The sequence below is a fragment of the Nocardia sp. NPDC003726 genome (assembly GCF_053586955.1).
In genome coordinates this window covers 227,174-284,396 of record NZ_JBSFNF010000006.1, presented here as the reverse complement: position 1 = coordinate 284,396, position 57,223 = coordinate 227,174, and the positions used below count along the sequence as shown (strand labels likewise).

The 57,223-nt window shown below is 68.8% G+C and carries 50 protein-coding genes and 1 pseudogene (1 of these 51 only partly in view); 22 read left to right on the top strand and 29 right to left on the bottom strand.

Annotated elements, in window-relative coordinates:
* The 4 genes from ACWDMM_RS11310 to ACWDMM_RS11295 form a co-directional block, all read right to left on the bottom strand.
* A protein-coding gene (locus tag ACWDMM_RS11310) for a cytochrome P450 (RefSeq protein WP_449937146.1) crosses the window boundary here: on the bottom strand, window positions 1-674 show its 5' portion. 550 nt of this gene lie to the left of the window's left edge; only the first 674 of its 1,224 coding nucleotides appear in the window; the start codon lies at window positions 672-674; its stop codon lies off the left edge, out of view.
* A gap of 634 nt (window positions 675-1,308) precedes the next feature.
* Window positions 1,309-2,223, bottom strand: a complete 915-nt coding sequence (gene bla / locus ACWDMM_RS11305; RefSeq protein WP_195079830.1) for a class A beta-lactamase — start codon at window positions 2,221-2,223, stop codon at window positions 1,309-1,311.
* A gap of 101 nt (window positions 2,224-2,324) precedes the next feature.
* Window positions 2,325-3,794, bottom strand: coding sequence for a catalase (locus tag ACWDMM_RS11300; RefSeq protein WP_449937143.1), 1,470 nt, complete (start codon window positions 3,792-3,794; stop codon window positions 2,325-2,327).
* Between the two features lie 61 nt (window positions 3,795-3,855).
* Window positions 3,856-4,281, bottom strand: a complete 426-nt coding sequence (locus ACWDMM_RS11295; protein WP_449937142.1) for a Fur family transcriptional regulator — start codon at window positions 4,279-4,281, stop codon at window positions 3,856-3,858.
* Window positions 4,282-4,769: 488 nt separating this feature from the next.
* On the opposite strand from ACWDMM_RS11295, the gene ACWDMM_RS11290 reads away from it, so the two are divergent.
* A complete protein-coding gene (locus ACWDMM_RS11290; RefSeq protein WP_195079828.1) occupies window positions 4,770-6,008 on the top strand; it encodes an APC family permease in 1,239 nt (412 codons plus the stop codon).
* 234 nt (window positions 6,009-6,242) lie between these two features.
* On the opposite strand, the gene ACWDMM_RS11285 is transcribed toward ACWDMM_RS11290, so the two are convergent.
* Together ACWDMM_RS11285 and ACWDMM_RS11280 are read right to left on the bottom strand one after the other, a co-directional pair.
* Complete coding sequence (locus tag ACWDMM_RS11285) at window positions 6,243-6,839, bottom strand: TetR/AcrR family transcriptional regulator (protein WP_357108556.1); 597 nt, start codon at window positions 6,837-6,839, stop codon at window positions 6,243-6,245.
* Between the two features lie 42 nt (window positions 6,840-6,881).
* Window positions 6,882-8,348 carry an alpha-L-fucosidase gene (locus tag ACWDMM_RS11280; protein ID WP_195079826.1) on the bottom strand — a complete coding sequence of 489 codons (1,467 nt, stop codon included), beginning with the start codon at window positions 8,346-8,348 and terminating at the stop codon, window positions 6,882-6,884.
* 361 nt (window positions 8,349-8,709) lie between these two features.
* Between ACWDMM_RS11280 and ACWDMM_RS11275 the strand changes: the two genes are divergently transcribed.
* Window positions 8,710-10,059 carry a serine hydrolase domain-containing protein gene (locus ACWDMM_RS11275; protein ID WP_449937140.1) on the top strand — a complete coding sequence of 450 codons (1,350 nt, stop codon included), beginning with the start codon at window positions 8,710-8,712 and terminating at the stop codon, window positions 10,057-10,059.
* A gap of 7 nt (window positions 10,060-10,066) precedes the next feature.
* On the opposite strand, the gene ACWDMM_RS11270 is transcribed toward ACWDMM_RS11275, so the two are convergent.
* From ACWDMM_RS11270 to ACWDMM_RS11255, 4 genes are all read right to left on the bottom strand, one after another.
* The gene (locus tag ACWDMM_RS11270; RefSeq protein WP_449937137.1) at window positions 10,067-10,984 is read right to left on the bottom strand and encodes an aminotransferase class IV; all 918 of its coding nucleotides are present in this window, start codon (window positions 10,982-10,984) and stop codon (window positions 10,067-10,069) included.
* Window positions 10,985-11,045: 61 nt separating this feature from the next.
* Window positions 11,046-11,303, bottom strand: coding sequence for a Txe/YoeB family addiction module toxin (locus tag ACWDMM_RS11265; RefSeq protein WP_195079823.1), 258 nt, complete (start codon window positions 11,301-11,303; stop codon window positions 11,046-11,048).
* On the bottom strand, window positions 11,300-11,548 hold the full coding sequence (locus ACWDMM_RS11260) for a type II toxin-antitoxin system Phd/YefM family antitoxin (RefSeq protein WP_067799699.1): 249 nt from the start codon (window positions 11,546-11,548) through the stop codon (window positions 11,300-11,302). Before ACWDMM_RS11260 ends, ACWDMM_RS11265 begins: the two co-directional genes overlap by 4 nt.
* A 98-nt stretch (window positions 11,549-11,646) precedes the next feature.
* Window positions 11,647-12,069 carry a nuclear transport factor 2 family protein gene (locus ACWDMM_RS11255; RefSeq protein ID WP_195079822.1) on the bottom strand — a complete coding sequence of 141 codons (423 nt, stop codon included), beginning with the start codon at window positions 12,067-12,069 and terminating at the stop codon, window positions 11,647-11,649.
* Between the two features lie 108 nt (window positions 12,070-12,177).
* Between ACWDMM_RS11255 and ACWDMM_RS11250 the strand changes: the two genes are divergently transcribed.
* Window positions 12,178-12,717 (top strand): TetR/AcrR family transcriptional regulator, encoded by a 540-nt coding sequence (locus ACWDMM_RS11250; protein WP_449937178.1) that lies wholly within the window; start codon window positions 12,178-12,180, stop codon window positions 12,715-12,717.
* 190 nt (window positions 12,718-12,907) lie between these two features.
* On the opposite strand, the gene ACWDMM_RS11245 is transcribed toward ACWDMM_RS11250, so the two are convergent.
* Complete coding sequence (locus tag ACWDMM_RS11245; protein WP_195079821.1) at window positions 12,908-13,942, bottom strand: aspartate-semialdehyde dehydrogenase; 1,035 nt, start codon at window positions 13,940-13,942, stop codon at window positions 12,908-12,910.
* A gap of 3 nt (window positions 13,943-13,945) precedes the next feature.
* Window positions 13,946-15,211 carry an aspartate kinase gene (locus tag ACWDMM_RS11240; RefSeq protein ID WP_067799711.1) on the bottom strand — a complete coding sequence of 422 codons (1,266 nt, stop codon included), beginning with the start codon at window positions 15,209-15,211 and terminating at the stop codon, window positions 13,946-13,948.
* Window positions 15,212-15,374: 163 nt separating this feature from the next.
* Between ACWDMM_RS11240 and ACWDMM_RS11235 the strand changes: the two genes are divergently transcribed.
* Both ACWDMM_RS11235 and ACWDMM_RS11230 read left to right on the top strand, forming a co-directional pair.
* A complete protein-coding gene (locus ACWDMM_RS11235) occupies window positions 15,375-15,788 on the top strand; it encodes a secondary thiamine-phosphate synthase enzyme YjbQ (protein ID WP_195079820.1) in 414 nt (137 codons plus the stop codon).
* A gap of 110 nt (window positions 15,789-15,898) precedes the next feature.
* Window positions 15,899-16,090, top strand: a complete 192-nt coding sequence (locus ACWDMM_RS11230; RefSeq protein WP_195079819.1) for a DUF1918 domain-containing protein — start codon at window positions 15,899-15,901, stop codon at window positions 16,088-16,090.
* A gap of 81 nt (window positions 16,091-16,171) precedes the next feature.
* On the opposite strand, the gene ACWDMM_RS11225 is transcribed toward ACWDMM_RS11230, so the two are convergent.
* On the bottom strand, window positions 16,172-16,753 hold the full coding sequence (locus tag ACWDMM_RS11225; RefSeq protein WP_324722333.1) for a hypothetical protein: 582 nt from the start codon (window positions 16,751-16,753) through the stop codon (window positions 16,172-16,174).
* 20 nt (window positions 16,754-16,773) lie between these two features.
* On the opposite strand from ACWDMM_RS11225, the gene ACWDMM_RS11220 reads away from it, so the two are divergent.
* Window positions 16,774-17,232: an SRPBCC family protein gene (locus ACWDMM_RS11220; RefSeq protein WP_195079818.1), complete on the top strand. Its 459-nt coding sequence runs from the start codon at window positions 16,774-16,776 to the stop codon at window positions 17,230-17,232.
* Window positions 17,233-17,317: 85 nt separating this feature from the next.
* A complete protein-coding gene (locus tag ACWDMM_RS11215) occupies window positions 17,318-18,529 on the top strand; it encodes a low temperature requirement protein A (protein ID WP_195079817.1) in 1,212 nt (403 codons plus the stop codon).
* Here ACWDMM_RS11215 and ACWDMM_RS11210 read toward each other — a convergent pair.
* The 4 genes from ACWDMM_RS11210 to ACWDMM_RS11195 all read right to left on the bottom strand — a co-directional run bounded on the left by ACWDMM_RS11210 (window position 18,507) and on the right by ACWDMM_RS11195 (window position 23,676).
* On the bottom strand, window positions 18,507-19,376 hold the full coding sequence (locus tag ACWDMM_RS11210; protein WP_449937132.1) for an ion transporter: 870 nt from the start codon (window positions 19,374-19,376) through the stop codon (window positions 18,507-18,509). The genes ACWDMM_RS11215 and ACWDMM_RS11210 overlap by 23 nt on opposite strands.
* Window positions 19,377-19,499: 123 nt before the next feature.
* The gene (locus ACWDMM_RS11205) at window positions 19,500-21,119 is read right to left on the bottom strand and encodes a GMC oxidoreductase (protein ID WP_449937130.1); all 1,620 of its coding nucleotides are present in this window, start codon (window positions 21,117-21,119) and stop codon (window positions 19,500-19,502) included.
* Window positions 21,120-21,195: 76 nt separating this feature from the next.
* Window positions 21,196-22,815, bottom strand: a complete 1,620-nt coding sequence (locus tag ACWDMM_RS11200) for an alpha/beta hydrolase (RefSeq protein WP_357108580.1) — start codon at window positions 22,813-22,815, stop codon at window positions 21,196-21,198.
* Between the two features lie 93 nt (window positions 22,816-22,908).
* The gene (locus ACWDMM_RS11195) at window positions 22,909-23,676 is read right to left on the bottom strand and encodes a sulfite exporter TauE/SafE family protein (protein WP_195079814.1); all 768 of its coding nucleotides are present in this window, start codon (window positions 23,674-23,676) and stop codon (window positions 22,909-22,911) included.
* 270 nt (window positions 23,677-23,946) lie between these two features.
* On the opposite strand from ACWDMM_RS11195, the gene leuA reads away from it, so the two are divergent.
* Window positions 23,947-25,740 (top strand): 2-isopropylmalate synthase, encoded by a 1,794-nt coding sequence (leuA, locus tag ACWDMM_RS11190; RefSeq protein WP_195079813.1) that lies wholly within the window; start codon window positions 23,947-23,949, stop codon window positions 25,738-25,740.
* 264 nt (window positions 25,741-26,004) lie between these two features.
* A complete protein-coding gene (locus tag ACWDMM_RS11185; protein WP_195079812.1) occupies window positions 26,005-27,630 on the top strand; it encodes a MinD/ParA family ATP-binding protein in 1,626 nt (541 codons plus the stop codon).
* 25 nt (window positions 27,631-27,655) lie between these two features.
* On the opposite strand, the gene ACWDMM_RS11180 is transcribed toward ACWDMM_RS11185, so the two are convergent.
* Window positions 27,656-28,585: a LysR family transcriptional regulator gene (locus ACWDMM_RS11180; RefSeq protein ID WP_195079908.1), complete on the bottom strand. Its 930-nt coding sequence runs from the start codon at window positions 28,583-28,585 to the stop codon at window positions 27,656-27,658.
* 110 nt (window positions 28,586-28,695) lie between these two features.
* Between ACWDMM_RS11180 and ACWDMM_RS11175 the strand changes: the two genes are divergently transcribed.
* From ACWDMM_RS11175 to ACWDMM_RS11155, 5 genes are all read left to right on the top strand, one after another.
* Window positions 28,696-29,637 carry an EamA family transporter gene (locus ACWDMM_RS11175; RefSeq protein WP_449937126.1) on the top strand — a complete coding sequence of 314 codons (942 nt, stop codon included), beginning with the start codon at window positions 28,696-28,698 and terminating at the stop codon, window positions 29,635-29,637.
* A 144-nt stretch (window positions 29,638-29,781) separates the two neighbouring features.
* Entirely contained in the window at window positions 29,782-31,557 is a 1,776-nt protein-coding gene (locus tag ACWDMM_RS11170; protein ID WP_195079810.1) for a hydroxysqualene dehydroxylase, read from the top strand.
* A 76-nt stretch (window positions 31,558-31,633) separates the two neighbouring features.
* Window positions 31,634-32,272 carry a pyridoxamine 5'-phosphate oxidase family protein gene (locus ACWDMM_RS11165; protein ID WP_357108589.1) on the top strand — a complete coding sequence of 213 codons (639 nt, stop codon included), beginning with the start codon at window positions 31,634-31,636 and terminating at the stop codon, window positions 32,270-32,272.
* A gap of 65 nt (window positions 32,273-32,337) precedes the next feature.
* Window positions 32,338-33,576 (top strand): Mur ligase family protein, encoded by a 1,239-nt coding sequence (locus tag ACWDMM_RS11160; protein ID WP_357108592.1) that lies wholly within the window; start codon window positions 32,338-32,340, stop codon window positions 33,574-33,576.
* Complete coding sequence (locus ACWDMM_RS11155; protein WP_039794476.1) at window positions 33,573-34,283, top strand: type 1 glutamine amidotransferase; 711 nt, start codon at window positions 33,573-33,575, stop codon at window positions 34,281-34,283. Before ACWDMM_RS11160 ends, ACWDMM_RS11155 begins: the two co-directional genes overlap by 4 nt.
* A 311-nt stretch (window positions 34,284-34,594) precedes the next feature.
* Here ACWDMM_RS11155 and ACWDMM_RS11150 read toward each other — a convergent pair whose 3' ends face one another.
* Entirely contained in the window at window positions 34,595-35,491 is an 897-nt protein-coding gene (locus ACWDMM_RS11150) for a transglutaminase family protein (protein WP_357108595.1), read from the bottom strand.
* A complete protein-coding gene (locus ACWDMM_RS11145) occupies window positions 35,488-38,499 on the bottom strand; it encodes a circularly permuted type 2 ATP-grasp protein (RefSeq protein ID WP_449937122.1) in 3,012 nt (1,003 codons plus the stop codon). The genes ACWDMM_RS11150 and ACWDMM_RS11145 overlap by 4 nt, the downstream gene beginning before the upstream one ends.
* A 277-nt stretch (window positions 38,500-38,776) precedes the next feature.
* On the opposite strand from ACWDMM_RS11145, the gene ACWDMM_RS11140 reads away from it, so the two are divergent.
* Window positions 38,777-38,983, top strand: coding sequence for a hypothetical protein (locus ACWDMM_RS11140; RefSeq protein WP_195079806.1), 207 nt, complete (start codon window positions 38,777-38,779; stop codon window positions 38,981-38,983).
* A 21-nt stretch (window positions 38,984-39,004) separates the two neighbouring features.
* Complete coding sequence (locus tag ACWDMM_RS11135; RefSeq protein ID WP_195079805.1) at window positions 39,005-39,649, top strand: hypothetical protein; 645 nt, start codon at window positions 39,005-39,007, stop codon at window positions 39,647-39,649.
* A 6-nt stretch (window positions 39,650-39,655) separates the two neighbouring features.
* On the opposite strand, the gene ACWDMM_RS11130 is transcribed toward ACWDMM_RS11135, so the two are convergent.
* The 3 genes from ACWDMM_RS11130 to ACWDMM_RS11120 all read right to left on the bottom strand — a co-directional run bounded on the left by ACWDMM_RS11130 (window position 39,656) and on the right by ACWDMM_RS11120 (window position 41,291).
* Window positions 39,656-40,273, bottom strand: coding sequence for a LysE family translocator (locus ACWDMM_RS11130; RefSeq protein WP_195079804.1), 618 nt, complete (start codon window positions 40,271-40,273; stop codon window positions 39,656-39,658).
* Window positions 40,274-40,336: 63 nt separating this feature from the next.
* Window positions 40,337-40,945, bottom strand: coding sequence for a recombination mediator RecR (gene recR / locus ACWDMM_RS11125; protein ID WP_195079803.1), 609 nt, complete (start codon window positions 40,943-40,945; stop codon window positions 40,337-40,339).
* Between the two features lie 13 nt (window positions 40,946-40,958).
* Window positions 40,959-41,291 carry a YbaB/EbfC family nucleoid-associated protein gene (locus tag ACWDMM_RS11120; RefSeq protein WP_195079802.1) on the bottom strand — a complete coding sequence of 111 codons (333 nt, stop codon included), beginning with the start codon at window positions 41,289-41,291 and terminating at the stop codon, window positions 40,959-40,961.
* Window positions 41,292-41,483: 192 nt separating this feature from the next.
* Between ACWDMM_RS11120 and ACWDMM_RS11115 the strand changes: the two genes are divergently transcribed.
* From ACWDMM_RS11115 to ACWDMM_RS11105, 3 genes are read left to right on the top strand one after another with little or no spacing between them, the layout of a single operon-like run.
* Complete coding sequence (locus ACWDMM_RS11115) at window positions 41,484-42,107, top strand: hypothetical protein (protein ID WP_195079801.1); 624 nt, start codon at window positions 41,484-41,486, stop codon at window positions 42,105-42,107.
* Between the two features lie 51 nt (window positions 42,108-42,158).
* Window positions 42,159-42,971 (top strand): MerR family transcriptional regulator, encoded by an 813-nt coding sequence (locus tag ACWDMM_RS11110; protein ID WP_195079800.1) that lies wholly within the window; start codon window positions 42,159-42,161, stop codon window positions 42,969-42,971.
* Between the two features lie 13 nt (window positions 42,972-42,984).
* Window positions 42,985-43,332 (top strand): VOC family protein, encoded by a 348-nt coding sequence (locus tag ACWDMM_RS11105; RefSeq protein WP_195079799.1) that lies wholly within the window; start codon window positions 42,985-42,987, stop codon window positions 43,330-43,332.
* 55 nt (window positions 43,333-43,387) lie between these two features.
* On the opposite strand, the gene ACWDMM_RS11100 is transcribed toward ACWDMM_RS11105, so the two are convergent.
* Window positions 43,388-43,822 carry an SRPBCC family protein gene (locus ACWDMM_RS11100; RefSeq protein ID WP_195079798.1) on the bottom strand — a complete coding sequence of 145 codons (435 nt, stop codon included), beginning with the start codon at window positions 43,820-43,822 and terminating at the stop codon, window positions 43,388-43,390.
* A gap of 206 nt (window positions 43,823-44,028) precedes the next feature.
* On the opposite strand from ACWDMM_RS11100, the gene ACWDMM_RS11095 reads away from it, so the two are divergent.
* Entirely contained in the window at window positions 44,029-45,471 is a 1,443-nt protein-coding gene (locus ACWDMM_RS11095) for an FAD-binding oxidoreductase (protein ID WP_195079906.1), read from the top strand.
* Window positions 45,468-46,784: a class I SAM-dependent methyltransferase gene (locus tag ACWDMM_RS11090; RefSeq protein WP_449937117.1), complete on the top strand. Its 1,317-nt coding sequence runs from the start codon at window positions 45,468-45,470 to the stop codon at window positions 46,782-46,784. The genes ACWDMM_RS11095 and ACWDMM_RS11090 overlap by 4 nt, the downstream gene beginning before the upstream one ends.
* A 10-nt stretch (window positions 46,785-46,794) precedes the next feature.
* On the opposite strand, the gene ACWDMM_RS11085 is transcribed toward ACWDMM_RS11090, so the two are convergent.
* Window positions 46,795-50,376 carry a protein kinase domain-containing protein gene (locus ACWDMM_RS11085; protein ID WP_449937115.1) on the bottom strand — a complete coding sequence of 1,194 codons (3,582 nt, stop codon included), beginning with the start codon at window positions 50,374-50,376 and terminating at the stop codon, window positions 46,795-46,797.
* Window positions 50,377-50,775: 399 nt separating this feature from the next.
* Here ACWDMM_RS11085 and ACWDMM_RS11080 point away from each other — a divergent pair, with 399 nt between their 5' ends.
* Window positions 50,776-51,258 carry a MarR family winged helix-turn-helix transcriptional regulator gene (locus tag ACWDMM_RS11080; RefSeq protein ID WP_323124472.1) on the top strand — a complete coding sequence of 161 codons (483 nt, stop codon included), beginning with the start codon at window positions 50,776-50,778 and terminating at the stop codon, window positions 51,256-51,258.
* On the opposite strand, the gene ACWDMM_RS11075 is transcribed toward ACWDMM_RS11080, so the two are convergent.
* From ACWDMM_RS11075 to ACWDMM_RS11060, 4 genes and pseudogenes are all read right to left on the bottom strand, one after another.
* Window positions 51,255-52,352 (bottom strand): esterase-like activity of phytase family protein, encoded by a 1,098-nt coding sequence (locus ACWDMM_RS11075; protein WP_357108609.1) that lies wholly within the window; start codon window positions 52,350-52,352, stop codon window positions 51,255-51,257. The two genes, ACWDMM_RS11080 and ACWDMM_RS11075, sit on opposite strands and share 4 nt — an antisense overlap.
* A 114-nt stretch (window positions 52,353-52,466) precedes the next feature.
* Window positions 52,467-54,617 carry a 3-hydroxyacyl-CoA dehydrogenase NAD-binding domain-containing protein gene (locus tag ACWDMM_RS11070; RefSeq protein ID WP_323124471.1) on the bottom strand — a complete coding sequence of 717 codons (2,151 nt, stop codon included), beginning with the start codon at window positions 54,615-54,617 and terminating at the stop codon, window positions 52,467-52,469.
* A 114-nt stretch (window positions 54,618-54,731) separates the two neighbouring features.
* Window positions 54,732-55,946, bottom strand: a complete 1,215-nt coding sequence (locus ACWDMM_RS11065) for an acetyl-CoA C-acetyltransferase (RefSeq protein ID WP_195079794.1) — start codon at window positions 55,944-55,946, stop codon at window positions 54,732-54,734.
* Window positions 55,947-56,273: 327 nt separating this feature from the next.
* Window positions 56,274-57,223: pseudogene (locus tag ACWDMM_RS11060) on the bottom strand (hypothetical protein); the annotation flags it as partial.

Genomic DNA, 57,223 nt, shown 5'->3' with positions numbered 1-57,223 from the left:
TCGGCCGCCATCCCCGCCTGCACCAGCAGGGACACGGTGTCGTCGCCGGGGTCGGTGCGCCTGCGTTTGATCAGTTCGGCGAAGTACCCCATCATCTCCGCCGACGCCGCTCGCGCCTTTGTGTTCGTCCGGTCAATGCTGCCCGCGACGACGGCGTCGGTCCAGCCGTCGAATCTCGCCCGATCCTGCTGCGGCACCCCGAGGTAGTACGCCACCACCATGCTCGGCAGCGGCTTGAACAGTTGCTTGACGATGTCACCGCCGCCTTGCGCCGCGATGGCATCGAGCCGGTCGCGCACGAAGCGGCGCACCACCGGCTCCACGTCCTCGACCTGGCGCGGGGTGAATCCGCGAGCGACCAGTTTTCGGAAGTCGGTGTGCTGCGGCGGGTCCTGCATCACCAGCGGGGGGTTGTCGGTCAGACCGAGTTCGTCGAGTTCGCCGTATTCCACCGTCAGCCCGTCCCGCGAGGAGAACGTCTCGCTGTCGCGCGCCGCCGCGTAGACGTGCTCGTGCCGAGTGAGCACCCAGTAGTCGTGTTCGGGCCGCGCGGCCGGGACGACGTGCTGCACCGGATCGTGCTCCCGCAGGGCCGCGTACATCTCCCACGGCGAGGCCCAGGTGGGGCCGGAGCGAAGTTCGAAGACCGGGGGCCGATACGACACGTGCGTCATGTATCGACCGTAAGACAATTTACTAAAAGTGTCTAGAACCGGTTCCAGTTCGGTGGGCCGATCACCATGACGACCAGCCCGGCCGCTTCCGCCCCGCGTGGAACCCGGCGCCGCACACTCGTGGGTTACCTTCGGCAGCGGCAACGCCGTCTCGTTGCCGGTCAGCTCCAGGAAGAGCCAGCGCGAGCGACCGCTCCGCGTCCCGCGTCCGCCGGGCCGGCCACCCCTCGTAGACCGGCCCGGCGGACACCCACCCCCGAGACCCGGCCTGTCACCCCTCGAGACAGGCCGCTTCTCGGTTCGCACCTCGCGGTGCTGGGTATGTCCCTCCCGCGAGACAAACAATGCAGGCACGGGCTTGGCGCGCTCTTAAGAACACCTTGCAAGATCGAAATCGCAGGTGAGCGGGATTCACCAGGTGGTGACCCGGCAAGCGCCTACCGCCCGGCGGCGGAACGCGGGATGATGGTCACGAGTGCGCCAAAATGATTGGGAGCGACGATGGAAACCGTGGTGGTCTGGATTCTGGCGACCCTGCTCTACTGGTGGGGTCTGCTGTAGGTGTCCGAACCTGGCCGCCTGATCCGGCCAGGTCTACTACAGGTCGTCGTTATTCGCTCACTCGCCGCGCCGGTCAGCGAAGACCGTCCAGGACCACCCGCGTCACGTCCACCAGCAAATCGTTGCTCACCCCGGCATCGGCACTTGGCTTGCGGCTCATGATCGCGATCACGATCGGCGCCCGGCCACCGTCGGGCCAGACGATCGCGACGTCGTTGGCACAGCCGTAGGAGCCGGTACCCGTCTTGTCGCCGATGACCCACTCGGCGGGCAACGCCGCACGGATGCGCTCGGCACCGGTCGTGTTCGCCTTCAGCCAGGCGACCAGCTGATCGCGTTCCCGTACGCCGAGCGCGTCGCCGAGCGCCAAGGCGCGGTAGTTCGCGGCGAGCGCGGCCGGAGTGGTGGTGTCCCGTTCGTCACCGGGGATCGCGGTGTTGAGTTCGGTCTCCCAGCGGTCGAGCCTGCTGGTCGGATCGCCGAGGGTGCGGAGAAACGCCGTGAGCCCTTCCGGGCCGCCGATCTCACGCAGCAGCAGATTGCCCGCCGTGTTGTCGCTGCGGGTGATCGCGGCCTCGGCCACGCGCGCCAGCGTCATCCCCTCGGCCAACTCGGCGCCGGTCACCGGCGAATTGTCGACCAGATCCCCCTCATGGAAGCGGATCACCCGATCGAAGTATCCCGTGTCCAGCGGATGCGCATACAGGGCCGCGGCTGCCGCGAGCGTCTTGAAAGTGGACAGGAACGGGAAACGCTCGTCGGCGCGGTGGGTCACCGTCCTGCCGGTGCCGGTGTCCACCGCGAACAACCCGACCTGCGCGCCGTACCGAGCCTCCAGGTCCGCCACGCTCGTGTCCGCGGCGGGGCCGGCCTGGACGCTCGACGTGAGCGGGTCCGGCCGCGCCGCATCGGTTTCCGCACCGCAACCGGCCAGCAGCGTCAGCGCGGCGGCCAGCGCCACCCGGTAGTCACGTGTCAGCCGAGGCATGCCCACACTCTGGCACCCGAGCACTCACCGGGCGGACAGGATGGGCCGGACACGCCGAAGGCAGGTGCGCGATTCCGCACACCTGCCTTCGAAGTGAGTGATCAGCCCTGCGAGCCGTCGAGTCCGGCGCGCACGCCCTCCTCGACCCGCTTGCCCAGATCGGCGTCGACGTTCTTCCAGTACTGGAAGACGCGGCTCAGCACCGGCTCGCGGACGCCGCCGAGCACGTGGCCGACGATGTTGTCCACCAAGCGTTCTCGCTGCGCGTCGTCGAGCACCTCACGTACGAGGGTGCCCGCCTGGGTGAAATCGCCGTCCTCGGCATGCCGGATGTAGCCCGCGCGCACGATGGTCGGATCGAAGTCCCAGATACCGCCGTCCGCGGCCTTTTCCGGGTCGGCGTGCGGGCCGCCGAACGAATTCGGGGCGTAGACCGGCACATTCGGATCGTTGTAGTGGTACCGCATGGCGCCCTCCTTGGAGTAGGAGTTCACCTCCGCGGCCCTGGCCTGGTTCGGCGGCAGCTGCGCGTAATTCGTGCCGATGCGGTAGCGGTGCGCGTCGGCGTAGGCGAAAACGCGGCCGAGCAGCATCTTGTCCGGTGAGAAGCCGATGCCGGGAACGACGTTCGACGGCTCGAACGCGGCCTGCTCGATGTCGACGAAGTAGTTGCGGGGGTTGCGGTTCAGCGTCCACTTGCCGACCTCGATCAGCGGGTAGTCCTTGTGCGACCACACCTTGGTCAGGTCGAACGGGTTGAACCGGTAGCCTTCCGCCTCCGCGACCGGCATGACCTGGACGTACACCGTCCAGCTCGGGAAGTCGCCGCGCTCGATCGCCTCCCACAGGTCCTTGCGGTGGTAATCGGCGTCCTCGCCCGCGATCCGGTCGGCCTCGGCCTGGGTCAGGAACTCGATGCCCTGGTCGGTCCTGAAGTGGTACTTGACCCAGAAGCGCTCCCCCGTGGCGTTGATCCACTGGTAGGTGTGCGAACCGTAGCCGTTCATGTGCCGGTAGGTCTTCGGGATGCCGCGATCGCCCATCAACCAGGTCACCTGGTGGGCGGTCTCGGGACGCAGGGTCCAGAAATCCCACTGCATGTTGTGATCGCGAAGACCGTTGCCGGGCAGGCGCTTCTGCGAGCGGATGAAGTCGGGGAACTTGATCGGGTCCTTGATGAAGAAGATCGGCGTGTTGTTGCCGACGAGGTCGTAGTTGCCGTCCTCGGTGTAGAACTTCACCGCGAATCCGCGCGGGTCACGCCAAGTGTCCGGGCTGCCCTGCTCGCCGGCCACGGTGGAGAACCGCGCCAGCGATTCGGTGCGCGCACCGGGCTGGAACAGCTTCGCCTTGGTGTACTTGCTGACGTCGTTGGTCACGACGAGCTCACCGTAGGCGCCCGAACCCTTCGCGTGCACGATGCGTTCCGGCACCCGTTCGCGGTTGAACTGGGCCAGCTTCTCGATGAGGTAGTGATCGTGCAGCAGGATCGGGCCCTGCGTGCCCGCGGTGAGCGATTCGTCGTCGCTTTCGACCGGGATTCCGGTGTTCGTGGTTGTCGGTTTGGTCACGGAAGACTCCTCGGCTGGTGAACATCGTTTCCCGGGAGGGCTGCCCCGGGCGTATGGACCGCTACTCGGAACGGCAGGTCGGGCACAGCCCCCAGAAGACGACATCGGCTTCGTCGACCACGAATCCGTGCGCGTCCGACGGGTCGAGGCATGGGGCTCGGCCCACGGCGCAGTCGACGTCGACGACCGCACCGCAGCTTCGGCACACCAGATGGTGGTGGTTGTCACCGATCCGGGTTTCGTACAGCGCGGACGAACCCGCGGGCTCGATCCGCCGCAGGATCCCGGCGCGCACGCACGCGTGCAAGACGTCGTAGACGGCCTGCGTGGACACCGAGCCCAGCGCTTCGCGGACGGTGGCGGCCACCGTGTCCGCGTCCGAATGCGGCCGTGCCGCGACCGCGTCCAGTACTGCGAGCCGTGGCGCGGTGACCCGCAAACCCGCTGCTCGCAGCCACTCGCGTGAGGCAGTGCCGTTGGTGTGCATACTTCGATTCTGACCCTTTTCTGGAACTAGTCAAGAAAAGAGAGTGGAATCACTCCAGAAAACACTCTGGTTCGGAGCTGCTCGACGAGTCGCTCCCGCAGGCGACCAGGTGCGATATGAAGTGGCGAGCGTCACAAATTCTCGTCGGAATAGCTTCCGGCAGCGCGTGGTTGAACCCCCTGTCGGCGTCCGGACAGCCCCGGGCCGCACCCTTTGTCGCTTCGAGCGACCACCCGCCGAGAGGCGCTTGTGGGACGTCGACACCCACCGTCGGCGTCCGGACAGCCCCGGGCCGCACCCTTTGTCGCTTCGAGCGACCACCCGCCGAGAGGCGCTTGTGGGACGTCGACGGCAACGACACCACCACGGTGTCCCAGCCAACAGCGCCGCCAGGTCATCCCGACCTGGCGGCGCTGTCGCATCCACCGGGCCGGCCCGGCGAGCGAAGTCGCGCTGCGGGGGCGGGGGTGGTGGGGGAGGATGCGGGTATGGCGTCGGTGGATGGGGAATTGAGTCGGCGGCTCGGGCTTGCCGATTCGGTGGTCATCGGGCTGGGGGCGATGGTTGGGGCGGGAATTTTCGCGGCGCTCGCGCCCGCGGCGGCCGCGGCCGGGAGTTGGCTGCTGGTGGCTCTCGCGGTGGCGGCGGTGGTGGCGTATTGCAATGCGACGTCGTCGGCGCGGCTGGCGGCGCGATATCCCGTTTCCGGGGGCACGTATGTGTACGGGCGGGAGCGGCTGGGGCGTCTGTGGGGGTATCTCGCCGGATGGGGGTTCGTCGCGGGGAAGACGGCTTCATGCGCGGCGATGGCGCTGACGGTCGGTAGCTATGCCTGGCCCGAGCAGGCGCACGCCGTGGCGGTGGGCGCCGTGGTGGCGATCACCGCGATCAATTACACCGGCGTGCAGAAATCGGCGTTCGCGACTCGGGTGCTCGTCGGCGTCGTCCTCGCGGTGCTCGCCGCGGTGATCGTGATCGGGCTGCTCGGAACGCATTCGGCGGCATCCGCCCTGCCCGACCGGATCGGTCCGCGCGACGTGCTCACGGCGGCGGGACTGCTGTTCTTCGCGTTCGCGGGGTACGCGCGCATCGCCACGCTCGGCGAGGAAGTACTCGAACCACAGCGCACCATCCCCCGCGCCATCATGCTCGCGCTCGCGCTCGCACTCGCGATCTACACGCTGGTCGCGGTCGCGACGCTGAGCGTGCTCGGCTCCGCCGGACTGGCCGCGGCCACCGACCCGCTGGCGCGAATGGTCAGCGCGGCGGGCGTCCCCGCTGCCGCGCCGGTGGTGCGGATCGGCGCGGTGCTCGCGGCGGCCGGATCGCTGCTCGCGCTGATCCTCGGCGTATCCCGCACGGTGCTGGCCATGGCGCGGGACCGCTATCTGCCCGGAGCGCTCGCCGCGGTGCATCCGCGGTTCGGGGTGCCGCACCGTGCCGAACTGGTGGTCGGCGCGATCGTCGCCGCGGTCGCCGCGCTGTTCGATGTGCGCGCGGCCATCGGGTTCTCTTCGTTCACGGTGCTCTTCTACTACTTGATCGCGAACATCTCCGCGGCGACACTGACCGCCGAGGAGAATCGGCCACCCCGGTGGATTCCGGTGGTCGGCGCGGTCGGGTGCGTCGTCGTCGCATTCGCCCTGCCGCTCGGCTCCGTGCTCGCCGGGCTCGGCGCGCTCGCCCTCGGGGCAGCGCTGTATGCGTTGGGTGAGCGCTACCGCTAGCGGCCGCCCTTGTCCGCCCGACTCCGTCATCAGCCGATGCACCGACCCCAACTCGGCGCAGTGGTGTAGACACCGGGCGAGCGCAACCGCCGAGACGGTCGCGCAGCGGGCCGATGGGAGCTGCTGTTGCCAAATCCGAGGGGGCGTCGGCCGTAACTTCTCCGGCAATCGCAGGGTCATGGAGGGGATGCTGCATTGGCTGCGCACACTGCTGGCCCACCATGTCCCCTGCGTCTATCGATCGGCAACAGAAATCGCGCGGTAGACGAACGCTTCCAGTTCCTCGGCCGCAGCCCGCAGATCGAACCCGGGTTCGGTCAGCCATCGGCCGACCAGACCGTCGATCGCGCCGCTGACGACCACCGCGGTCGTCTCGACGTCGAACGTGCGGAACCAGCCATCCGCCTGCCCGGCGGCCAACAGGTCCGCCAGTACTCGCCACCGGGACGAGTCCGCGCGGATCGTGCTGCGGCCGGCGGCTTCCGCGATCGCGATGACCTCGGTGAGCGCCCGGATATGGGACGGATGGGCGCTCAGATGACCGAGCATCGCCCGGATGTACGCGCCGACCGCGTCGGCGGGCGTGCCAGCGCTCCGCACCGCCGCATCCACTTGCTCGACCAGGCCGCCGAGCACGCGGTCGAGCACCTGGTCGAGCAAGTCCTCTTTGTTCTGGAAGTGATACAGCACCGCGGCTTTCGAGACGCCCGCCTTCTCGGCGATCCGCGACAGCGAGGCACGAGCATGTCCTACCTCGGCGATCAGGGCGATCGCACTGTCGACAATCTGCCCGCGGCGTACGTCAGCCGATTCCACCGTCTCGGCGGTCACGAAATTCTCCTTCTCTCCCTGAGACCAGTGCGGGCAACCGATTCACGACCGCGAAACGGACACCGCCGGGGAGTAGACGCCGGTCAGATCACGACTGAACCCGAGGATGGTGTCACTATCACGCCTTCGGACCGTCACCGGGCTGCCATCCGCCGACAAGGTGCCGGTGGATCCCGGGATCGACAGTGCCTTCAGGGTGATCTCACGCCCCTTCGGATAGCCGATCACCAAGACATGGACGGCAGTGCTGTCACACGTCAGCCGGACCGGCAGCCCCTCGGCTGTCTCGCCCTCCGCTTCGTTCCAAGGGCTGGTGTCGTAGATCGCCGGGCCGTTGCGCCGCAGCCAGCTGCCGAAAGCCGCCAGCCGATCGAGTTGCGCTGCCGGGATGACGCCCGCGCCACCGCTCGGGCCGACATCGAGCAGCAGATTGCCGTTCTTGGCGACCGTGTCGGCGAAAGCCGGGAAGAGATCGTCCTCGAATGACGCGTAGTCCGCGTCGGCCTCGTCGCGGTTGAAACCGAACGAGTTGCCGATACCCCGGGTCGCCTCCCATTTGGCCGACTGGATCGTGTCGAACCGGGCGTACTCGCGAGTAGTGAAATCCGCGTGCGGGACCGCCTGCGGCGCCGCGGTGTGGAGGATGTCCGGGCGCGCGGCGAGCAACTGCTTCATCAGCAGGTCGAAACCGGCCCGGGCCGGTTTCCAGTGCATCACCTTCCTGACCCACGAGTCGATCTGCCAGCGATCGTTGACGACGCCGTCCGGCACCATGCTGTAATAGTCGGCGAACAACGAGAGCAACTGTTTCCGCCCGGTCGGCCACGAGATGTCGTTCCACAAGATGTCCGGCCGATAACGGGTCACGAGTTCACGCATCTGGGCGTCGGCGTAGGCGGGATAGTCGCGGCCGTGCGGTGAATAGATGTAGTCCCCGAGAGTCTTCATCATCTTCGGCTGGAAGGTCCAGTCGATTCCGCCGGAATAATAGACACCGAATCTCATCCCGCGCCCGCGCACCGCGTCCGCGAGTTCGCCGACCAAGTCGCGTTCGGTGAACCATCCGGCTTTGTGCGGGTTTCGCACACCGGTCGGCCACAACGCGAATCCGTCGTGATGCTTGGTGACCATCACCACGTATCGGGCGCCTGCCTGCTGGAACGTCTCAGCCCACCCGTCCGGGCGCCAATCCTCCAGCCCCTGCTCGAACATCGCCTTGAAACCGTCGTACGGCAGATCACCGAAGTGCCGCCGGTGGAACGCGGCGGTGGGCGAGCCGGGATCCTTCATCGCGTTCGCGTATTGCTCGGCGTAGGGATTCCTGGTCATGGCGTGCCCGTAATCGTCGCGCAGCACATCGGCATAACGTCCTCTCGGCGCGAATCCGGGCACCGAGAACAATCCCCAATGGACGAAGATCCCGAATTTGGCCTCCGCGAACCAGGTCGGTTCCCGGCGCGCCCGTGATCCCAGCGAAAGCCCGTTCCCGCCATCCGCGACCTGCTTCATCCTGCGCCTCTTCTCGTGTACGTGCAGGCCAAGGGTAGCTGACCGATCGGTCAGCCGCTGCGCGCCGCCGAGAGGCGACTACCTACCGAGCCGGATACGTCCTGACAGTGATCGTCGAGTGGCTCGAGTCATCGGGAAACCCGGCCTGGTCCAACAGCCCCATAACCCGACCGGCGAACCGACGGGAACAGACCACCGGATCAGCGACGGCTCCTCGCGCCCGGCTCGGCATCGGTGCCACCTGTGCCGCGCGGACCCGGCGAATGCCCGTGCCCGATCTGCGCCTCGTTGCGGATATCAGACGTCCAGTTCCCCGCCTGTTTACCGCGTGAACAGGACGAAGGGCGCTAGCCTTTTGCACATGGGGCGTTTCGGTGGATTCCTGGCGGGAATCGCGGCGGTTTCGCTGGTGGCGGGCAATCTCTTCGCTGGAAGCGCGGGCGCCGCGACCGGTGACGAGGCGCGGTGCGCGGTCACCTCGGGGCGCGATCTGGAGCGGGCGGCGCCGGAGCAAGTCGGGTTGGATTCCGCGAAACTCCAGGACGCGCTGACCTTCGCGGCCGGCCGGAACCGTTTCAACGTCCAGGTTTTCCGGCACAACTGCCTCACCGGCGAAGGGCCGACGAACGAGCAGACCGGCAACGTGGCGTGGAACATCTGGAGCGCGACCAAGAGCGTCGTCTCGCTGCTCGCGGGAATCGCCTGGGATCGTGGCGCACTCGATCTTCACGCGCCCATCGATCGCTATCTTCCCGCCGGACTCGGTGATGCCCAGCACCGGTCGATCACCGTCGAGAACCTGCTCACCGAGACCTCGGGCATGCGGGTCGGCGTGCTGACCGAGGGTGTCACCGGCGTGATCCCCGTCGACCCGGACAGCGCGGTGCAGGCGCTGGGCGTGCCGCTGGACAATCCGCCGGGCACCGTCTTCACCTACAGCCAGCGCAATGTCGACCTGTTGTCCTACGTGCTGGAGCTGGCCGTCGGCGAACCTCTGCAAGATTTCGCGCAGCGGGAATTGTTCGATCCGCTCGGGATTCCGCGCAGCGACTACTACTGGGCTCAGGATCGCTCCGGGCACACCTACGGCTACGCGCACCTGATGATCCCGCCGAACGATTTCGCGAAGCTCGGACTTCTGGTGAGCAACGACGGGCGCTGGGGCGAACAGCAGATCGTGTCCCGTGACTACCTGCGCAAGGCGCGCACGCCGTCACCGACGAACTCGTGCTATGGGTACCTGTTCTGGCTCGGCGGCGGTTGCGCGGAGATCGCCGATTTCCTGCCCGACGACGTGTACGCGATGGCCGGGCTCGGCATGCAGAACGTCTTCGTCATACCCAGCCTCGACCTCACCGTGGTGTGGACCGGCGTCTTCGGGAACGTCAGCAGCCAGGGCGTGTCCGGAGTCGTGCAGAACACCCAGGAATTGCCCTACGAATTCTTCCGCAAGGTGTTCGACGCGTTCTACGACCGGCCGGTACCCGACCCCGGTCCGTACGTCGAGCCGCCGCTGCGGCTCGATCCACGTCGTTTCGTCGACACGGACATCTTGATCGCCGTGTTCGGCCTCGGTCCCGCCGCCTATCCAGGCTGCAATGTCTTCGCCTGCCTGAATCACCCACTGGATCCGCCGTTCGCGGACACCCCGCCGGGTTGCGCCATCCTGGTCTGCCTCGGACCCGACCCGCGCACCCCGGCGATCCGCTGACCTGCCGCTACCGGGTGAGATCCGTGACCCAGCCGTGCACGTCGTCGGTGCGCAGCGCGGCGTGATGACGTTTGCGCAGCGCCTGGGAGATCGGGCCTGGAACCGCGTCGGCGACCAGGCGGCCGTCCACTTCGACGACGGGCGCGGCGCCGGATGACGTGCCGGTGACGAACACTTCGTCGGCGATGTACAACTCGGTGAGATCGACGGTGCGTTCCACCACCGGGATGCCGTCCTCGACCGCCAAGGTGAGAACGGTCCTGCGGTTGATGCCGTCGAGAATGTCGCAGGAGACATCGGGCGTGATCAACGTGCCGTTGCGGACGAGGAAGATGTTCGCCGCGCTGAGTTCGCAGACGTGCCCGTTGCCGTCGAGGAAGACGCAGTCGTCATAACCGCTGTCGATCGCGTCCTGCTTGGCCAGCACCGAGTTGACGTACGCGCCGTTGACTTTCGCCCGAGACGGGATCGCGTTGTCCGGAATGCGCCGCCACGGACTGGATTTCAGGCGCATGCCGTTCTGCGGGACGATGGGCACCGCGTCGTAGACGAACATGCTGACCCGAATGGCACAGCCCCGCACCCGGGTACCCGGAATGGACTCGACCACGTGCACCGTCGCCCGCACGAAGACGTCCTCGCGCGGAGCGTTCGCCGCGACCAGTTCCACGACGGCCGCACGGAACCGGGCGTAATCCCACTCCGCCGCGAACCGATCCATCCCGATGATCTTGCAGGACTCCTCGAGCCTGCGGAAATGGTCGTCCAAACGGAACGCCGTCCGCGCTGCCCCATCCACATGCACCGGGAAAACGGTGTAGACACTCAGTCCGTACAACACCGCCGACGATGCGACGCTCACCGTGGCAGCTTCGGCCGCAACGATCCGGTCGCCGAGATACACATGAGGATGAGGGTTCGCCATCGACGCAGGCTAACAGCCGCGCCGCGCGACGAGCGAGGCCTTTTCCGCGTGCGGCCCGCCGTCAGTCGTAATGCTTTCCGACCTTGGCGATCCAAACCGCATCGTCGACGATTCGATAGACGAGCCGGTGCTCCTGCGTGATCCGGCGCGACCAGTACCCTGCCAAGTCGTGCTTCAAGGGCTCGGGCTTGCCGATGCCTTCGAACGGATCGCACAAGATGGCTTTGATCAGCACATTGACCTTCTTCAATACGAGCCGGTCACGCTGAAGCCAGGCCGCGTATTCCTCCCATGCGGATTCGGAGAATACGACCTTCATTCGATGAGATCGCGTTCGACGCCGCCACCACCCTCGAGCTCTTGAATCGAGCGGCGTAGGCGCGCCCCGTCGCGTCCGCTCAACAGCTCCACGGTTGTCATCAGCGAGTCGTAGTCCTCCTTGGACATCAACACCGCGTTCCCCCCTTTCGACACGATCTCGATCGTGTCGTGATCCTCGTTGACCTTCCGCACCAGAGGAAACAGGTTCTTTCGCGCCTCGCTCGCCGTGATCGCCGAAGCCATGGTTCCTCCTAGCAAGTCGTACAACATATGGTACCACTCGATTGGCATTCGTCCGCACCGCACACGGCTGCGCGGAACAGTGCGCGCCGAGTAGCAGCTCAGCTCGTGGCCAGGCGGGTGAAGCGGGCGGTGTCCATGTAGTCGCGGAAGAGCACCACTCGGCCGTCGCGGACCCGGACGACGTTCACCGAGGTGCGCACCCGGGCGCGACCGGAGCCGGGGACGGTCATGTCCACCTCGTTCTCCACGAGCAGCACCTCGGGGTCGGTGGTCTCGTAGACCTGGGGATGGATCGCGTGCACTTCGATCCCGGACAGGCCCGACCATCGTTGCGCCAAATGCTCGCGGATCGCCTCCCGGCCTTCCAGTCGCGTCGGAAGCCCAGGGATGGTGAACGGGATTTCGAAGACCGCGTCGGGCGCGAGCAGCGCGACGAACGCGTCGGCATCGCGCGCAGGCAGGTCGCCGAACAATCGCTCGACCAGCTCGCGCGGGCTCCGCGCGGACGAACCATCGGTCATCGGACACCTCCAAATAAGCGGAACGCAAGACCCGCTTATCATCCGGAACGCGCGCCCCGGTTGTCAACAGTAGACTCCTGACCCGTGACCGAACCCGAGCGCCGACCCATGCGCGCCGACGCTCGCCGCAATCGCGAGCGCGTTTTGGCAGCCGCGCAGGAAGCGTTCGCCGCGGAAGGGCTCTCCGTGCCGCTGGACGAGATCGCACGGCGGGCCGGTGTCGGCGCGGGCACCGTCTACCGGCACTTTCCCACGAAGGAAGCGCTGTTCGAGGCGGCGATCGTGGACCGGGTGGACCGGATCATCGCGCTGGCACGGCAATTGGCCGACTCCGCGGATCCGGTGCTCGCGTTCTTCGACTTCCTCGCCCGGCTCGTGGCCGAGGGCAGCGTCAAGCGGGATCTCGCCGACGCCGTCGGCGGCCAGGACGCCCCCGAATACCTGCGGCCCGTCCACGAACTCAACGCGGCCATCGGCACGCTGCTCACCCGCGCGCAGCAGGCGGGCGGCGTGCGCACCGACATCGAGGTCGAGGACCTGATGCGCGTCATCAAGGGCGCGTTCCTCGCCACCCACGGCACCGCAGCCACCGCCGCGCAGCGCGAGCGCGCCTTCGCCGTCGTCTTCGACGGTCTGCGCACCCACTGAGCCGTTCCCGAGTCGCCTCGCCTGGAATCGGCAGCGGCTCGGTCCCCCGCCTGGTCGCCCACCCGGGCAGCACCGATACCAGCGATACGAAGCCGACCGCTTCAACCGGCGGAGTCATCCGCGCACGATAACGGAGGAGGGAAACGACGAACGGGCCGCGAAACCCGCGGCCCGTTCGATCGAGTAGCTCTCAGCGCTCGCTGAGCAGCACCTCGGCGATCTGAATAGTGTTGAGCGCAGCGCCCTTTCGCAAGTTGTCGCCGGAGATGAACAGCGCGAGCCCGCGGCCGTCCGGCACACCAGGGTCCTGCCGGATGCGGCCGACGAGCGAATCATCGATGCCCGCCGCGGCGAGCGGAGTCGGCACATCGACCAGCCGCACACCGGGGGCCTTGGCCAGGATCTCCTTGGCGTGCTCGGCCGAGAGCGGCTCGGCGAACTCGGCGTTCACCGACAGCGAGTGGCCGGTGAAGACCGGCACGCGCACGCAGGTGCCGCTCACCGCGAGATCCGGGATGCCGAGGATCTTGCGGCTCTCGTTGCGCAGCTTCTGGTCCTCGTCGGTCTCGCCGGAGCCGTCGTCGACCAGCGAACCCGCCAGCGGAAGCACGTTGAACGCGATGGGCGCGACGTACTTGTTCGGCGCGGGGAAGTCGACGGCGCGGCCGTCGTGGGTCAGCTTCTCGGCGTCATCGATCACCGCGCGGGCCTGGCTTGCCAGCTCTTCGACACCGGCCAGGCCGCTGCCGGAGACCGCCTGGTAGCTGGAGACGATCAGGCGGCGCAGACCCGCGATGTCGTGCAGCGGCTTGAGCACCGGCATGGCAGCCATCGTGGTGCAGTTCGGGTTGGCGATGATGCCTTTGACCAGGTTGCGCGTCTGCTCCGGGTTGACCTCGCTGACCACCAGCGGGACCTCGGGGTCCTTGCGCCACGCCGAGGAGTTGTCGATCACCGTGACGCCTGCGGCGGCGAAGCGCGGCGCCTGCACCCGGGACATGGTGGCGCCCGCGGAGAACAACGCGATGTCCAAGCCGGACGGATCGGCGGTCTCGGTGTCCTCGACGACGATCTCGCGGCCGCGCCAGGGCAGCGTCTTGCCCGCCGAACGAGCCGAGGCGAAGAACCGCACCTCGTCGGCCGGGAAGTTGCGCTCCTCCAGCAGCTTCCGCATGACGGCGCCGACCTGCCCGGTCGCGCCGACGACTCCTACGCGAACTCCCATGGCCTATCGCCCCGTTCCCGCGTGGACCACCGCGACCTCGTCGCCGCCCAGGTCGAACGCCTTGTGCAGCACCTTGACCGCCTCGTCCAGTTCGGTGTCCTTGACCAGCACGGAGATGCGGATCTCGGAGGTGGAGATGAGGTCGATGTTGACCCCCGCCTTGGCCAGCGCCTCACAGAAGGTGGCGGTGACGCCGGGGTGACTCTTCATGCCGGCGCCGACCAGCGACACCTTGCCGATGTGGTCGTCGTAGAGCACCTGGGAGAAGCCGATCTCGGACTGGCGCTTGGTCAGCATCTCGACCGCGCGGGCGCCCTCGGTCTTCGGCAGCGTGAAGGTGATGTCGGTCTTGCCCGTCTCGATCTTGGAGATGTTCTGCAGGACCATGTCGATGTTGATCTCCGCGTCGGCCACGGCGCGGAACACTTTGGCGGCGTAGCCCGGTTCGTCCGGCAGCCCGACCACGGTCACCTTGGCCTCGCTGCGGTCGTGCGCGACGCCAGTGAGGATTGCTTGCTCCAAGGGGATGTCCTCCATCGATCCGTAAACGTAGGTGCCCTGCTTGTCGGTGTAGGACGAGCGCACGTGCACGGGCACGTTGTAGCGGCGGGCGTATTCCACACAGCGCAGCATCAGGACCTTGGCCCCGCAGGCCGCCAGCTCCAGCATCTCCTCGTAGGAGACCTGCTCGAGCCGCTGCGCGTCGGGCACGATGCGCGGGTCGGCGGTGAAGACGCCGTCCACGTCGGTGTAGATCTCGCAGACGTCCGCGTCCAGCGCCGCGGCCAGCGCGACCGCCGTGGTGTCGGAGCCGCCGCGACCGAGCGTGGTGACGTCCCTGCTGTCCTGGCTCACGCCCTGGAAGCCCGCGACCAGCACGACCAGACCCTCGTCCAGAGCGGCGCGGACGCGACCGGGGGTCACGTCGATGATCTTCGCGTTGCCGTGCGCGCCCGTGGTGATCACGCCCGCCTGCGAGCCGGTGAACGACCGGGCCTCCGCGCCGAGCGAGTGGATGGCCATGGCGACCAGCGCGTTGGAGATGCGCTCGCCCGAGGTGAGCAGCATGTCCATCTCGCGGGCCGGCGGCGACGGCGCCACCTGCTGAGCGAGGTCGAGCAGCTCGTCGGTGGTGTCGCCCATGGCGGAGCAGACGACCACCACGTCGTGGCCCTGCTTCTTGGTCTCCACGATCCGTTCAGCGACGCGCCGGATCCGCTCGGCGGTCGCCACCGAGGATCCTCCGTACTTCTGAACCACGAGAGCCACGACAGGGTCCTCCAAGATCGACAACAAACTGGTAACAGTCATTCAGGGTACCGGCCGGGGCCAGCGGTTTTGCCGCTACCTACCCGGCTTGTGGAAAAGCACACAGCCGCATCCCATCCCGATCGCGCCGCGCGAGCCGCGGCGGATGGGGGACGATGGGCGCATGAAGAGCACACTGCTGGAGGTGCGAACAGGCCACAGTGAAGTGGTACAGGACATCACGCCGCAGTGCGCGGCCTTCGCGCGCGAAGCGGGCGGGGACGGGTTGCTGCACGTCTTCGTGCCGCATGCCACGGCCGGGATCGCGATCATGGAGCTGGGCGCGCGCAGCGACGACGACCTGCTGGCCGCGCTGCGCGATCTGCTGCCCGCCGATGATCGGTGGCGGCACGCGCACGGCTCCCGCGGACACGGGCGCTCGCACGTGATGCCCGCCCTCATCCCGCCGTACGCGACCGTTCCGGTCCTCGGCGGGAAGCTCGCCCTCGGCACGTGGCAGTCGATCGCGCTGGTCGATCTGAATGTCGACAATCCGGACCGGCAGGTGCGGCTGTCGTTCCTCGCCGACGCGAGCTGAGCCGGGCGACGAGAAGCCGGTCCCACCGTCCCGCCTCGACCGGTTGCCGCTGCCCCACCTGTTCGCCCAGGCGGTTGTGACGCGCACCACTGGCGTCCGATAATGGGGCGATGATCGCACATGTAGGAGATCGACTCTGCGTGCACGGACACGTGGTGGGAGAAGGGGATCACCTAGCCGAGATCATCGAGGTCCGCGGACCGGACGGGACGCCGCCCTACCTGGTGCGCTTCTCCGACGGTCACGAGTCGCTGGTGTATCCGGGGCCCGACGCGATCGTCGAGCCCGCCGCATCGCAATGAACGTCGCGCCGGGTCGAGCGGCGGGCGGCCTCGCCGTCGCTCGGCCCGGCGCCCACCGACCGGAAACCACCCCCGCGCCGATCAGTCGCTTCGCCGGAAACGGCGGGTCAGCGCGAAGGCCAAGATGCCCGCGATCAGCACCTTGCCCGCCGTGTCGATGATCGCGTTGACGTCGACGGCCGGGTGCCAGGTCAGCCGGCCGTCGCGAAGCACGTAAGCGCCGACCGGCTTGGCGCCGACGCCGAACGCCGCGCCTTCACCCGAGCCCTCCCCGTCCGCGCCGTTCCCGGTGCCGCCGCCTCCGCCTCCGCCGCCACCGACCGACGCGGCGGGAATGACGATCGCCCCGCCTGCTTCGTAGGGGTCGCCGTAAACCCGGCGCACCGTGATCGCGTCCCGTGCCTGCGCCAGCAGTTCGGCGTATTTCATGACGTCCTCCCGCGCGTCCCGACGGCGCCTGATACCGGCGCCCATTCGGATCCGATGGTAGGCGCGCAGGCCCCGGCGCGGACCCATCCTTCCGGACGGAAGTTGTTCCCGTGTTTGCCGATCGCCGATCTCGGGCAGATAACGGCATGTTATCCGGGTAACCGAGATCCCCTCTGGCACAGTCAGGTTGACGAACCGGACAAAACGCGGAGACAATCGGGCCGACTTGTCCATCCGGGGGTCGGAGGTATGCCATGCGCACCAAAACGGATATCCGATTCTTCGTCGACACCGATCCCGATCAGGTCATGGACGCCCTGCGGGACGTGGAATCGCTTCCGGAATGGTCGTCCTCCTACAGCGACGTCCGGGTCGCGACCCGCGACGCACGGCGAAGGCCGCGGCGGGTCTTCCTCAAGGCGGAGCTTCTCGGCAGTTCGGATCTGCAAGTCCTGGAATACGATTGGACCGACGACCGGTCGTCCTGGACCGTCGCCGACAGCACCAGGGGCGTGCGGGGCGGCGGTTTTTTCGAGGTGTCCGACAGCGTCGACGGCACGCACGTCTGGTACCACGTCGAGCTCTATCTGCCGCTGCCGGTGCCCGGATTTCTGCTCAAACGCACTTTCCGCAAGGCCAACGAGGTGGTCGTGGAGTGCTTCATTGATTTCGCCGAGCGGTTCCCGGAAACGGAGACCTATCAACCCGTATAGCCGGCAGCTGCGCTCTGCGCGAAATCGGCCGCCTGGCTACCGCGGGGAACCGGCGCGGAATCGGCCGGGGTGCGACGATGAGCGCATGATCGGTTCCAAACGGGCGCGGTTCCAGCCGATGGCGGAAGGCGCGTCGGTGACCCAGCTCGAGTTGTTCTTCGACCTGGTGCTCGTCTTCGCGTTCACCATGGTCACCGGCTTGGTCGCGGAGGAAACCAGCGCGAAGAACATGCTGCGCGGGCTGCTGGTGCTCGCGGTGATGTGGTGGCTGTGGATCGCCTACTCCTGGCTCGGCAACGTGGTCCGCGCCGACGAGGGCATCGCGCGGGTCGCGATGTTCGCCGCCATGGGCGGCGCCTTCCTGGCCGCGCTCACCATCCCGGAGGCGTTCGAGGACCTGGACGGCGGATGGTTCGGGCCGCTGGTCTTCGCCATCGCCTACCTGATCGTGCGGTTGGTGCATCTCGGGATGTTCTGGCTGGCCAGCGCCGAGGACCCGCAATTGCGCGGACAGCTGCTGCGCTGGGCGCTCGGGTCGATCACCCTCGGCACCACGCTGCTGGTGGTCGCCGCGCTGACCACCGGCCGGGTGCAGATCGCGCTGTGGATCGCCGCGATCGCGGGCGACTATCTGTGGACACTGTTCGCGGGCACCGATTGGCGATTGAATTCGGCCAACCATTTCGTCGAGCGATACGGGCTGATCATCATCGTCGCGCTCGGTGAATCGATCGTCTCGATCGGCATCGGAGTGGCGGGCCTGCCGATCTCCTGGCCGATCGCGCTCGGTTCGCTGCTCGGCCTCGCCATTTCCGGCCTGCTGTGGTGGGCGTATTTCGACGTCGCGGCCCTCGCGGTGGAGCACGAATTCGTCCACGCCGAGGGCAGGCGGCAGATCAAGATCGCGCAGGCTTCCTACACCTTCTGGCATTTCCCGATGATCGCCGGGATCATCGCGCTGTCGCTGGGGCTGAAGAAGGTCCTCTACTACGTCGGGGATTCCTCGCACCACACCTTGCGGGACGCGCTGTACGGAATCCCGCTCTACGCCCTCTACGGCGGCGTCGTGCTGTATCTGATCGCCCTGGTGGGGTTCAAGCACTACGCCACGCGCACCGTCACGGTGCCGCGCGTGTTCGCCGTCGTGGTGCTGCTGGCGCTCATCCCGCTGGCCTGCGCCCTGCCCGCGCTGGCTTCGCTGGCCCTCCTGTGTGGCGTCCTGGTCGCGCTGATCGCTTGGGAGACCGTGCGTTTGGCGCAGCCGCGGGACGCGATCAGGCACGCGGTACCCGAGTGACGTGATGCCGCACGCCGTGCTCGGCGGCTGTCGGCCCGTACGCGGACGGCGGTACCCGCACACCGTCGCGGACGGCGTCGCGGATCTGATCGATGTTCTCCCGCAGCACGTCCGCGACGAGTTCGTCGGTGCGCGGATCCTCCAGCACCTGGAACACGATGCGGAAGGTGGTGTCGGCGATCAGCCGGATGATCTCGTCGTGGAACGGGATGTAGCGCACCCGGCCCGCCTGCGGGTCCTTCTTGATCAACTCCAGGATCATCTCGTCCAGCTCGGCGCGGTTCTCCTCCAGCGCGGCCGCGATGTTGCGGGTGTAGTGGCCGGTGCGCAGCACCTCGGCCACCTCGTCCATCACCGCGATGGTCATCGGACGGCGAATGGTGTCGACGATGGTCGCCACGAACCGGTTCACCACCGCGGCGGTCACCCGGTCGCCGAACACCCGGTCGGCCACCCGGGCCAGCCTGCCCAGGATCACCACGATGCGCAGCAGCCGGAAAGCGCGGAAGAACGGGCTGGTCACCGGGATCATGCCGAGGATCTCGTACCAATAGACGAACGGGAAGGTCCATGGCCAGCCCGCGCGACGCCAGCGCCACAGGAACTCGAGCGCGAAAACCGCGCACAACGACCAGTCGACCAGCACGATCGCGTGGTAGGTCTGCCCGGAGACCGGGAAGAACGTGATCCAGCTGACCAGCGCCACGGATACGACGGCCAGCGCCAGCATCAGGAAATCGGTCCACAGCATCGGCGGCTTGCGCGGATAGTCCTGCGGCTCCGGCTTTTCCGGCAGGCCGTATCGCTCGACGGATGAGCTCTCGATACCCGAGCTGGGAGCGGACACTGCGGATCCCTTCGACGCCGAACGGTGCCGCCGACATTAGTACGCGAAAAGCACGCTCGGCACGGATGGCGATACCACCGAAAGAAGGCGCCGGGCGAACGTCGCGCCCGGCACCGTCGAATCTCAGCGACCGGCGCGAACGATTGCCTCGATATTGCGCTCGGCCAGCGCCGCGATGGTCAGCGAGGGGTTGACCGTTCCGGTGCTGCCGGGGATCGCCGCGCCGTCCATCACGTACAGGCCGGGGTGCCCGTGCACCCGGCCGTAGCCGTCGGTGGCGCGACCGAGCACCGCCCCGCCGAGCGGATGCGCGGTGAACAGCGCGTTCGCGTCGTAACCGAGAGCGCTGTACTCGACGAGGGCGTCGGCGCGCTCGGCGATCCGGTGATCGACGGAGCGCGCCGCCGCGACGGTCTCGTTCCGGTTCTCGACCGACCAGCTCAGCCCGACCCGGCCGGTGGCCCCGTCGTAACCGAACCGGGTGCGGGTCGGGTCGAGCACCATGCCGAGCGAGGCGAGCGCGCCGGTCTCGAACGGAATGCCGGGGATGTACCAGCTCTCCAGGGTCAGCGGCACGGCGGATTCGTCGAAGATCCGGCTCGCGCTCGGCACGCCCTGGCCCTGACCGGCCAGCGCGCTGGCGCCGCGGGCAAGGACCACATCTCCGTTGGTGCCCCAGCCGTCGCCGATGTGTTCGTTCAGGTTGGGCAGCGCGCCGGTGGCCTGCGCGCGGACCAGCAATTCGGAGCTGCCGATCGACCCGGCGCCGAGGAAGAGCCGGTCGCAGGTGAGGGTGCGGGTGGACAGCACGTCACCGGTCGGCGACAGCTTCGCCACGGTGACCGCGTAGCGGCCGCCGGATTCCTGCGCGATGGCGTCGACCCGGTGACCGGGGAAGACGCCGCAGCGGCCGGTGCTCTGCGCGTACGCCAGGTAGTTCTGATTCAGGTCGAACTTGGCGCCGTTGGAGTTGCCCAGATTGCTCCGCGCCGCTGTCGCGGAAGGCCTCGACGCTCCGGCCAATTCGGCGCGCAGGATGTCCCAGTTGAAGATCGAGTCGTTGGCCTGCGGCTGGTAGCCCGCCTTGCGCACTTGGTCGTCCCAGGCGCGGGAATGCGCGAACGGCGAGGAGTTGTAGATGTCTGCGGGCATCGGGCTCAGCCGCAGCATCTCGCGCACGCGCGGGTAGTAGACGCGCTCCATCTCGCCGTAGTCGACGAGGCCACCGAAGATGTGGTCGAAGAAGCGGCGCTCCGGGGCGATCATGGCGCCGCTGAAGATCACCGAGCCGCCGCCGACGGCGGCCGCGCGCCAGACGTCGATACCCGGGTATTCGGTGCAGTCCAGCACGCCGCCGAAGCTGGCGAAATGCATCGGCACCTTGGTGACGCCGGTGAAGTTGGTGCGGTGCCAGAAGCCGCGGCCGTCGGGCAGGTCGTCGCCGGTGAAGATCTCCCGCCACGGGTCGTTCGGCCAGCGCGAACCGCGCTCGAGCACGGTGGTGGCGATCCCGGCCTCGGCCAGGCGCAACGCGGACACGGCGGCGCCGAAGCCGGAGCCGATGACGATCGCGGGCGAATGCTCCGGCGGATCGGGGATCGGGGCGAAGATCTCCGGAACCCAGGCGCGGAACAGGGCCTCCCACATCGGATTCGCGGAGGCCGCGGCCGTCCCCGTCATCGTTCCCACAGCACCGAGCAGGGCGGCCGTGCCAGCCGCCTTGAACAAGGCACGTCTACGCACCGGTCACCTTCCATCATCAGGCTTAGCGTGCGCAGATTACCGGTATTCCCGATTTGTGAACAGATATCCGATTTGGCTATCGCTCGAACGGCAGCTCGTCCGCGCGACAGGTCGCGCCGGGGGCAGGTAGCTGCAAGTCGACGAGATAACGCTCGCGCAACTTACGGGCACACTCGCCGAGCGGCGTGTGCCCGTAACCGCCCTCCACGACCACCAACCGGGCGTTGACCAGTTCCCGCTGCGCGCGCCGCGCGGCGCTGAGCGGGGTGGCGGGGTCGAAGCGATTGTTGATCAGCAGAGCAGGGGTGTCCGACCGCAGGATCCACGGCCCGCCGTACCGCTGGGCGTACCCCTCCGGCGGAGACGGCCAAGAGGCGCAAGCCTGGTGCAGCCACAGCCAGAACGCGCCGTAAGTGGGGCTTACCCGCTCCAGATCCTTTGCCATCGCGGGCCATTGACCGGGGTCGCGCGGAAAGGTGTTGTCCGCGCACGAGATCGCGGTGTACGAGTCGAGGAAATCGCCGGTTTGCGCGGTGGCCGCGAGAATCTCGCTCACCGCGTCGGGATTACCCGCCGGACCGCGCTCCAGTTCGGCGAGCAATGCGGCCAGGGCCGGCCAGCCCTTCTCCGGGTCGTACAGCAACAGCGCCCGCGACGACAGCACCTCGGCGTAGGTGACGGTCCGCGCCCGTTCCCCGGCCCCCACGACCTGCGGCGCCTCGCGCAGACGTCGCAGGAGGGCGTCATCGCGCGCGCGCAGATCGACGGGGGTGCCGGGATCGCCCGCCCCCGCGCGCGCGACGGCCCCACCATGGCCGCTCGGCGCGGCGAAGGGGCAGCGCTGCAGGCCCGCGTCCGCGCACAGCCGCAGGAATTCACCGAGCACTTCTTCGGTCCCCGCGGCGGTGGCCTCGACGGCGCTGCGGGTGTCGTTGGTGTACGCGTGCGGGTCGATCATCGACGCCAGGGACAGCGCGCGCACCCGATCGCCGAACAGCGCGCCGTACACCTGGCCCAGATAGCTCGCGTAGGAACCGCCCGTATAGGTCAGCTGGGCGTCGCCGACGGCCCGGCGCAGCAGATCGAGGTCGCGCGCCACGTCGACGGTGGTCAAGTGGCCGAGCAGAGCGCCGCCGTGCGCCGCGCAACCGGCGGCCAGCTCGCGGCCGGCCACGTCGGCCGCACGCTCCTGCTCCGGGCCGACGGGCGGAAGCACCGCGCCGGACCAGAACCGCCGCTGCCGCTCGGCGTCCGCGAAACACCGCACCTGTCCGCTGCGGCCGACGCCGCGCTGGTCGAAGGTGATCACGTCGAAGCGGCGTGCGAGCTCGCCGCCGAGCAGTTCGCCTTCGGCCGCCCAGCGCAGTCCCGAATTGCCCGGACCGCCTGCGGCGGCGAACAGCGTGCCGATCCGTCGCTGCGGGTCGGTGGCCTGCTGACGCAGCACCGCCAGACCCAGGGTCGGGCCGTCGGGGTGCGCGTAGTCCACCGGCACCTGGGCGGTCGCGCAGTGGAATTCGCGCAGCTCCGGCTCTGCGCACTGCGACCAGTCCAGCCGGGGCGTCGGCGCGGCGTCGGCTTGCGCGACCAGGTCCGCGACCGCCGACTCGTGTCGGCTCGGCGGCCCGCCGCAGCCGCTCACCACGGGCAGCGACGCGGCGAGCGCGGCGACTATGACGATCTTCCAGCTAGGCACGGCACTCATCCTGTGCCCCGTACACGGTGGCCGTCGTCAGCCTGAGGATTGACATCCGACCCTGATATCTCGCGGCACGGGTCCGTCCGCCACCTAGGACGTCACCAAGCGGATCACCGCGATGAGACCGACCACGACAATCACCGCGCGCAACAGGTTCGGTGGCATCCGCCTGCCCAGCCGCGCGCCGAGCTGCCCGCCGATGATCGAGCCGAGGGCGATCAGCGCCACCGCGCGCCAGTCCACATCGGCCACGACGATGAAGATCAGCGCGGAGACCGCGTTCACGATCAGGGCGAGCACGTTCTTCGCCCCGTTCAGGCGCTGGATGTCGTCGTGCACGAAAACGCCGAGCAACCCGATCAGCAGCACGCCTTGCGCCGCGCCGAAGTACCCGCCGTACACACCGGCGGCGTAGACCGCGGTGACCAGGATCGGTCCCCCGTGCTCGGGCACCGGTGCGCCGTCGTTCTCCCGGCGGCGCTTGACCCAGTTCGCGAGCCGTGGCTGCACGACGACCAGCACCAATGCCAGGATGATCAGGATGGGCACGATCGCCTTGAACGCTTCGGCGGGTAACTCCAGCAGCAGCACCGCGCCGGTGATGCCGCCGAGCAGCGACGCCGTGCCCAATCGCAGCAGCCGTTGGCGCTGGCCTGCCAGTTCGCGCCGGTATCCGTGCACACCGCTGATCGAGCCGGGGACCAGACCGATGGTGTTGGACACATTCGCGGTCACCGGCGGAAGGCCGAAAGCGAGCAGAACCGGGAAGGTGATCAGCGTGCCGGAGCCGACGATCGTGTTGATGCCGCCCGCCCAGATGCCGGCGCCGAAGACGGCCAGTTGCTCCAGCCAGGTCATTTGTCAATCCTTCTACGTCCCGTCGGACCCCGGGGTCCGTACAAGCGTCGTGCACTGCCGGACGAACGGTAGCGGGGTCATCGGATCACCCGACGACGGGACCTCCCTTCCCGGCGGTATGCCGGCACGGTAAACTCGCGGACATCATGCAGCGGGCACTTCTTCTCGACCGCCGCGACGGGGTCTGATCGGACCGGCTCCCGTCGCGGGGTTTTGCCGCGCCGGTCGACCAGCCCATTGGGAAAAACGACATCCTCGGGAGAACCGCCCATGTCCCCTGCTGACGCATTCGTATCCGGCGCGCGCACCATCACCGCGCCGAGCAAACCCGCCCCCGCCGACCAGCCCGGTTGGAACAAGCAGAAGAACTCCTCGATGCCGACGTTCCGTTACCGGCCGTTCGCCGAGGAGGTCGAGCCGATCTCGCTGCCCGACCGCACCTGGCCGGACAAGGTCATCGACCGGGCGCCCGCCTGGTGCGCGGTCGACCTGCGCGACGGCAACCAGGCGTTGATCGACCCGATGAGCCCGGCCCGCAAGCGCCGCATGTTCGACCTGCTGGTGCGGATGGGTTACAAGGAGATCGAGGTCGGCTTCCCGTCGGCCAGCCAGACCGATTTCGACTTCGTCCGCGAGATCATCGAGGACGGCGCGATCCCCGACGACGTGACCATCCAGGTGCTGACCCAGTGCCGTCCCGAGCTGATCGAGCGCACGTTCGAAGCCTGCGCCGGCGCGCAGAACGTCATCGTGCACTTCTACAACTCCACCTCCATCCTGCAGCGCAAGGTGGTCTTCCGTGCCGACCGCGAAGCGGTGAAGAAGATCGCCACCGACGCCGCCGCGCTGTGCCTGGAGATCGAGAAGCGCTACCCGGACACCAACTGGCGTTACGAGTACAGCCCGGAGTCCTACACCGGCACGGAGCTGGAGTACGCCAAGGAGGTGTGCGACGCGGTGTCGGCGATCATCGCCCCGACGCCGGAGAAGCCGCTGATCATCAACCTGCCCGCCACCGTGGAGATGGCGACGCCGAACGTCTACGCCGACTCCATCGAGTGGATGAGCCGCAACCTGGCCCGCCGCGACGCGATCGTGTTGTCGCTGCACCCGCACAACGACCGCGGCACCGCCGTGGCCGCCGCCGAGCTCGGCTACCAGGCCGGCGCCGACCGGATCGAGGGCTGCCTGTTCGGCAACGGCGAGCGCACCGGCAACGTGTGCCTGGTCACGCTGGGGATGAACCTGTTCTCCCGCGGCGTCGATCCGCAGATCAACTTCTCCGACATCGATGAGGTCCGCCGCACCGTCGAGTACTGCAACCAGCTGCCGGTGCACGAGCGGCACCCGTACGGCGGCGACCTGGTCTACACCGCGTTCTCCGGCAGCCATCAGGACGCCATCAACAAGGGCCTGGACGCGATGAAGACCGCGGCCGACGCCGCCGGGGCGGACGTCGACGACATCGTCTGGGAGGTGCCCTACCTGCCGATCGACCCGAAGGACGTGGGCCGCACCTACGAGGCGGTCATCCGGGTCAACTCGCAGTCCGGCAAGGGCGGCGTCGCCTACATCATGAAGACCGACCACGGGCTGGCGCTGCCGCGGCGGCTGCAGATCGAGTTCTCGCAGGCGATCCAGAAGATCACCGACGGCGAGGGCGGCGAGGTGACGCCCAAGGAGATGTGGGACGTCTTCCACGAGGAGTACCTGAGCCCGATCCGGCCGTTGGAGCGGATGCGCCAGAAGGTCACCGCGTCGGAGACCGACGGCGGGGTCGACTCGATCGTGGCCGTGGTGAAGGTCGACGGCGTCGAGCAGGAGATCACCGGCAAGGGCAACGGGCCGCTCGCCGCGTTCGTCGACGCGATCGCCACAGTCGGCTTCGACGTCGAGGTCCTGGACTACTCCGAGCACGCCATGTCGGCGGGCGACGACGCGCAGGCCGCCGCCTACGTGGAGTGCGCGATCGGCGACAAGGTGGTGTGGGGCGTCGGCATCGCCACCTCGATCACGACCGCGTCGCTGCGCGCGGTGGTGTCGGCGGTGAACCGGGCGCACTGACAGCGCGTCTCGGCACGCATCCGGACGGGCGCCGCGCGGGTTCACCGCGCGGCGCCCGATCTCGCTGGGGCAGACCGCTTGTCACGGGCGTCTCGCTCCCCATGCCCGGCACGCCTACCGCGACACGGGGTAGCGAACCCCGTGCTAGCGTTGGATTCGCACTCCAAGCGCCGAGCTCTCTGCTCGAACTCCCGAGCAGATGGGGGAACCGTGACAACAAACGACCACAATCCGACCTCTCCACCCTGGCTGCAGAGCCATTCCGTGGATACGGCCGAAGCCAGCGACGTGGAGTCATCGGCCAACGACCCGGCGGCCGAGCCGACCGGCGGCGCGGAAGCGAAGGAAACCGACGTGCCTGCCGGGGCGCCGCAGCCGGACGCCCAACTCGAACAGCTGGAGCCGCAAGGCTCGACGGAGCAGACCACGGCCTACCCGCAAGCCGCCGCACCGGTGCAGGCCTGGGCTCCCCCGCAGGACGGACCGGCCGAACCCTACGGTTCGTACGCCCCGCCTCCTCCCGGCGCGTATCCCCCTCCGTCGCCCTTTCCTGGAGAGGCGTTCGCTACCGGCGCATTTCAGCCGCAGCCGGGCCACAGCGGTAGCCATCCGGTAGCCACCCCGCCGGAGCCCAACCAGGGTTACGGGGACTACCGCCATGACATCGGCGGCGACGGCCTGGCCAGGCACGCGCCCATGGATTCCGCGCAGCCGGAACCTCCTGCGCCGCAACTTGATCAGCCCAGCGGCCCGATCTACAGCTGGGCGCCGCCGCCTCCGCCGGTGACACATCAACCTCCGCCGCCCGCCTATCAACCGCCTCCGCCGCCGCTGGGGCAGCCGCAGGGGCCGAGCTGGCAGGGCGGCCCCGGGCCGCACCAGTCCGCGCTGCCGTTCCAACCGCAGCATGTGCCGCAGCCCGGCCAGCCCGGACATTCCGTGAACGACCTGAATCTGCTCCGGCGTGCCCGCAGGGCGCCGCGCAGCGGTTGGCGCCGCGCGGTGCACAAGGTGTCCGGCGGCATGATCAATCCGGGCGAGTCGGCGGCCGACATCGTCTACCAGGACTTGGTCGACCGGGTGAACCAGCCCGTGCGCGGTGATTACCGAATCGCGATCCTGTCGCTCAAGGGCGGCGTCGGGAAGACCACCACTACGGTTGGTCTCGGCTCCACCTTCGCCTCGCAGCGCGGCGACCGTGTCATCGCGATCGACGCCAACCCCGACCTGGGCACGCTCGCGCACCGGGTGCCGCGGCAGACCCGCTCCACCGTGCGCAACCTGCTCGAAGATCAGCACATCACCAGGTACTCCGACGTGCGGGCGCACACCTCGCAGGCGCCGAGCCGCTTGGAAGTGCTGGCCAGCGAACAGGATCCGGCGGTCTCCGAGGCGTTCAGCGAAGCGGACTACCGCAAGGCGATCGGCATCCTGCAGTCGTTCTACAACATCATCCTGACCGACTGCGGCACCGGCTTGATGCACTCCGCGATGGCGGGCGTGCTGGATATGGCGAGTTCGCTGGTGCTGGTCACCTCGCCCGCCATCGACGGCGCGCGCAGCGCGTCGGCCACGCTGGACTGGCTCGACCACCACGGCTACGGCAAGCTGGTGGAGCGAACCGTGGTGGTGGTGAACGCTTCCCGGCGCGGCGCGTCCACCGTCGACCTCGACCAGCTGCGCAAGCTGTTCCTCGATCGCACCCGCGCGGTGCAGGTCGTGCCGTTCGACGACCACCTCGCCGAAGGCGCGGAAATCGATCTGGAACTGGTGAGCAAGCCGACCCGGCGGGCGCTGCTGGAACTGGCGGCGATGGTCGCCGACGACTTCGGTTACGTCAGTTCGCAGGCCCAGCACCCCTATCGGCACCAGCCGCCGCCGGGATACTGATCGTCGTCGGCGCCGCCGCGCGGAGTCATATCCGCGCGGCGGAGCCGTTTCCGTGCGCGGAGTCGGCGGTCGCCAGTGCGGCGGCCGATTCGAACGCCGTGAGCACGGCCGCGATCGCGGGCCGGGCATCGGCCCTGGGCCGGGTCGCCAGTTCGTATATCCGGGCGGCTCGCACGCCGGACAGCCGCAGCACCGTCAAGTCGGGATGGCCCACCGCGTAGCGGGGCATGAGCGCGACGCCGTATCCGGTGGCCACCAGCGTTTCGATGACGCGAAAATCGTTGAGGCGCTGGGCGATGCGCGGCTGCACGCCGGTCACCGTGGCGATCGAGCGCAACACGTCGTCCACCGGGAAGCCGCCCCGCACGCTGAGCCAGGTCTCCTCGGCCAGTTCCTCCGGTGCGACGGCCGAACGGCCCGCGAGCCGATGCGTCGGCGCCGCGACCACATCGATCGGCTCGCGCATGAGCGCCCGGGTGGTGACCCGCGGGTCGGCGATGGGCGCGGCGTGTTCGTCACGATGGGTCAGCACCACGTCGTAGTCGGCGAGCAGGCGCGCCACTTCCGACGGCGGCACGTCCTCGTCCCGCGCGATCACCTCGACTCCGCTGTCCACCATGCCGGGCAGCACATGCGGCAGCAGCAACGCACCGCCCGAGGGGAACACCGCGACGCGGACCCGTCCGCGCGGCGAGCCGCGGTAGTGCGCCATCTCGGCGACCGCCCGGTCCATGGCGGCGAGCACTTCGTCGGCGCGCACCACCAGGGCGCGACCGGCGTCGGTGAGCCGCACGCGTCTGCCGTCCGGTTCGAGCAGGGCCACGCCCGCCTCCCGGGCGAGCACCTTGAGCTGCTGGGAAACGGCGGAGGGCGTCATGGACACGGCGGCCGCCACGGCGGCCACAGTGCCGCGATCGGCTAGTTCGCGCAGGATACGCAGACGCTCCAATGCCATGGGCGGGCCGGACGCGACAGGTTCGGAGCCGAAATCCATTAAGCTAAACTACATCATTGATACAGAATTATTCGATTGTCCTGATCTTTAGCGGACCGCACGATGAAGGCGTGACCAACCGTGACCGTCTGCTCGGCCTGACCGTCGTCCTGCTGTGGGGAATGAACTTCCTCGCCATCCGGGTCGGGCTCGACCACTTCCCCCCGTTCTTCTTCGCTGCGCTGCGCTTCGCGGTGCTCGCGGTGCCCGCGCTGCTGTTCGTTCCGCGTCCCGCGGTGCGGATGCGTTGGATCCTGCTGTACGGGATCGGATTCGGCATCCTGCAGTTCGCGTTCCTGTTCACCGCGATGCGGGTGGGGATGCCGACCGGGCTCGCCTCGCTGGTGCTGCAATCCTCGGCGCCGTTCACCGTGCTGCTCGGCACGCTGCTGCTGGGCGAGCGGATGCGCCCGGTGCAGGTCGCGGGCATCGCCGTCGCGGTGGCGGGCATGGCGGTGATCGGCTGGGACCGGCTCGCCCACGCCACCCTGCTCCCGGTGCTGCTGACCCTCGCCGGCGGGCTGGGCTGGGCCTTCGGCAACATCGGCGCGCGTCTGGCCGGCACCGAGTCCCCCGGCGTCAATCCGCTGCACCTCATGCTCTGGACCACGGCCATCCCACCGGTGCCGCTGTTCGCGCTGTCGGCGGTCGTCGAGGGGCCGACCACGGGAGCGCGCGCTCTGGGTGCGGCGTTCACGCCGACGGGTCTGCCCGCGCTCCTGGCGCTCGCCTATATCGCCGTCCTCGCCACCGTGGTGGGCACGGGGTTGTGGACCTACCTGCTCGGTCGCTATCCGGCCGGGCTGGTCGCGCCGTTCTCCCTGCTGGTCCCCATCGTCGGCATCGCGGCGGCTTGGACTTTCCTGGGCGAGACTCCGGCCCCGTTGTCGCTGATCGGCGGGGTTGTGGTGCTGGCCGGCGCGTTCGCCGCCACGTCGAGCAGGCCACGGGCGAACGCCCACGTCGAGGCATCGGGAACTGCCGCGATGGTGGGCGCCGGTCGCCCGGCCTGAGCGATGGCAGCGGTGTTCACTCCGACACGAGAATCGCACTCCGCGCCGGTCGCCGCACGGGGTCGGTGCGAATTGATCGGATTGTCGCTCTACAGTAGTGCGCGGCGTGGAAGTTGGTCCCGAGGCTAGGCAGCAGAGCGGCGCATGGCAGACAATCAGTGGACCGTATCGCGAAGAGCACTGCTTCGTAACACGGTCGCGGCGGGGGTGGCTACGGCGGGGGCGCTGACGGCGGGTGCGCTGAGACCCACGCCGGCGAGGGCGAATCCCGGTGGCAGAAGAGTCGCGGTACTCGGCGGCGGTGTCGCGGGCCTGACCGCGGCACACGAACTGGCGGAACGCGGGTTCCAGGTCACCGTCTACGAGAAGCGGGCGTGGGGCGGCAAGGCCCGCAGCGTCGGCGTGCCCGGCACCGGAACGGAAGGACGGCCGGACCTGCCCGGCGAACACGGCTTCCGCTTCTTCCCCGGCTTCTACCAGCACATCCCCGAAACCATGCGCCGAATCCCCTTCCCGGGCAACGCGAATGGCGTATGGGACAACCTCGTCGCGGTGCCGGAAGCACGATTCGCCCGGCACGGCGGCGACGACTTCCGCGTCCCGCTCGGGCCGCGCTCCCGCGCCGAATTCTCTCCCGACAGTTTCCGCGAAACGCTCGGCGCGGCGCTGTCGACCGCACTGAAGATGCCGCCGCACGAGGGCGTCTACTTCGCCGAACGCCTGCTGGTCTTCAACACCAGCTGCGATGCCCGCCGCCTCGGCCAGTGGGAGCGCACCTCCTGGCACGATTTCGTCGGCGGCCACGCGCGCTCGCACGAGTTCCGCGCGCTGCTGTCGCGCACGCTGACCAGCATCATGGTGGCCGCGAAAGAGAACATCGCCAGCGTGCGCACCATCGGCACCATGGGCGAGCAGTTCCTCGGCAACCCCATGGGGATCGGCAACGACGGCAGCTTGGACCGGGTGCTCAACGGCCCGACCAACGCGGTGTGGATCGAGCCGTGGACGCAGCGGATCCGGGAACTGGGAGCGCAGTTCGTGCTCGGCGCCGAAGCGCGCGAGCTCGAGGTGCGTGACCGCAGGATCGTCGCGGCCCGCGTCGTGGACGAGACCGGCGCGCAGCGCACGATCGAGGCCGACTACTTCGTCGTCGCGTTGCCCGCCGAACGGGCACGCACGCTGTGGTCGCCGCAAGTGCTCGCCGTCCAGCCCGAATTGGCCGGGATGGACAACCTGTTCACCGACTGGATGAACGGCATCCAGTTCTATCTGCGCCGATCGGCCGACATCTCCCGCGGCCACACCGCCTACATCGACGCGCCGTGGTCGCTCACCTCGATCAGCCAGAACCAGCTGTGGCGCCGCAAGCTGACCGAATTCGGCGACGGCGGTGCGCAGGACTGTCTTTCGGTGGACATCTCCGACTGGAACACCCCCGGCATCCTGTTCGGCAAACCCGCGAAGGAGTGCACCCACGAGGAGATCGCTCGCGAGGCGTGGGCGCAGATCAGAGCCCACCTGGACGATCGCGGCGAAGTGCTGGGCGACGCCGACCTGCACTCCTGGTTCCTCGATCCGGGCATCACCTGGCAGGAGGGCCAGCGGCGCAACGCCAACGCCGACCCGCTGCTGATCAACACCGCCGGGTCGTGGGAGCACCGTCCGCAACCGCACGGCGCGCTGGAAAACCTCTTCCTGGCAGGTGATTACGTGCGCACGAACATCGACTTGGCGACCATGGAGGGCGCCAACGAGTCCGCCCGCGCGGCGGTGAACGCACTGCTGGACGTGGCCGGCTCGAACGCGGAGCGCTGCCGGATGTACACCCTCTACCGCGCCCCCGAACTGGAACCCCTGCGCCGGATCGACGCCGACCGCTTCGCAGCCGGGCTACCGAACATGTTCGACGTCCCGGTCTGAACGGATGTGATCGATCTCCTCTCGCCCGAACCCAATTCGATCGTCATTCCCCAGGCCGTGGTGCTTGAATCGAACTATGCGCGAGAGCACCGCCAACGACATCACCGACCCGGCGGATCTGCGGGCACTGCTCGGCGAGGTGGCGCCGCGCGTCGCGACCAAGGAGCGTCCCGTCCTGCACGCCAGGGACCGCGAGTGGATCGCGCTGTCCCCGTTCCTGGTGATGAGCACCTGCGACGCGAACGGGAACTGCGACGCCTCGCCGAAAGGCGATCCGGCGGGCTTCGTGCGGGTGCTCGACGACACCACCATCGCCATCCCGGAGCGCCCCGGTAACCGGCGCGCCGACGGCTACCTGAATATCCTGTCCAACCCGCACGTCGGCCTGCTGTTCGTGATCCCTGGCCGCCGCGAGACGCTGCGGATCAACGGCCGCGCGCGGCTGGTGCGCGACGCGCCGTACTTCGACGACATGGTGGTGCGCGGCCACCGCCCGATCCTCGCCGTCGAGGTGGAGATCGACCAGATCTTCTTCCACTGCGCCAAGGCGTTCATGCGCAGCCACCTCTGGGAGCCGGATCAGTGGCCGCAGGACACCTTGCCGAGCGCTGCGCGCCTGGTCAAAGAGGTGCAGACGAACGTGACCGAGACGGTGGAGGAACTGGAGCGCTACTACGCGCCGGAGAACTACGCGGCCAAGCTCTACCAGGCGTGAGCCGCGTGGCCCACGCCACCCGACCGCGGCGCGCCCGGATCGCGCGTCGAACATAGACTCGCGGCGTGGCAGAACTATCGGTGCGCGGACGGCTCGCGCTGGCGGCGGCGGCCGCGGCGTCCTGGGCCTCGCAGAAGGCGGGTCGCGGCAAGGGCTCGATGATCGGCGGCCTGATCGCGTTGAAGATCGATCCGACCGTCATGGATCAGCTCGGGCAGCGACGGCGCACCGTGCTGGTGACCGGCACGAACGGCAAGTCGACCACCACGCGGATGACCACCGCCGCGCTCAGCACCCTCGGCGCGGTCGCGACCCAGGCCGACGGCGCGAACATGGACGCGGGCATCGTCGCCGCGCTGAACGCGCACCGGCGCGCGCCGCTGGCCGCGATCGAGGTGGACGAACTGCATCTGCCGCACGTCACCGATTCGCTGAACCCCTCGGCGGTGGTGCTGCTGAACCTCAGCCGCGACCAGCTCGACCGGGTCGGCGAGATCAACATGATCGAGCGCAAGCTGCGCGCGGGCCTGGCCGAGCACCCGGCCACCGTGGTGGTCGCCAACTGCGACGACGTGCTGGTCACCTCCATCGCCTACGACCATCCCAACGTGGTGTGGGTCGCCGCGGGCAGCGGCTGGGCGATGGACGCGACCAGCTGCCCGCGCAGCGGCGAGCCGATCGTCTGGGAGGGCGCGCACTGGCGCAGCACCGGAGCGGATTTCCAGCGTCCCGAGCCCGATTGGTGGCTCGACGGGGACGATCTGGTCGGACCGGAGGGCAAGCGTTTCCCGCTGCGCCTGGCGCTGCCGGGCCGGGCCAACCGCGGCAACGCCGCACAGGCGGTGGCCGCCGCTGTCGCGCTCGGCGCCGACCCGGAGCAGGCCGTCGCGGCCGCGGGCACGGTGCGCGAGATCGCGGGCCGCTACCGCACCGTGCAGGTCGGCGAGCACGACGCGCGGCTGCTGCTGGCCAAGAACCCGGCCGGCTGGCAGGAGGCGCTGTCGATGATCGAGCCGACCTCGGCGGGCTTGGTGATCGCGGTGAACGGCCAGGTGCCCGACGGCGAGGACCTGTCCTGGCTGTGGGACGTGCGCTTCGAGCACTTCGAAGGGGTGCAGGTGGTGGCGGCGGGCGAACGCGCCACCGACCTGGCGGTGCGGCTGACCTACGCGGGCGTCGAGCACACCCTGGTGCCCGATCCGGTGCGCGCCATCGCGTCGTGTCCAGCGGGCCACGTGGAAGTGCTGGCCAACTACACCGCGTTCCGTGATCTCAACCGTGACCTCGAGGAGCGGGCATCATGAGTGAATCGACCTTCCGCATCGGCTTGGTGCTGCCCGACGTGATGGGCACCTACGGCGACGGCGGCAACGCCCTCGTGCTGCGCCAGCGGCTGCGCATGCGCGGCTACGACGCCGAGATCGTCGAGATCAATCTGTCGGAGCCGGTGCCGGATTCCCTGGACGTCTACACCCTGGGCGGCGCGGAGGACTCCGCACAGCGCCTGGCCACCCGGCACCTACAGCGCTACCCCGGTTTGCAGCGCGCCGCCGGGAGGGGCGCTCCGGTGCTGGCGATCTGCGCGGCCATCCAGGTGCTCGGCCAGTGGTACGAGACCTCGGCGGGCGAGCGGGTCGACGGCGTCGGCCTGCTCGACGTCACCACCTCGCCACAGCACAAACGCGCCATCGGCGAGGTGACAACCACACCGCTGCTCGACGGGCTCACCGCCGCGCTCACCGGCTTCGAAAACCACCGGGGCGGAACCAAACTCGGCGGCGACGCGCACGGCCTCGCCCGCGTCACCCGCGGCGTCGGCAACGGCGTCGGCGACGGGCTGGAAGGCGTCGTGCAGGGCTCGGTGATCGGCACCTACATGCACGGCCCTGCGCTGGCCCGCAACCCCGAACTCGCCGACTTGCTGCTGATGCGCGCCCTCGGCGTCACCGAACTGGCCCCCCTCGATTTGCCCGAGGTCGACCAGCTCCGCCGGGAACGCCTGCGCGCCTGAACCGGCGCATCACATGTCGACGGGGTCACCTGAGCCGCAACCGGCGCTCCTCGCAGGGCAGGCGGCGGCACGAGGCTGGGTAAGCGCCGGTCGCGTCTTGTGCACGGTGGATTCTCCGGCCGTCCTAGCACCATGAGCCGGACTACCTTCGTGTGCCGATGACGCGATAGGAGAGGTGGGAAGGAACCGGACCTCGAGGTCACCGATGGCTTCATCGCCCTGGTCGACGGTGAGTTCGAACCCGATCCGCCGGGGCTGGTGGCTTCTGAGCCCGGCGAAGCGCGCCACCGGTGGATAGCAGGTCGTAGTGCTCAGGCGTCCACCGAGGTGACGTCGACGGAGACGGTGATCGCGCTGTCCTTGGCGTCGGTGTAGATGATGCCGCGCAAAGGAGGGACGTCGGCGTAGTCGCGGCCCCAAGCCACGGTGATGTACCGCTCGTCGCCGAGCTGGTCGTTGGTGGGGTCGAGGTCGATCCACCGGCCCGAGCGGTCGGGTCCCGCGCCGGGCGTCCACACCGCCGCCCAGGCATGCGTGGCGTCGGCGCCGACCATCCGCTCCTTGCCCGGCGGCGGATCGGTGGCCAGGTAGCCGGACACGTACCTGGCGGCGAGGCCGTGCGACCGCAGGCAGGCGACCGCGAGGCGCGCGAAGTCCTGACAGACGCCTGCGCGGGCCGCGAACACGTCGGCCACCCGGGTGGACACCGTCGTGGCGCCGGAACGGTAGGCGAAGTCGGTGTAGATCCGCGTGTTCAGCTCGGTCACCGCGTCCAGCAGCGGCCTGCCCGGCCACAAGGATTCGGCCGCGTACGCGACGAGCTCGGAAGTGATCTCCTCAGGGTGCAGATCGAGGGCGAACTCCACGGCGAACGGCCCGTTCGCCCCCGTCGGGCGCGCGCGTTCCCACGGTTCCGCCGCCGGGCCCGCGTCATCGCGGAAGGGAACGTCCACATCGACGAGTGATTCACCGACGACCGTCAAAGCGCGATGCTCCGTGGTGACGTGGAAATAGGACGTGATGTTGCCGTACACGTCCGCCCCGACCGACCGGTCCGATGGAGCGGGGTCGATCCGGATCTCATGGGCGAGCAAGCGCTGGCCGGGCAGATCGCGCGGCGTCAAGTACGCGCGCCCGTAGGAGTTGATGACCTCGCCGGAGTACGAGTACTTGGTGCGATGCTCCACCCGGTAGCGCCGGCCGGTCATCCGACGACCTGCGCGCTGCCCCACAGCGGCTGGATGTCCACCGGCAGCGACAGCGTCGTGGTCTCGAAGGATTCCGATACCTTGCGCAGGCGCGAGTGCACACCCTCCAGCAGCTCCGCCAGTTCGGTGCGCCGGTCGTCCGCGTCGGTGACCTCGAGGTCGTCGGGGTCGAGGCGGCGCAGCATGCGGCGCGCGTCCGCCAGCAGCCGCTGTGGACGCGACGAGCCGGACGCACCGGGCAGCGCCTGGAAATCGGCGTGCAGGCGACCCAGTTGATAGGCCAGCGAGCGCGGATTGGCGGTGTCGAACAGCAGCAGCTCGGCGACGTTCGAGATCCGCACGGAATCCTGGTGGCGCCGACGGTAACTCACCGACGACTCGGTGGCGCGCAACACCCATTCGGTGACCTCGCGCTCGATCTCCTCCGGGTAGCGCTGGGTCAGCGCGGCCGACAGCACGGCGGTCAGGGCGAGGCCACGCTCGATCCGTTTGCCGATGTCCCTGACGTGCCACCCGGTGTCGCGGATCAGCGACTCGCCGTCGATCCCGGACAGCGCGAGCAGCCCGGCCAGGGTCCGCGAATGCACGTCCGACAGCTCCGCCTCCTGATCGTCCACCGCGGCCAGGTAGCAGGCCAGCGCGCGTTCGACCGCGCCGAGGATCATCCAGGTGTCCACCGACAGCTGGTCGCGCACGGCACGCGCGGCGTTGCCGTACCGATCGATGGCGAAGGCCAGTGATCCGGGCAGCTCCCGGTCGATCGTCAGCGCGACGAGGTAGTCGTGGCCCGCGCGGGACGCGCCCGGCACTCGGTGTGCCCGCGGGGCGGTGTCCTGCGCCGCACCGGTCGTCTCGTCGTCCGGTCGTTCGGCGACGGCCTCCATACCGGCCGTAACGGGTTGTGGCACACCGGCCACGGCTTCGTCCCTGGTCACGGCGGAGCGGCGTTCGATACCGGAATCGACCGCACGCCGAGCAGGCTCGGTGGCGGGAACATCCTCGGCCGACCGGCGACCGGGAGACCGCGACGCCGGGGTGCCCTCCGCGCGCTCGCCCGTACCGGGCAGCGCCGGTAGGGCATCGGAAGACCAGGCGGGCGAGCGCTCGTCCCCGTACTGCGTGACACCTCCATCGAGGCCTGCCCCCGACGGAGCGAGCATGCCGCGATCGGCCGAACTCTGCTGCGGCGCTGGGGCTCTCACCTCGGCGCCGAAAAGTCCGTCGGTCGGCGCAGGGGTGGCGGTGGTCCGGCCGAGCGCGGCCAGGAGGATCGGCAACGCGCCCGCGCCTTCCAGCCACGGCCGGTACCGGAACTCCTGGTAGCGCTCGTGGGTGGCGATGAGAAGCCGGGCGGTGTCCTCCGCGCGCTCGCCGTAGCGGCCGATCCAGAACAGGTCGTTGAGCACGCGCGGAGAGCTGATCGCCGCGACGACCGGAGCGGTGCGCCGCGGCTCGCGCGGCGGCTCGGTGCTGATCGCGGCGGCGGCCGTCGGCGCGGCGCGCACCCAGATGTCCTTGGCGGCGACTTTGCGCGCGACACGGTCGGTCGTGCGCTGCCGCACCTGGCCGAGACCGCCGGACAGCACGGTGTAGCCGCGCCGATGGGCGAGCGAGAACAAGCGCATGCCGACCGGAGCCGCGGCGAGGCCGGCCTGCTCGCGGACGGCGGGCGCGACGGAGAACTGTGCCGGTTCCTGGCCCACCCACTGCCATCCGTGCGCACCGATGCGCGCCTTCAGCTCGTCGCGCTGCTCCCGGCTCAGCTCGGGACCGAACAGCGCGGCGCCGTGGACCGCCGAACGGAGAACCAGCTTGTCCAGATTCGCGATCAGATGCTCCCGCTCCCGCTCCCGCCCGCCCCAGTACGAGGGCGCGCTGTCCAGCAGCAGGTCCTCACCGAGCAACGCGCGCGCCAGGGCGGGCAGGAATCCGGTCAGCGCGGGATTCTCCAGCAGTCCGCTGCCGAGCGTGTTCACCACGGTCACCGCGCCCCGGCGCAGCACCTCGACCAGGCCGACCACGCCCAGTCGCGAATCCGGCCGTAGGTCCAGCGGATCGGACAATTCGGCCTCGATCCGGCGCAGCACCACGTCCACCCGCTTCAGCGTGCCGAGCGAGCGCATCCACAGCGCGCCGTCGCGCACCACCAGGTCCGCGCTCTCCACCAGCGGAAAGCCGAGGGTGGAGGCGAGATAGGCCTGATCGAACGCGGTCTCGGAATGCACGCCGGGGCTGAGCACGACGACCACCGGCTCGTCGTCGTCGGTCTGCGCGGATTCGATCAGCATCAACCGCATCGCCCTGGCGAAGGGCGTCAGCGGACGGGGATTCGCGTGCTCGAACGCCTCCGGGATCGCCGTCGCCACCACCCTGCGGTCGGCCAGCGCGTATCCGGCGCCGGAAGGCGCCTGCGCCCAGTCCGCGAGCACGCGGAAGCGGCCGTCGCTCCAGCGGCTGAGATCGCAGGCGTGCAGGAACAACTGGTGGCGCCCCGGCACGGTGATGCCGTGCGCGGCCCGCACGTAGCCGCGGTGGCCGAACACGATCTCCGGCGCGATCAACCCCGAGGCGAGCGTCCTGCGCGGCCCGTAGATGTCGGTGAGCACCTCGTCGAGCACGCGGGAACGTTGTTCCAGCCCGGCTTCCAGCCGGCTCCAGTCGTCCGCGGCGACCGGCAAGGGAATCGGATCGAGGCGCCACGGCGCCGGGGTCGCGGCTTCGGCCGACGCGCCGGCCTCGAGGTAGCTGATGCCGTCGTCATCGATCAGCCTGCGCACCCGGCTGTCCAGCCTGCCGAGACCGTCCTCGCCGAGTTCGGCGAAGTCCGCGGACAATTGCGACCACACCCGGCGCACCTTGCCGTCCACGTCGACCAGTTCGTCGTAATAGCCCGCGACGGGCGCGCCGCACTCGTCGTAGGCGGCGGTGGCGGCGGCCTCACCGCGATAGCGCGCGACCTGTTCGCGCACGGTGGTCGCGGTCACCCGCCGCTCATCGCGCAACGTCACCGCGCCGACCTCACTTTCGCCGCCGTCCGTGCCCAACGGTCGCCGAATGCTGTCCAGGCGGTCAGTACCGATCGCGCCCGGGGCACCGCAAGTGTGGGCTGTGCAGCCATTTTCGCATGTCACGGCTAGCGCACCTGGCACATCGGCGGTGCGTCCACATCCGGTTGCACGATGTTTGCCCGATACCCGACTGTGCGACACACGGGCGCGGGTCCCACCGCGCGGCCCGCGCCGGTGGTATCACCGAACGACGACAACGATCTCGTCAGGAGGTCATATGCGTAAATCCAACTGCTCTTCTTGCGAATCCGCGTTCGACCACTGCCACGGCACCCTGATCGTGCACGTGAGCCGGATCGCCGAATGCACCGACGAGCACTGCCTCGAACTCGACCACGCCAGGCACGCCTTCGTCCTCGATTGCCGCGACCTCGCCGGCGGGTGCCGGTGCGGCGAGGACGAGACGGCCCGGCGCCGCGCCTGAACGGTTCCGTACTCTGGCCCGGTGAGCTATGACCACGTGTTGCTGCCGTCCGGAGTCGCGTCGTCGATCGCGGAGGTCGACGCCTACCTGAGCACTCAGCAGGGCGTCCCCGAGTCGGAGGCGGTCGCGCGGATCGCCGCCGAACTGAACAGACGCAACGCGGAACTGCCCGAGGAGGACAACTTCCTCAGCACCGCGCCGGTCGGCGGCGCGGCCACCGGCGCGGCACTGCACGTGGCCTGCCCCTACGACGCGATCGGCTTCGTCCGGCACTTGCTGTTCGAACTCGCCACACCGTTGAACTACGCCGTCTACGACCCGCAGCTGGCCTGGCTGATCGATCCCGCCGGGCATGTCAGGGCCATCGTCACCCACGGCGGCGCGGGCGAGTTCCCGTACCTGACCGAAGCGCTGGTCCAGCAGTGGATCCCGGAGCTGAGCCCGCCCAACCCGTATCTCGTCGTCGAACGCGGCGAGCAGTTCTACATACAGACCTACCGGGAGAACTCGGGCGCTTACACCGTGGAATACCGGGACGGCTCCCCCGACAAGCATTTCGGCACCACCGTCTCCGATCCCGCCACCGTGGCCGCGCTCATCTGGGGCTGGGCCAACGACGACCGCTCCCGCTTCACCGGCCTGCCCTGGGCGCGCGTCGATCTCTGAACCCGGTCACTGGTTCTGAACGGCCAACCGGCCCGCGAGCGCGAGGAACGAGGCGCCGAAGACCCTGCGCGTCCAGGTGACCACGGCTGGGCGGGAAACGACCTGATCGCGGACGGCGGCGGCGCACGCGCCGTACACCGCGAACACCACCAAGGTGGCGAGCATGAAGATTCCGCTCAATTCGAGCATGCGGGCCAGCGCGTCCGGCGTGCCGGTGGGTACGAACTGCGGCAGGAACGCGAAGAAGAAGATGGTCAGTTTGGGGTTGAGCAGGTTCAGCAGCACCGCCGAGGCGATCACTTTCCGCACCGTGGGCGCGGTGTGCCCGGTCTGCTCCGGCACGGCGAGCGCGCCCTTGTCCCGGAACGTGGTCCAAGCCATGTACACCAGGTAAGCGACGCCCAGGTACTTCAGCGTCTGGAACGCGACCGCGCTGGCGTCGAGCAGCGCGGCCAGACCCGTGATGGCCGCGATCAAGTGCGGGACGATGCCGAGCGTGCAACCGAAGGCCGCGATCACCGCGGCCCGCGCACCGCGAGACAGCCCCGCCGCCAACGTGAACAGCACACCGGTGCCGGGGGTGGCGACGATGACGAGCGTCGTCAGCACGAATTCGATGCTCATCCCCGACACGGTAACGCACGCCCGGCGCGGCGCAATGCCCGTGCCGGGAGGCGCTTTCGGGAGCTACAGCGCGCGTCGGCCGGACAGCGCGCGCCCGAGGGTCAGCTCGTCGGCGAACTCGAGGTCGCCGCCCATCGGCAGGCCCGAAGCCAGCCTGGTCACGCTCAGACCGGGGAAGTCGCGCAGCATGCGGACCAGATAGGTGGCGGTGGCCTCGCCTTCGGTGTTCGGATCCGTCGCGATGATCACCTCGCTGACGTCGACGCCGTCCTCCTGATTACCGATGCGCGCCAGCAGTTCCCGGATCCGCAGTTGGTCGGGACCGATGCCGCTGAGCGGATCGAGTGCGCCACCGAGCACGTGGTATCGACCGCGGAATTCCCTGGTGCGCTCGATCGCCTGCACGTCCTTGGGCTCCTCGACCACGCAGATCATGGTCCGGTCCCGGCGCGGGTCGGCGCAGATGCGGCACAGCTCGCCGTCGGAGACCGTCCCGCAGCTCACGCAGAACTGCACACCGTCGCGCACCTTCTGCAGCGCGGCCTGCAGCCGGTCGATCTCCGGCGGCTCCACGTGCAGCAGGTGAAAGGCGATGCGCTGCGCGCTCTTCGGACCGACGCCGGGCAGCTTGCCCAATTCGTCGATCAGATCCTGGACCGGACCCTCGTACAACTGCTACCTCGGCTCAGAAACCGGGCAGCGAACCGCCGCCGAAGCCACCGGACAGCGGTCCGAGCCGTTCGGCGGCGATGCGCTGCGCGTTGGCCATCGCGTCGTTGACCGCGCCGATGACCAGGTCCTGCAACGTCTCGACGTCGTCGGGATCCACGGCCTTCGGGTCGATGGTCAGCGACACCACCTCACCGCTCGCCTTGAGCCTGACCTGCACCAAGCCGCCGCCTGCCGCGCCGTCCACCTCGGTCGCCGCGATCTCGGCCTGCGCCTCCATCACCGCCTGCTGCATCTGCTGCGCCTGGGCGAGCAACTGTTGCATATCGAACTGGCCACCTGGCTGCACGGGAGAGTCCTCTCTGGAGAAGGTGTCATCGGCCAGCCTAGTCCTGCCGCGGCGCGGCAACGGCGCGGCCCGACGGTCCCGGGTGCGCGGCGCATGGTGGATAACAGGTTGGGTAGTTCCGATTGGAACCGACCGATCGCGCCCTACCATCGACACCTAGTCGGAGCGCGGTGGGCAAACCTGGAGCCAAAGATGATCGCAGTTCGTGCACGTTTCCTGAGCACCCTGGTGCTCACGCTCGGTGTTCCCGGCATCTTTCTCGGCGCCGCGGCGTCCGCGGACCCGGATATCACCGATGCGACCGAGGTGATCGACACGCAAGAGGCCGTCGAGCCCGCGACCGCCCCGGCGGTCGCCGACTACGGGGGCGGCTGCGTCCTCTACCCCGACGACAAGGCGGCGACGCTCGATTCGCTGCGCTTCCGGTGCTCCCCGGAGCAGCAGGACGCCATCTTCCGCGCCGCGCCTCTCGGCGCCGTTCCGGTCGGCGTGAAATCGGGCTGGGTCACTCGTCCGCCGGTCATGCAGGCCGTCGCGCCACCGCTGTGGATCGGCAAGACCTTCTACACCGGCCCGGACGGCGGCTACCTGATGAACCGGATCACCGGCGCGGGCATCGAGGGCTGGCGCGCCGACGTCTACTCCGCGCCCGCCCTGACCGACGGGCAGCCCGCTTGGGCACTGAACTACGCACCGTCCCCGACGCCGCCGGTCTACGACGAGATCCGGGAGGTCACTCCCGGTGTGTGGTTCGGCTACTCGTGGTGGCGCGGCGCGTTCCAGACCACCCTGCTGCTGACCTTCGCGCTCGCCTGAACAACGGGTGTCGTTTGACCCTCCCGCCACTGGAGGGTGTTGGCTGATGCCATGACGGCGACCGTCCCCATCGGGGAATTCTCCAGGCTGAGCAATCTCAGCGTGAAGACGTTGCGCTACTACCACGAGATCGGCCTGCTCGCTCCGGCCGATATCGACGCGAGTTCGGGCTATCGCCGGTACGCGACGGCGCAGGTGACCCAGGCTCAGTTGATCCGGCGGCTGCGTGAGCTGGACATGCCGGTTCCGGAGATCCGCGCCGTGCTGGCCGCGCCGGACGAGAACGCGCGTGACGCCACGCTGCGCGCGCATCTGGAGCGTATGGAGGCCGAGCTGGCCCGTACCCGCGCGGTCGTGGCCTCGCTGCGCGCGCTGCTGACGCCGTCCGCTCCGATCACCGTGGAGTATCGCGCGGTCGCGGCGTTCCCGGCGGCGGCGATCGGCGCGACGGTGGCGCGCGAGCACATCGGCGAGTGGTGCGCTTCGACGTTCCAGGCGTTGTACGAGGCGCTGGCCGCCGCGAACATCGCGCCAGCGGGCGTCGGCGGCGCCACCTACGGCACCGATTTCTTCGAACAGGACGAGGGCGAGGTCGTCGCGTTCGTGCCGGTCGCCGACGCGGAGGTGGCCCTGCCCCCGCGGCTTTCGGCGATCGAGTTACCCGCGCGCCGTTTCGCCGTCGCCGTGCACGAGGGCCCGTTCGTCGATTTCGACCGCACCTACGGCGCGCTCGGCAGTCATGTCGCCGAACACGATGTGGCGCTGCCGGAGCCGATCCGCGAGATGTACCTGCTCGGACCGGACGTGTCCGACGATCCCGCCGCCTACCGGACCGAAGTGTGCTGGCCCGTGGCCCAGCCGTGAAAAGGAGATATCCATGACGATCTCGATCGCCCACGTCACCATCGATTGCGCGAATGCGGGCGCACTCGCCGAATTCTGGTCACGATTGCTGGACACGCCCGTCGATCCCGGCCCCACCCCGGAGTTCGCCACCGTCGGCCGTACCACGGGCGCCGCGACCCCGCTGATGTTCATCCGGGTGCCCGACAAGAACCCTGGCAAGAACGTCATCCACCTCGACCTGCTCGCTTCCGGCCGGGACGAGGTCGAACGCGCGATCGATCTGGGCGCGAAGCACGTCGCCGACTTCGACGAGTGGGGCATGAAGTGGACGACGCTGGCCGATCCCGAGGGAAACCTCTTCGACGTCGCGGCCGAGTAGACCGCGTGCAGACCCGCGACGACGGCCCGAACGGACCGTCGTCGCGTCCGTCCGATCAGGCCAGTTCGCGCTGCAGGTTGGCGAGCACTTCGGCCTGGATCTTCTTCAGCCCGAGCGGCGCGAAGATGCCCTCGAAGATGCCCGCGATGCCGCCAGCGCCCTTCCAGGTGGTGCGCAGCGTGACCCGCGCGCCCGTGCCCTCCGGGGTGACGGTCCAGGTGTTCACCAAGGTGGAGTTCGAGTCACGCTCGGTGACAATGGAATCGGACACCGTGACCACCGCGTGCACGTTGCGCGAGCGCTTCTCGGTGGCCTGCAACGTCCACTCCGCGACGGTGCCCGCGCCCTTGCCGCCCTCGACCACCTTGTAGTCGCGGTAGTGCGAGGAGAGGATGCGCGGACGCACCGTGTCGTAGTCGGCGATGGCCTCCAGCGCACGCTGCGGGTCCGCCGCCACGTCGATCGAACTACTGGCGCTGACCTGTCCCACAATGAGCTCCTTGTCCGGATGCGGTGTCTCGACGGATCTCCATCCTGCCCTGCCCGCGCCGGAGCGAAGCGGCGAGGGCGCAGCGTGTGGCGAACTTCTCCGGACAATTCGGTATTCCCCTTCGCAACATATGCGTGACATTTCTCCACGACCGTGGCCGAGCGGTGGCCCCGCCGAATGGTCCGTACTAGCGTCGAGGGGTGGCAGTGAGTCTGTTGGGGAAGGCCGGACACCCACCGGCCGCACGCGAATCAGGATTTGCCGCGCATCGAGCGGGCGTGGACCGCCTCCTGGCGAGTTACCGCGCCATACCCGAGCACGCCAACGTCCGTTTGGCCAAGAAGACCTCGAACCTATTCCGCGCCAGGGCCAAGAACACCGCGCCCGGCCTCGACGTCTCGGGGCTGACCAGGGTGATCGCGGTGGACCCCGCCGCGAGAACCGCCGACGTGGCCGGCATGACCACCTACGAGGAGCTGGTCGCCGCCACCCTCCCGTACGGGCTCGCGCCGCTGGTGGTCCCCCAGCTCAAAACCATCACGCTGGGCGGCGCGGTCACCGGACTCGGCATCGAGTCCACCTCCTTCCGCAGCGGCCTGCCGCACGAGTCGGTGCTGGAGATGGACGTGCTGACCGGCGCGGGCGAGATCCTCACCGCCACGCCGGACAACGAACACGCCGATCTGTTCCGCGGCTTCCCGAATTCCTACGGCACGCTGGGCTACACGGTCCGGCTCAAGATCGAGCTGGAAGAAGTCCAGCCGTACGTCGCGCTGCGGCATCTGCGCTTCCGGGACCTGCGCGAACTGGAGGCCACCCTCGCGACGATCGTCACCGACCGGGTGCACGCGGGCGAGCCCGTCGACTATCTCGACGGCGTCGTGTTCTCCGCCGAGGAGAGCTATCTGACGCTGGGCCGCAGGACCGACGAACCCGGCCCGGTCAGCGACTACACCGGAATGGACATCTACTACCGGTCCATCCAGCACGACGGCGACACGCCCAAGCGCGACCGCCTGACCCTCCACGACTACCTGTGGCGCTGGGACACCGACTGGTTCTGGTGCTCGCGCGCCTTCGGCACGCAGAATCCGAAGATCCGCCGGTTCTGGCCGAAGCGCTACCGGCGCAGCAGCTTCTACTGGAAGCTGGTGGCCCTGGACCACAAGTACGACATCGGCGACAAGCTGGAGGCCCGCAAGGGCAATCCCCCACGGGAGCGGGTCGTGCAGGACATCGAAGTGCCGGTGGAACGCACCGCCGACTTCATGGAGTGGTTCCTGCGCGAGATCCCGATCGAGCCGATCTGGCTGTGCCCGCTGCGTTTGCGCGAGACCGGCGGCGCCGAACGCCCCGGCGGACGCACTTGGCCGCTGTATCCCTTGGAGCCGGGCCGCACCTACGTCAACGTCGGATTCTGGTCGGCCGTGCCCACCGTCCCCGGGCAGCAGGAGGGCGCGGCCAATCGCGCCATCGAGCAGAAGGTGACCGAATTCGACGGTCACAAGTCGCTGTACTCGGATTCCTATTACGACAAGGATGAGTTCGCGGCGCTCTACGGCGGAAACACCTACACCGAACTGAAGAAACGCTACGACCCGGACCAGCGCCTGCTGGATTTGTATTCGAAGGCGGTGCAACGCAAATGACGACATTCAAGGACCGTTCCGATGTCTTTGCCGATCTCGGGACCAAACTCAGCATTGCCGAGATCTTCGAGACCCTCGTCGAGGGCGAAGTCCCGATCTGGTTGACGGCCTACGACGGCAGCGCGACCGGCCCCGAGGACTCGCGGTTCGCCCTGGACATCCGGACCCCGCGCGGCATCAACTATCTGGCCACGGCCCCCGGTGACCTCGGCATGGCCCGCGCCTACATCTCGGGCGACATGACCGCCAGCGGCGTGCACCCGGGTGATCCGTACGAGCTCCTGAAGGCGATGGACGGGTTGAAGTTCCGCCGTCCGTCCGCGCTGGCCCTGGTGACCATCGCGCGCTCGCTGGGCTGGGAGCGGCTCAAGCCGGTCGCCCCGCCGCCGCAGGAGACGCTGCCGCGCTGGCGGCGGATCGCTTTCGAGGGGCTGCGCCACTCCAAGACGCGCGACGCCGAAGCCATCCACCACCACTACGACGTGTCGAACGCCTTCTACGAGTACGTACTCGGCCCGTCGATGACCTACACCTGCGCGGCCTACGGCGACGAGAGCTGGACGCTCGAGCAGGCACAGGAGAACAAGTACCGCCTGGTCTTCGAGAAGCTGCGGTTGAAGGAGGGCGACCGGCTGCTCGACATCGGCTGCGGCTGGGGCGGCATGGTGCGCTACGCCGCCAAGCGCGGCGTCAAGGTGATCGGCGCGACGCTCTCGGCCGAGCAGGCGGACTGGGCGCAGAAGAAGATCGCCGAGGAGGGCCTGGCCGATCTGGCCGAGGTGCGGCACTCCGACTACCGCGACGTGCCGGAGGGCGAGTTCGACGCGGTGTCCTCGATCGGGCTCACCGAGCACATCGGGGTGCACAACTACCCGTACTACTTCGAGTACATCAAGAACAAGCTGCGCGACGGCGGCCTGTTCCTGAACCACTGCATCACCCGCCCGGACAACACCCGCACCACCAAGGCGGGTGATTTCATCGACCGCTACGTGTTCCCCGACGGCGAGCTGATCGGCTCCGGCCGGATCATCTCCGAGATCCAAAACATCGGGCTCGAGGTGCTGCACGAGGAGAACCTGCGCGAGCACTACGCCCTGACCCTGCACGAATGGTGCAAGAACCTGGTCGCCAACTGGGACGCCTGCGTCGCGGAGGTCGGCGAGGGCACCGCGAAGGTGTGGGGACTGTACATGGCCGGCTGCCGGCTCGGCTTCCAGCGCAACGTGGTGCAACTGCACCAGGTGCTCGGCGTCAAGGTGCCGTCCGACGGCGACTGGACCGTGCCGCTGCGCCCGTGGTGGCAGCCGTGATCCGGTTCGTTCAGTAGATCTTGCTGCCCGCCTCGTTCAACAGTTCGTCCAGGAACGAGGCGGGCAGTTCGATGTCACCGACCTGCGCCGAGGCGGGCAGGTCGGTGCGCAGCACGCGCAGGATGCCGACCACGCCGGGGCCCGCGTCCAGCAGCGGCCTCGTCCAGCCGAGGTCGGCGCAGGTCGCGACGGCGGGCAGCAGCAGGTTGGTGGCCTCGCCCACCCAGCCCGCGGCGGCCAGGCATTCCGCGAGCAGCAGCGCGGCGTCCAATTGCGCTCGGGGGCGGTGCTTCTGGCGCGTGTGGTCGTAGAGCGCGCGAGCGCGGCGCACGGCGCGATCGTCGGAGCCGAGCCGGTGGTCGGCGAGCAGCGCGCGGATGACGGCGAGTTCCTCGGCCTCCGCGGTGAGCAGGGCGGCGCCGGTCAGCCGGTGCGCCGCCTGCAACGGCGTCGACTCGCTGAGATCGGTGTACCGGCGGTCCGCGGCCTCCAGCGGCAGCCCCAGGCGCAGCCGTTCGGCCCTGATGTGCGCGGACAGCCGGGGCAGGCGGTTGTCGGCGGCGATGCGCGCGCCCTCGTCCAGCCGGGTGGCGGCGGTGAACAGGTCCCCGCGAACCGCCTTGACCCGGGCGCCGACGACGAAGGTGGAGATCAGGAAATCCACCGGTCCGACGCGGGTGACCAGCTGGTGGCTCTCGTCGAGCCGCAGGTCGGCGGTGTCCAGATCGCCTGCGCGGTAGCTCATCTCACCGAGCAACGCGGCGGCCACGCGCATCGCGTGCGAGCGCGGGCCAGAGCGCTCTCGCGCGGAATCCCACGCCTGCTGGAAACAGCGGGTCGCGGTGGCGACGTCTAGTTGTTCGTAGGCGGCCGCGCCTTGGCCGCAGCGGCCGAACACCAGGCCGAGCGAATCCTTCGAGCGTTCGTGATACTCCTCGGCCCATTCCTGGATCTCGCGCGCGCCCTCGAAGTCGAATCCGCACAGGCGAACGAAGGAGGTGAGGTTCGCCGCCGTCGAGACCGTCCACGCGGGTAGATCGTCCGGCTCCCGCAGACAGTCGGCGACCCGGTCCAGCACGCCCTCGGTATGGTCGCGCGCGATCTGATCGGCGGCGGCGAGCACGGCCGCCTGGCAACGCTGCACGCGCACGTCGGCATCGCCGGTGGCGCCGCGGGCCAGGATGTTCGACAGCCTGCCCAGCGCGTTGCGCGCCGCGCCGGACTGCTGGAGGTTGACGTTCGCCCTCGCCACCGCCATCAGCAACTTCGAGCGCGAGGCCACCTGCTGCATCGGCAATTTCGACACGCTGCCGAGCAGGGTGGCTAGGCGGGAACCGTCGATCAGATCCATCCCGCCGCCCTCGAGCAGGTCCAGCGCCATCTTCAGGTCGGTCGCCGCCAGCGCGTGGTCGACCGACTTGCGCAGCAACTGGTGTTCGGCGTACCAGCGCGAGGCCTTGCGGTGCAGCGACTTCAGCTTTCCGGGGTGGACGCGCTCGAGCCGGGTCCGCAGATGCTCGGCGAACAGCGGCTGCATCCGGAACCACTCGGGGTCGTGCTCGATGCGCCGCAGGAACAGCTCGCGCTGCTCGGCCTGCTCGAGCAGCTGTTCGGCGTCCGGCTCCCCGGACAGAGCGGCGGCGAGCGAGCCGCACACCCGTTCGGTCACCGCGATCGACATCAGGAACTCGAGCATTTTCGGTTCCAGGGTGTCCAGAACGTTCTCCGCCAGGTATTCGCGGATGCCGTGGTTGCCCTCGGAGAGGGTGGCGATCAACTGGGCCGGGTCGGCGTTGCCGCGCAAGGACAGGCCGACCAGCTGGATGGCCGCAGGCCAGCCGTCGGTGGCGGTGTGGATCTCGGTGACCTGCTCGGGCGTCAGGTCGAACCCGTTGCGATCCACGAGAATCTGACGGGTTTCGGCTTCGGTGAGGCGCAGCGCGGCCGAGCCGATCTCGACCAGTTCGTCGTGCACCCGCATGCGGCTGGTCGGCAGGCCGGACTGCTCGCGGCTGGTCACCACGAAACGCAGGTGGTGGCAGCCGTTGTCCAGCAGGGCCTCCATCGCGCGATGCGCCCCCGCGTCGGTGATCCGCTGCCAGTCCTCGACGATCACCACCACCGTCTTGCCCGCCGCGTGGATCTCGTCGATGAGGGTGGGGATCACGAAGGCGGCGGCGTCGGCGGGCCGCTCCTCCAGCACCTGTTCCAGACCGGCGCCGACCTCGGGATGCACCCGCCGGATCGCCTGGATCAGATGGGCCAGCAGCCAGATCTCGTTGTCGTCGTCGCGGTCGATACCGATCCACGCGACCGCGACATCGCCTTCGGTGAGCTCGGCGCGCCACTGTGCGGCCAGCGTGCTCTTGCCGAAGCCCGCGGGCGCGTGGATCACCGCCAGCCTGCGCCGCCCGCCCGCCCGCAGGATGTCCAGCAGCCGCGGGCGCGCTATCGGCTCGCGCGTCGGCGTCGGCGGCCGGAACTTGGTCACGGCCGTCGGCGGCGCCGTCGGCACGGCCGTCGGATGCTGGGAGACGGCGGGCCGCAGCGTCAGCGGCCAACTGCGCCGCGCGGTGACCGCTGGACGCGAGCCCGTCCACGCCATGGTCGGATCGCCGACGGCGGCCGGGGTGGCCGGCTCCGGCTCCGGCGTGGTCTCCAGCAGGGCCATCTCGTCCGGCAACTGATCGTGTCCGCGCTGCACGGTGCGCAGCATTTCGCCGAACTCGTAGGCGCTGGCCGGACGATCCCGCGGATTCGGCGCCATGGCCTGTTCGATGACGGTGGCGACATCCGGTGGAATGTCCTGTTCCCGCAGATCGGGCACCGGCTGGGTGGTGATCCGCAGGAACTGCGCGACCACCCGTTCACCCGCCTGCCGCTCGAAGGCCGCGTGCCCGGTGAGCAAGGCGAACAGCGTCGAACCGAGGCCGTAGACGTCGGAGCGGACGGTCGGCTCGTCGCCTTTGAGGACCTCCGGCGCGGTGAACGCGGGCGAACCGGTGATCATGCTGCTCGACGTCCGGAAGCCGCCCGGGATGCGGGCGATGCCGAAATCCGTCAGCTGCGGTTCGCCGTAGCCGCTGAGCAGCACATTGGCCGGTTTCACGTCACGGTGCAGAATCCGGGCGCGGTGGGCGCTCTCGATGGCGCCCGCCAGCTTGACCCCGGCACGTAGCGAATCCGCCCACGTCAAGGGGCCTTGCTCGCGGATCAGCTTCTCCAGCGACCCATGGGTGCAGTACGGCATGACGATGAGCGGCATGCCGGTCGGCGTCACGTCCACCTGGAGTATGTCCACGATGTTCGGGTGGCCCGACAGCCTGCCCATGGCCTGTTCCTCGCGCAGGAACCGCTCCCGGCTCTCCTGGTCGATCTCCGATGGCAGCACCTTCACCGCGACCACACGGTCCAGCGCGGTCTGGACGCAGCGGTAGACCACCCCGAATCCGCCGCGCCCGATCTCCACCGCACCGGACAGGCCCATCGCCTCGAGTTCGTCGGCGATGTCGACGGGCGTCTGCCGCTGCGTCTTCGCCTCGGCCGCAGAAGATTCCGGGCGCACCCGGCCCGAACGCGTCTGTGGATTCATGTGATCACCTCGAACACTCACATCGAATCGGCGACATCGGCGACCAATTCCGCGCCGGCTTCCGGACGCCGGGTCCGATATGCCTGCGCATACTCCAACGTAGCGCGGCCCGGTATCACGCGGGTGACGTTTCCGAACAGGTCGGGTGTGTTCCGCGTCCGCGTGTTCCGCGCCGCCGATCGTTCCGATCGGAACTCGTTGACCAGCGCGAAAAGGACGCTCCGGCGCACCTTTGCGAGTGTCGTCTCGAGTGTGACCATCGCCACGTCGGGTCTACCCGTGCGGATATCCGGAGCAGCTGGGGCCAAGCACGCCGCCCATGATAGGTTACTTCTTAGGAGAGCTTTCTTCTTTACAGAACTCTCTTTACGAAAGAAGACATTAGGTGCGGAGGAAACCGTGTCGACATCTGAACCCAGCCAGGAGTCCGCGGCGCGCGGCGTCCGCTCGGACGCCAGCGAGGTCTACCGGCGCTATCTGAGCGCGGTGATGCTGCACGGACAAGCGGGGGCGCGGGCGGTCGATCTCGGCGCCACCGATCTCTACGCGCTCAACATCCTCGAACTGGCCGGCCCGATGACGCCGGGCGAACTCGGTGCGCGCAGCGGACTGACCACCGGCCCGACCACGCGGCTGATCGACCGCTTGGAGGACGCGGGCTATGTCCGCCGCGCACCCGTCCCGGGCGACCGTCGCAAGGTGATCGTCGAATTGATCGGCAAGCCCGCCGATCTCGACGAGGTGCTCGCCCCCGCGCGGCAGCGCATCGGCGAGATCATCGGCGGCTACACACCCGAACAGCGCGAGGTGCTGTTCGACTACTTCACCAGGGCGGCCGCCGCGTATCAGGCCGCCGCCGAGCAGCTGCGGCCGACGGATTAGGCCACCGCGAGGGCGATGACCTGGGTGATCTGGCGGCTGTCGAAATTGTCGTCGCTGACCAGCACCAACGTCCGCTCGCCGGACGGCAGGCGCGGACCCCAGGTCATGCCCTCGACATTGTCGACGGCGGGGAGTCCGACGTCGTCGAGATCCACCAGCAACCGCTTGGCCGCCGGGCGAGCCGCGCCGATCGGGGCATCGATGATGTTGGTCGCGGCGCTCAGGTCGGCCTCGTAGAGGCGGATCTTGTTGGGCGTCCCCGGCGAGAAGGATCGTTCCAGCACAAGCACTTTCGCGGGGTCGAGCGGATCGGCGGCGAGGATGGAGGCGATCCCGTTCGATCCGCGACCTGGCTCCGGCCGCGACTCGGCGAAGACCGGGTCCAGCGGATACGCGTACTGGGCCAGCACCGGCCCGGATCGAGCCTGGACGGTGATCCGAGTGAGAGACCCGCTCGTCGTAGTCGCCGCAGGACCGTCCGGCAGCAGCGACTCTTCCGTCGCGGTGGCGAACAGTGTGCCGCCCGCGAGGAAGGTCGCGCCCTCCAGCGCCTGATTCTGGCGCGGCCCTGAGCCGGGGAGCATCCGCTCGTTCTCCGGAATAGGGAGCTCACCGGCGTAGGAGCCGTCCGGGTGCGCGATCCGCACCGACGGGTCCTGCAGCACGGCGCCGTCCCGCTCACCCTCTTGCGTCCAGTAGTAATCGCCGGTCCACGGGTCCACTCGGATCTCCTCGGGGTCCACCGACATCGGCGCGTAGGGCACGCCCGCCGCGGTGAGCAGCGGCCGGGTGCCGGTGAACGTCACCGGCCCGACTCCGCCCTCGCCCACCTCGAAGCGCGCGGTGTAGTACCGCGCGGGGTTCTTGTTCGATCGGTCGTCGCTGATCAGCACGAATTCGCCGGTACGCGGCGAGTAATCGATGCCGGAGAGGCCGCCGACGGCGGTGCCTGCGAAATTCACGCCCGATGCGACGACCTGCTCGCCCAGCAAGCGCACCGATGGCGCCGCCCCCGGATCGGCAACCGCCACCGGGGCCGAGGCGAGCGCGAGGGCGCAACTGGCGATCAGAGCATGGCGACTACGTCTCGGCACGTCTGCCAACTTATCGCGCCGAACGGACGCGAAGATTCACGGGCGGGAACACAGCGGAAGCCCGCCACCGCGAAAAGCGATGGCGGGCTTCGCCGCTGCGTTTGCGTCGCGCGACTACTTGCGCAGCGAGGCCGGAACCTCGAAGCGCTCGCCGTAGGTCTTGGCGAGGTAGTCGGCGCGCTCCACGAAGGCCTCCTGGCCACCGGGGTAACCGACGATGAACTGGTGCACACCACCGGTCCAGGCCGGGAAGCCGATGCCGAAGATCGAGCCGATGTTGGCGTCGGCGGTGGAGGTGAGCACGCCCTCGTCGAAGCACTTCTGGGTCTCGATCGCCTCCGCGAACAGCATGCGGTCGATCAGATCCTGCAGCGGGACACCGAAGTCCGCCGTGGTCTTGAAGTGCTCACGCAGGCCGGGCCACAGACCGGTGCGCTTGCCGTTCTCGTCGTACTCGTAGAAGCCCGCCTTCTCCAGGCGGCCCGGACGGCCCTCGGCCACCATGTAGTCGATGACGTCCTGCGCCGGGTGCCGCTTGCTGCCGAGGGTGGTGTCGCCGGACTGGGCGGCCTCCTCGGTCTCCTTGGCGATCTTCTGCATGAGCTTCATGTTCAGCTCGTCCGACAGCTGCAGCGGCGCGGCCGGGTAGCCCGCCTGCAGACCGGCCTGCTCGATGGTGGCGGGCTCGATGCCCTCCTTGAGCATGGCGATCGCCTCGTTGACGAAGGTGCCGATCACGCGAGAGGTGAAGAAGCCGCGGCTGTCGTTGACGACGATCGGGGTCTTCTTGATGGCGAGGGTGTAGTCGAACACCCTGGCCAGCGCCTCGTCCGAGGTCTTCTCACCCTTGATGATCTCCACCAGCGGCATCTTGTCGACCGGCGAGAAGAAGTGGATGCCGATGAAGTCCTCCTGGCGCTTCACGCCGGTCGCGAGACCGGTGATCGGCAGGGTGGAGGTGTTCGAGCCGAGCAGCGCGTCGGGGGTGACGATGTCCTCGATCTCCTGGAACACCTTGTGCTTGAGTTCGGTGTTCTCGAAGACGGCCTCGATGACGAAGTCGACGCCGGCGAAGTCGGCCGCGTCCGCGGTCGGCTTGATCCGGTCCAACAGCGCCTTGGACTTCTCCTCGGTGGTCTTGCCCCGGGAGAGGGCCTTGGCCTCGATCTTCTCGGAGTAGTTCTTGCCGCGCTCGGCCGCCTCGATCGAGACGTCCTTCAGCACGACCTCGTAGCCCGCCTTCGCGGAGACGTACGCGATGCCCGCGCCCATCATGCCCGCGCCGAGCACGCCGACCTTCTTGATCTCCTTCTTCGGCACGTCCTTCGGACGCGAGCCGCCGTTGTTGATCGTCTGCAGGTCGAAGAAGAACGCCTGGATCATGTTCTTCGCGACCGGGCCGGTGAGCAGGTGCACGAAGTAGCGGGACTCGATCAGCGACGCGTTGTCGATGTCGACCTGCGAGCCCTCGACCGCGGCGGACATGATCGCGCGCGGCGCGGGCATGTTCGCACCCTTGATCTGCTTGCGCAGGTTCGCGGGGAACGCGGGCAGGTTGGCCGCGAAGGCCGGGGAGGACGGGGTGCCGCCGGGGATCTTGAAGCCCTTCTTGTCCCAGGGCTGCACGCCGGCCTCGGGGTTGGCCTTGATCCACGCCTTGGCGGCGGGAACCAGCTCCTCGATCGAGCCGACCAGCTCGTCGATCAGGCCGATCTCCTTGGCCTTGGCCGGCTTGTTGCGCTGGCCCTGCAGCAGCACCTGCATCAGGGCGTTCTGCAGGCCGAGCATGCGCACGGTGCGGATGATGCCGCCGCCCGCGGGCAGCAGGCCGAGGGTGGCCTCGGGCAGACCGATCTGCGAACCGGGCACGTCCGCCGCGATGCGGTGATGGGTGGCCAGCGCGATCTCCAGGCCACCGCCGAGCGCCGCGCCGTTGATCGCGGCGACGACCGGCTTGCCCAGCTGCTCCAGGCGACGCAGGGCGCTCTTGATCTCGGTGAGCTCCTCCATCAGCGCCTGGGCGTCGTCCGGGCCGACCTTCATCATGTTCTTCAGGTCGCCGCCGGCGAAGAAGGTCTTCTTCGCGGAGGTCAGGACGACACCGGTGATGTTGTCCTTCTCCGCCTCCAGCCGGTCGACGGTGGCCGTCATCGACTTCTTGTACAGCTCGTTCATCGTGTTGGCGCCCTGGTTCGGGTCGTCCATCGTCAGCACGACGATGCCGTCCGAATCCTGCTCCCAACCGATCATGTTGGTTTCGCTCACAGCTCTGTGTCTCCTAAGTGAATTGGCGGCGTTCGCGGCCCTACGTGGTTACGCAGGCTGCCGCCTCCGGGCCTGACGCTCACGCCGCGTGAATTCTCAGCTGTCGGTTGGGGCTCAGACCCGCTCGATGATGGTGGCCACGCCCATGCCGCCACCGATGCACAGGGTGATCAGCGCGTAGCGGCCGTTGCGGCGCTCCAGCTCGTCGACCATGGTGCCGGTGATCATCGCGCCGGTCGCGCCGAGCGGGTGGCCCATCGCGATGGCGCCGCCGTTGACGTTCAGCTTCTCGTCCGGGATGTTCAGGTCCTTCTGGAACTTCAGCACCACGGAGGCGAACGCCTCGTTGATCTCGACCAGGTCGATGTCGTCGAGGGTCAGGCCCGCCTTGGCCAGCACCTTCTTCGAGGCCGGGGTCGGGCCGGTCAGCATGATGGTGGAGTCCGCGCCGCTGGTGGCGGTCGCGACGACGCGCGCACGCGGGGTCAGGCCGGAGGCCTTGCCCGCCTCTTCCGAACCGATCAGCACGAGCGCGGCGCCGTCGACGATGCCGGAGCTGTTGCCGCCGTGGTGCACGTGGTTGATCTTCTCGACGAAGTGGTACTTCTGCAGCGCCACCGCGTCGAAGCCGCCCATCTCACCGATCACGGCGAAGGAGGGCTGCAGCTTGGCCAGATCCTCGGCGGTGGTGCCGGGGCGCATGTGCTCGTCCTTGTCCAGCACCACGATGCCGTTCTGGTCCTTGACCGGAACGATCGACTTGGCGAAGTAGCCGCCGGTGGTGGCCTTGGCGGCCAGCTCCTGCGAGCGCACCGCGTAGGCGTCGACGTCGTCGCGGCTGAAGCCCTCGATGGTGGCGATCAGGTCCGCGGAGACGCCCTGCGGGACGAAGTAGGTGTCGTAGTTGGTGGCCGGGTCCAGCGCCCACGCGCCGCCGTCGGAGCCCATCGGCACGCGCGACATCGACTCGACGCCACCGGCGATGACCAGGTCGTCGAAGCCGGAGCGCACCTTCTGGGCGGCGAGGTTGACCGCCTCGAGGCCGGAGGCGCAGAAGCGGTTGAGCTGGAAGCCGCCGACGGTGTCGGGCAGGCCGGCCACGGTGACCGCGGTACGGGCGATGTCCGCGCCCTGGTCGCCGACCGGCGCCACCACGCCGAGGATCAGGTCGGAGATCCGGTCCTCGTCGAGGTTGGGGAAGCGGCCGCGCAGTTCCTGGATCAGACCAACAGTCAGGTCGATCGGCTTGACCGAGTGCAGCGAGCCGTTCTTCTTGCCACGGCCGCGCGGAGTGCGGATGGCCTCGTAAATGTAGGCCTCTGTGGTCATGGAGTGTTCCTTCCTCAATTGCGGCGGCCGGACGTTCGTCCGTCCGAGCGCTCCTGTGCGGTCGGCCGGTACGTTCGTCCGTCCGAGCGCTCCTATGCGGCGACACCGCGGGTGCGGTATGGCTGCGGCTGACCTCGCCGACCGGCCTTGCGGCCGACCGTTCCTAACGCTGTACAAAACCAGGCAGGCAAGGACGAACGCACGGCCAGGTCGCCCGTACGCCTGGGCATACCATAGAACGTCGGCGTACCGAAGCTCCCGGCTACCCGTCCATACTACCGTGGAGTGCGAACTCCGGTTAACTTAACGTCGTGAGAGCGGTGGTTGTCAACCATCCAGCCGTGTGGCACCAAGCTCACTCTTCAGCAATTCGAGGGCGACCTCGTCCGGGTCGCGCCGGTCGCCGGGAGCCACCGGATCGGCCGCGGCGGCCATCATCTCCTGCTCCTCTTCCGGGGTCGAGGCGGGAATGACCCGGGCCCGGTCCCAGTCCAGGTCGGCGGCCGCGACGTCCGCACTCGGCGCGGCGTCGTAGCGCGGATAGTCCGCGGGGCCCGGGTCGTCGGGTAGGTCGGGGTAGTCGGGCGGCGGGATGTCGTCGTCCGCCGGATACGGGCGCTGATCGGCGCCGCCGGGCCGGGAACGCCCCGCGCCGCCCGCCTTGTCGGCGTTCTTCGCCTGGCTCGGGCGGGAGAAGCGAGGCGCGGGCGCGGCAGTTCCGCGGCCTGCCGCGTTGCCGGATTCACGTCCCGGCGGATTGGCCGCCTGCCCGCGGGTCCGGTTCGCGGCGGCGCCCGATCGGGGAGCCGGGGCCGGCCGTTGCGGCGCGCCGCCCGCTTCCCAGCGCACCTCGTGGTCGCGGCCGAGCACGGCACGCACCGCCGACCGGACCGCCTCGAGATTGCGCGGATCGGACAGGCGCTGGGCCAACGGCGCGTGCTGGTGCGCGAAGACGATCACCTCGCCCTCCACCCGGGCGACCGACGCACCGGCGAGCATCGCCTGCACGGCCGCGCCGAACTCACGCACCTTGGCGCGAATGTCCGCCCACGCGGATTCCACCTCGCGCAACAGATCACCGCTCGGCACGGGAGCGGGCCCGTCGGCAGGCTCCGGCGCGGACGTGTTGGCAGCCGGTGCGCCGGATCGATCCCGGTCGGCCTGCCCGGTGACAGGAGCCCGGGCGGCAGAAGACTCGACGGCCTGATCGCCCCGGGTCGCGGCATCCCGCGCCGCACCGGAGTCGGCGTCGCCGTGATCACGCCGGGCCCCGATAG

What these genes read in the sequence shown, in the direction of transcription:
- ACWDMM_RS11230 (WP_195079819.1), top strand. Translation starts at nt 15,899, where the DNA reads ATGATCGCACATGTAGGAGATCGACTCTGCGTGCACGGACACGTGGTG.
- ACWDMM_RS11270 (WP_449937137.1), bottom strand. Translation starts at nt 10,984, where the DNA reads ATGGCGAACCCTCATCCTCATGTGTATCTCGGCGACCGGATCGTTGCG.
- ACWDMM_RS11260 (WP_067799699.1), bottom strand. Translation starts at nt 11,548, where the DNA reads ATGGCTTCGGCGATCACGGCGAGCGAGGCGCGAAAGAACCTGTTTCCT.
- ACWDMM_RS11180 (WP_195079908.1), bottom strand. Translation starts at nt 28,585, where the DNA reads ATGGCATTGGAGCGTCTGCGTATCCTGCGCGAACTAGCCGATCGCGGC.
- ACWDMM_RS11220 (WP_195079818.1), top strand. Translation starts at nt 16,774, where the DNA reads ATGCGCACCAAAACGGATATCCGATTCTTCGTCGACACCGATCCCGAT.
- ACWDMM_RS11275 (WP_449937140.1), top strand. Translation starts at nt 8,710, where the DNA reads ATGGGGCGTTTCGGTGGATTCCTGGCGGGAATCGCGGCGGTTTCGCTG.
- ACWDMM_RS11065 (WP_195079794.1), bottom strand. Translation starts at nt 55,946, where the DNA reads ATGACCACAGAGGCCTACATTTACGAGGCCATCCGCACTCCGCGCGGC.
- ACWDMM_RS11155 (WP_039794476.1), top strand. Translation starts at nt 33,573, where the DNA reads ATGAGTGAATCGACCTTCCGCATCGGCTTGGTGCTGCCCGACGTGATG.
- ACWDMM_RS11140 (WP_195079806.1), top strand. Translation starts at nt 38,777, where the DNA reads ATGCGTAAATCCAACTGCTCTTCTTGCGAATCCGCGTTCGACCACTGC.
- ACWDMM_RS11130 (WP_195079804.1), bottom strand. Translation starts at nt 40,273, where the DNA reads ATGAGCATCGAATTCGTGCTGACGACGCTCGTCATCGTCGCCACCCCC.
- ACWDMM_RS11090 (WP_449937117.1), top strand. Translation starts at nt 45,468, where the DNA reads ATGACGACATTCAAGGACCGTTCCGATGTCTTTGCCGATCTCGGGACC.
- ACWDMM_RS11255 (WP_195079822.1), bottom strand. Translation starts at nt 12,069, where the DNA reads ATGACCGATGGTTCGTCCGCGCGGAGCCCGCGCGAGCTGGTCGAGCGA.
- ACWDMM_RS11085 (WP_449937115.1), bottom strand. Translation starts at nt 50,376, where the DNA reads ATGAATCCACAGACGCGTTCGGGCCGGGTGCGCCCGGAATCTTCTGCG.
- ACWDMM_RS11110 (WP_195079800.1), top strand. Translation starts at nt 42,159, where the DNA reads ATGACGGCGACCGTCCCCATCGGGGAATTCTCCAGGCTGAGCAATCTC.
- ACWDMM_RS11170 (WP_195079810.1), top strand. Translation starts at nt 29,782, where the DNA reads ATGGCAGACAATCAGTGGACCGTATCGCGAAGAGCACTGCTTCGTAAC.
- ACWDMM_RS11115 (WP_195079801.1), top strand. Translation starts at nt 41,484, where the DNA reads ATGATCGCAGTTCGTGCACGTTTCCTGAGCACCCTGGTGCTCACGCTC.
- ACWDMM_RS11105 (WP_195079799.1), top strand. Translation starts at nt 42,985, where the DNA reads ATGACGATCTCGATCGCCCACGTCACCATCGATTGCGCGAATGCGGGC.
- ACWDMM_RS11250 (WP_449937178.1), top strand. Translation starts at nt 12,178, where the DNA reads ATGCGCGCCGACGCTCGCCGCAATCGCGAGCGCGTTTTGGCAGCCGCG.
- ACWDMM_RS11280 (WP_195079826.1), bottom strand. Translation starts at nt 8,348, where the DNA reads ATGAAGCAGGTCGCGGATGGCGGGAACGGGCTTTCGCTGGGATCACGG.
- ACWDMM_RS11215 (WP_195079817.1), top strand. Translation starts at nt 17,318, where the DNA reads ATGATCGGTTCCAAACGGGCGCGGTTCCAGCCGATGGCGGAAGGCGCG.
- ACWDMM_RS11165 (WP_357108589.1), top strand. Translation starts at nt 31,634, where the DNA reads ATGCGCGAGAGCACCGCCAACGACATCACCGACCCGGCGGATCTGCGG.
- ACWDMM_RS11290 (WP_195079828.1), top strand. Translation starts at nt 4,770, where the DNA reads ATGGCGTCGGTGGATGGGGAATTGAGTCGGCGGCTCGGGCTTGCCGAT.
- ACWDMM_RS11295 (WP_449937142.1), bottom strand. Translation starts at nt 4,281, where the DNA reads ATGCACACCAACGGCACTGCCTCACGCGAGTGGCTGCGAGCAGCGGGT.
- ACWDMM_RS11195 (WP_195079814.1), bottom strand. Translation starts at nt 23,676, where the DNA reads ATGACCTGGCTGGAGCAACTGGCCGTCTTCGGCGCCGGCATCTGGGCG.
- bla (WP_195079830.1), bottom strand. Translation starts at nt 2,223, where the DNA reads ATGCCTCGGCTGACACGTGACTACCGGGTGGCGCTGGCCGCCGCGCTG.
- leuA (WP_195079813.1), top strand. Translation starts at nt 23,947, where the DNA reads ATGTCCCCTGCTGACGCATTCGTATCCGGCGCGCGCACCATCACCGCG.
- ACWDMM_RS11225 (WP_324722333.1), bottom strand. Translation starts at nt 16,753, where the DNA reads ATGGACAAGTCGGCCCGATTGTCTCCGCGTTTTGTCCGGTTCGTCAAC.
- ACWDMM_RS11235 (WP_195079820.1), top strand. Translation starts at nt 15,375, where the DNA reads ATGAAGAGCACACTGCTGGAGGTGCGAACAGGCCACAGTGAAGTGGTA.
- ACWDMM_RS11150 (WP_357108595.1), bottom strand. Translation starts at nt 35,491, where the DNA reads ATGACCGGCCGGCGCTACCGGGTGGAGCATCGCACCAAGTACTCGTAC.
- ACWDMM_RS11265 (WP_195079823.1), bottom strand. Translation starts at nt 11,303, where the DNA reads ATGAAGGTCGTATTCTCCGAATCCGCATGGGAGGAATACGCGGCCTGG.
- ACWDMM_RS11245 (WP_195079821.1), bottom strand. Translation starts at nt 13,942, where the DNA reads ATGGGAGTTCGCGTAGGAGTCGTCGGCGCGACCGGGCAGGTCGGCGCC.